At 61.4% G+C, this 41,394-nt stretch carries 32 protein-coding genes (1 of these 32 cut by a window edge); 17 read left to right on the forward strand and 15 right to left on the reverse strand.

The window, feature by feature from the left end:
- From QM647_RS16370 to QM647_RS16380, 3 genes are all read right to left on the reverse strand, one after another.
- On the reverse strand, window positions 1–36 hold the beginning of the coding sequence (locus QM647_RS16370; RefSeq protein ID WP_414996622.1) for a MarR family winged helix-turn-helix transcriptional regulator. The gene continues 426 nt to the left of window position 1, outside the view; the window shows 36 of its 462 coding nt (coding positions 1–36); its start codon is at window positions 34–36; the stop codon falls past the left edge of the window.
- A 99-nt stretch (window positions 37–135) separates the two neighbouring features.
- Entirely contained in the window at window positions 136–1,317 is a 1,182-nt protein-coding gene (locus QM647_RS16375) for a M24 family metallopeptidase (protein WP_414996623.1), read from the reverse strand.
- A gap of 10 nt (window positions 1,318–1,327) precedes the next feature.
- Window positions 1,328–2,563 carry an NAD(P)/FAD-dependent oxidoreductase gene (locus tag QM647_RS16380; RefSeq protein WP_414996624.1) on the reverse strand — a complete coding sequence of 412 codons (1,236 nt, stop codon included), beginning with the start codon at window positions 2,561–2,563 and terminating at the stop codon, window positions 1,328–1,330.
- 86 nt (window positions 2,564–2,649) lie between these two features.
- Between QM647_RS16380 and QM647_RS16385 the strand changes: the two genes are divergently transcribed.
- Both QM647_RS16385 and QM647_RS16390 read left to right on the forward strand, forming a co-directional pair.
- Window positions 2,650–3,564, forward strand: a complete 915-nt coding sequence (locus tag QM647_RS16385; protein WP_414996625.1) for a dihydrodipicolinate synthase family protein — start codon at window positions 2,650–2,652, stop codon at window positions 3,562–3,564.
- Window positions 3,565–3,787: 223 nt separating this feature from the next.
- On the forward strand, window positions 3,788–4,441 hold the full coding sequence (locus QM647_RS16390) for a GntR family transcriptional regulator (RefSeq protein WP_414996626.1): 654 nt from the start codon (window positions 3,788–3,790) through the stop codon (window positions 4,439–4,441).
- A 56-nt stretch (window positions 4,442–4,497) separates the two neighbouring features.
- Here QM647_RS16390 and QM647_RS16395 read toward each other — a convergent pair whose 3' ends face one another.
- From QM647_RS16395 to QM647_RS16410, 4 genes are all read right to left on the reverse strand, one after another.
- Entirely contained in the window at window positions 4,498–5,922 is a 1,425-nt protein-coding gene (locus tag QM647_RS16395) for an APC family permease (protein WP_414996627.1), read from the reverse strand.
- A 67-nt stretch (window positions 5,923–5,989) separates the two neighbouring features.
- Entirely contained in the window at window positions 5,990–8,791 is a 2,802-nt protein-coding gene (locus QM647_RS16400; RefSeq protein ID WP_414996628.1) for a DUF5695 domain-containing protein, read from the reverse strand.
- A 378-nt stretch (window positions 8,792–9,169) separates the two neighbouring features.
- Window positions 9,170–11,170 carry a glycoside hydrolase family 97 protein gene (locus tag QM647_RS16405; RefSeq protein WP_414996629.1) on the reverse strand — a complete coding sequence of 667 codons (2,001 nt, stop codon included), beginning with the start codon at window positions 11,168–11,170 and terminating at the stop codon, window positions 9,170–9,172.
- Between the two features lie 14 nt (window positions 11,171–11,184).
- A complete protein-coding gene (locus QM647_RS16410; RefSeq protein ID WP_414996630.1) occupies window positions 11,185–13,491 on the reverse strand; it encodes a DPP IV N-terminal domain-containing protein in 2,307 nt (768 codons plus the stop codon).
- A gap of 126 nt (window positions 13,492–13,617) precedes the next feature.
- Here QM647_RS16410 and QM647_RS16415 point away from each other — a divergent pair, with 126 nt between their 5' ends.
- From QM647_RS16415 to QM647_RS16425, 3 genes are all read left to right on the forward strand, one after another.
- Window positions 13,618–15,129, forward strand: coding sequence for a glycoside hydrolase family 27 protein (locus tag QM647_RS16415; protein ID WP_414996631.1), 1,512 nt, complete (start codon window positions 13,618–13,620; stop codon window positions 15,127–15,129).
- Window positions 15,130–15,152: 23 nt separating this feature from the next.
- The gene (locus tag QM647_RS16420) at window positions 15,153–15,923 is read left to right on the forward strand and encodes a S10 family serine carboxypeptidase-like protein (protein ID WP_414996632.1); all 771 of its coding nucleotides are present in this window, start codon (window positions 15,153–15,155) and stop codon (window positions 15,921–15,923) included.
- A gap of 96 nt (window positions 15,924–16,019) precedes the next feature.
- Window positions 16,020–16,655 carry a hypothetical protein gene (locus tag QM647_RS16425; protein ID WP_414996633.1) on the forward strand — a complete coding sequence of 212 codons (636 nt, stop codon included), beginning with the start codon at window positions 16,020–16,022 and terminating at the stop codon, window positions 16,653–16,655.
- Window positions 16,656–16,658: 3 nt separating this feature from the next.
- Here the strand turns inward: QM647_RS16425 and QM647_RS16430 are convergent, their stop codons facing one another.
- Window positions 16,659–17,564 carry an alpha/beta hydrolase family esterase gene (locus QM647_RS16430; RefSeq protein WP_414996634.1) on the reverse strand — a complete coding sequence of 302 codons (906 nt, stop codon included), beginning with the start codon at window positions 17,562–17,564 and terminating at the stop codon, window positions 16,659–16,661.
- Window positions 17,565–17,589: 25 nt separating this feature from the next.
- Window positions 17,590–18,501 (reverse strand): LysR family transcriptional regulator, encoded by a 912-nt coding sequence (locus tag QM647_RS16435; RefSeq protein WP_414996635.1) that lies wholly within the window; start codon window positions 18,499–18,501, stop codon window positions 17,590–17,592.
- Between the two features lie 85 nt (window positions 18,502–18,586).
- On the opposite strand from QM647_RS16435, the gene QM647_RS16440 reads away from it, so the two are divergent.
- From QM647_RS16440 to QM647_RS16450, 3 genes are read left to right on the forward strand one after another with little or no spacing between them, the layout of a single operon-like run.
- Window positions 18,587–19,582, forward strand: a complete 996-nt coding sequence (locus QM647_RS16440) for an aldo/keto reductase (RefSeq protein ID WP_414996636.1) — start codon at window positions 18,587–18,589, stop codon at window positions 19,580–19,582.
- A 2-nt stretch (window positions 19,583–19,584) separates the two neighbouring features.
- Window positions 19,585–19,896, forward strand: a complete 312-nt coding sequence (locus tag QM647_RS16445) for a carboxymuconolactone decarboxylase family protein (protein WP_414996637.1) — start codon at window positions 19,585–19,587, stop codon at window positions 19,894–19,896.
- Entirely contained in the window at window positions 19,893–20,633 is a 741-nt protein-coding gene (locus tag QM647_RS16450; protein ID WP_414996638.1) for an SDR family oxidoreductase, read from the forward strand. Before QM647_RS16445 ends, QM647_RS16450 begins: the two co-directional genes overlap by 4 nt.
- A gap of 55 nt (window positions 20,634–20,688) precedes the next feature.
- Here the strand turns inward: QM647_RS16450 and QM647_RS16455 are convergent, their stop codons facing one another.
- Window positions 20,689–21,459 (reverse strand): AraC family transcriptional regulator, encoded by a 771-nt coding sequence (locus QM647_RS16455; RefSeq protein ID WP_414996639.1) that lies wholly within the window; start codon window positions 21,457–21,459, stop codon window positions 20,689–20,691.
- Between the two features lie 96 nt (window positions 21,460–21,555).
- Between QM647_RS16455 and QM647_RS16460 the strand changes: the two genes are divergently transcribed.
- Window positions 21,556–22,773 (forward strand): MFS transporter, encoded by a 1,218-nt coding sequence (locus tag QM647_RS16460; RefSeq protein ID WP_414996640.1) that lies wholly within the window; start codon window positions 21,556–21,558, stop codon window positions 22,771–22,773.
- A gap of 69 nt (window positions 22,774–22,842) precedes the next feature.
- Entirely contained in the window at window positions 22,843–23,652 is an 810-nt protein-coding gene (locus tag QM647_RS16465) for a class I SAM-dependent methyltransferase (RefSeq protein ID WP_414996641.1), read from the forward strand.
- Window positions 23,653–23,654: 2 nt separating this feature from the next.
- Here QM647_RS16465 and QM647_RS16470 read toward each other — a convergent pair whose 3' ends face one another.
- Window positions 23,655–25,934, reverse strand: coding sequence for a prolyl oligopeptidase family serine peptidase (locus tag QM647_RS16470; protein ID WP_414996642.1), 2,280 nt, complete (start codon window positions 25,932–25,934; stop codon window positions 23,655–23,657).
- Between the two features lie 27 nt (window positions 25,935–25,961).
- A complete protein-coding gene (locus tag QM647_RS16475; protein ID WP_414996643.1) occupies window positions 25,962–26,513 on the reverse strand; it encodes a hypothetical protein in 552 nt (183 codons plus the stop codon).
- 142 nt (window positions 26,514–26,655) lie between these two features.
- Between QM647_RS16475 and QM647_RS16480 the strand changes: the two genes are divergently transcribed.
- Both QM647_RS16480 and QM647_RS16485 read left to right on the forward strand, forming a co-directional pair.
- Window positions 26,656–28,167, forward strand: coding sequence for a tryptophan halogenase family protein (locus tag QM647_RS16480; protein ID WP_414996644.1), 1,512 nt, complete (start codon window positions 26,656–26,658; stop codon window positions 28,165–28,167).
- A complete protein-coding gene (locus QM647_RS16485) occupies window positions 28,164–29,168 on the forward strand; it encodes a cupin-like domain-containing protein (protein WP_414996645.1) in 1,005 nt (334 codons plus the stop codon). The genes QM647_RS16480 and QM647_RS16485 overlap by 4 nt, the downstream gene beginning before the upstream one ends.
- A 70-nt stretch (window positions 29,169–29,238) precedes the next feature.
- Here the strand turns inward: QM647_RS16485 and QM647_RS16490 are convergent, their stop codons facing one another.
- Window positions 29,239–32,055 carry a TonB-dependent receptor gene (locus tag QM647_RS16490; protein ID WP_414996646.1) on the reverse strand — a complete coding sequence of 939 codons (2,817 nt, stop codon included), beginning with the start codon at window positions 32,053–32,055 and terminating at the stop codon, window positions 29,239–29,241.
- Between the two features lie 406 nt (window positions 32,056–32,461).
- On the opposite strand from QM647_RS16490, the gene QM647_RS16495 reads away from it, so the two are divergent.
- From QM647_RS16495 to QM647_RS16515, 5 genes are all read left to right on the forward strand, one after another.
- Window positions 32,462–34,831, forward strand: a complete 2,370-nt coding sequence (locus tag QM647_RS16495) for a beta-L-arabinofuranosidase domain-containing protein (protein WP_414996647.1) — start codon at window positions 32,462–32,464, stop codon at window positions 34,829–34,831.
- 12 nt (window positions 34,832–34,843) lie between these two features.
- Window positions 34,844–36,694, forward strand: a complete 1,851-nt coding sequence (locus tag QM647_RS16500; protein WP_414996648.1) for an Svx/AvrXca family virulence/avirulence protein — start codon at window positions 34,844–34,846, stop codon at window positions 36,692–36,694.
- Window positions 36,695–36,810: 116 nt separating this feature from the next.
- Window positions 36,811–37,575: a FadR/GntR family transcriptional regulator gene (locus tag QM647_RS16505; protein ID WP_414996649.1), complete on the forward strand. Its 765-nt coding sequence runs from the start codon at window positions 36,811–36,813 to the stop codon at window positions 37,573–37,575.
- 28 nt (window positions 37,576–37,603) lie between these two features.
- Complete coding sequence (locus QM647_RS16510; RefSeq protein ID WP_414996650.1) at window positions 37,604–38,617, forward strand: Ldh family oxidoreductase; 1,014 nt, start codon at window positions 37,604–37,606, stop codon at window positions 38,615–38,617.
- Window positions 38,618–38,628: 11 nt separating this feature from the next.
- Entirely contained in the window at window positions 38,629–39,096 is a 468-nt protein-coding gene (locus tag QM647_RS16515) for a YybH family protein (RefSeq protein ID WP_414996651.1), read from the forward strand.
- Here the strand turns inward: QM647_RS16515 and QM647_RS16520 are convergent.
- Both QM647_RS16520 and QM647_RS16525 read right to left on the reverse strand, forming a co-directional pair.
- Window positions 39,093–40,163 carry an alpha/beta fold hydrolase gene (locus QM647_RS16520; protein WP_414996652.1) on the reverse strand — a complete coding sequence of 357 codons (1,071 nt, stop codon included), beginning with the start codon at window positions 40,161–40,163 and terminating at the stop codon, window positions 39,093–39,095. The two genes, QM647_RS16515 and QM647_RS16520, sit on opposite strands and share 4 nt — an antisense overlap.
- 34 nt (window positions 40,164–40,197) lie before the next feature.
- Entirely contained in the window at window positions 40,198–41,202 is a 1,005-nt protein-coding gene (locus tag QM647_RS16525) for a 4-hydroxyproline epimerase (RefSeq protein ID WP_414996653.1), read from the reverse strand.
- Between the last annotated feature and the right edge of the window lie 192 nt (window positions 41,203–41,394).

The following is a 41,394-nucleotide window of genomic DNA, read 5'->3' on the forward strand; positions in this document are numbered from 1 at the left end:
AGACGTCAGGTGGGCGGGCTCGACAGGATCAGTCATGGCGACCTCATTTGTTGACTAGGAAATTACATTAGATAATTTCCTAGTCAACAAAATAATCGAAAAAGAACCGGCAGAGTGATCTGCCGGTTCCCGTAACTATACGCGGTCGATGGCTTCCTGCGGCTCGGTGAACCATTTCGCACCGTTTTCGGTGACATACATATGGTCTTCGAGGCGAACACCGAAGGTATCGGGCACCACGATCATCGGCTCATTGGAGAAACACATGCCCGGCGCCAGCGGCGTGGTGTCGCCGCGCACCAGGAAGGCCGGCTCGTGAATGCTGAGACCGATGCCGTGACCCGTGCGGTGCGGCGTGCCCGGCAGGTTGTAGTCCGGACCCAGGCCATGCTTTTCCAGCACGACGCGGGCGGCGTAATCGACTGCCTCGCATGGCAGGCCGACCTCGACACGGGCAAAGGCAGCGGCCTGCGCCTCCTTCTCTATATCCCAGATGCGCTGATATTCCGGCTTGGGCTGGCCGAAGATATAGGTGCGGGTGATATCCGAGGTGTAGCCCTGGACGTAACAGCCGGTATCGACCAGTATCAGATCGCCTTCCTTCAGACGCTGTTCGCCGGGCAGGCCGTGCGGAAAGGCCGTGCCACGTCCGAACTGGGTGATGACGAAGGAATTGCCCGAAGCGCCCAGCTTGCGGTGCGCCGCCTCGATGAAGGTGTTCACCTCCTTGGTGGTGATGCCTTCATAGACCATCCGCGCCACAGCCTTATGGACCAGAATGGTCATGTCCTTGGCCTGCTGCATCAGGGCCAGTTCGGCCGCCGACTTGTACATGCGGCAGCCATTGATGACCGACGAGGCTTCCTTGATGTCCAGCCCGGTTTCACGACCGAGGCGGCTGACCATCTCGAACGACATGGCCGGATCGACCGCGATCACCTTGCCGCCCCAGTCAGCCATGGCCTGGCCGATCAGGGCATGCGGGCTTTCGTGTTCCTGCCACAGGCGGAACTCGGCCGTGATCTTCATGTCGGCTTCCAGCGAACCCAGCTCGAAGAACGGGCAGATCATCAGAGGCTCACCCGTCACAGGAATCAGCAGGCCGACCAGGCGCTCCGAAGCGCCCCAGGGTACGCCGGCGAAATAGTTGAGGCTGGCCCCGGCCCCGACCAGAAGCGCATCGGCGCCCATGTCGCGGGTCAGCTTACGTGCTTTTTCGATACGCGCCAGACGCTCGGCGACGGTGATGGCCGGCGCCTGATGAGCATAGACCGACAGCTTGGCCAGTTCGGCCTCGGGGGTGGATGAACCGATCATGGGGTATTCCTTAGTTAAAACGCGACAGATCGAAGGCCGCGGGGGCACGGCCACTGCGGATCATGTCGGCGACAATTTCGCCGGTCACCGCCCCCAGCGTCAAGCCGAGATGCTGGTGCCCGAAGGCGTAAAAAAGATTATCCGCCCGCCCGGAGCGACCGATAGCCGGCAGGTAGTCCGGCAAGGTCGGCCGCACGCCGATCCATTCTTTGCCGGCGCCTTCGAACGGCAAGCCCAGATCGGCGACATGGCGGCGCAGGCGCGCCCATTTGCGCGGGTCAGGCGTGGCATCGACCCGATTGAACTCGACGAAGCTCGCTGCGCGCAGGCCATGCTCGAAACCGGTGACGATCATCGAGCGGTCTTCGAAAACCACCGGCGGGAAGCCTTTCGGCCAGCCGTGATCCGGCGTCTGGATATGGTAACCGCGCTCGGCGATCATCGGCACGGTTTCGCCCAGACCTTCAAGGAGGGATTTAGAGGCAATGCCGGCAGCGACGACCAAGGTATCGGCGGTCAGTTGCTCCCCGCCCGACAGCACCACCCAGGCATTCCCTTTGCGGACGATCAGCTTTTCGACACGGTCGCGCAGATAGCGTCCACCACGTTCGATGAAGCGCTCCTTAAGAGTTTCCAGCATCCGGCGGGTATCGGCGATCTGCGCCGTGCCGCTGAAACGAATCGCCCCGTGGATCGGCGTCCGGGCCAGGGCCTTCAGCTGCGCCATTTCCTCATCGGTGACCGGGCGCAGGCTGGCCGTGCCGGTGTCGGAAGACGACCAGGACTTCAGCCCCTTGGCGGCGCTTTCCGGCGTTTCCCAGGCGACAAAGTGCCCGTCCTCGCACAGCAGGTCCGGTGTCCCGATGTCGGCCACCCGTCGTTTCCAGGCCGGCATGGCCGAGGTCAGCAGGTCGCGCATCACCGCCGTGCCATGGGCGAAACGCTTCGGTTGCGCCGCCGCCAGAAGACGCAGCGAAAACGGCAACCAGGCGAAAAACCCTTGCGGCGGCAGGGACAGGGCCCCTCCGCGCATGAACCAGCGCCGCCAGGCCGATTTCATCGTAGCCATGGAGGCCAGAGGCTCGACCTGTTCGGTCGCGATATGTCCCGCATTGCCGTAAGACGCCGAAGTCTCGCTGCCGATATCGCACAGCGTCACCTGCCCCCCCTCCGCCTGGAGCTGGAGCGCGATATTCAGGCCGATCACACCGCCACCGATAATTAAACTACTTTTGGAGGCCGTCATTCGTCCTTGTCATCCTTGTTGCAACACAGCATGGTACATAGTATACAGTATAAACTCATACGCAAGCAATTGGGGGAGTCTCTATCATGACAATCGACTGGCGGGGTGTATTTCCGGCCGTAACGACGCAATTCAACGAAGACCTTTCGATCAACTACGCCGAGACCCAGCGGGTCGTCGACGACCTGATCAAGGACGGCGTCACCGGGATCATCGCCATGGGCACCTGCGGCGAGAACAACTCGCTGCTGGCCGAAGAAAAGCGCACCCTGCTGAAGGCGATCGTCGAGGTCGTCGCCGGCCGCGTTCCGGTTGTCACCGGTGTCTCCGAACTGACCACGCCCCTGGCCATCGCCTGGGCCAAGGATGCCGAAGCCCTCGGCGCCACCGGCCTGATGCTGCTGCCGGCCATGGTCTATGTCCCCAAGACCGCCGAACTGGTCGAGCACTTTACGCAAGTGGCCAATGCCACCACCCTGCCGATCATGCTCTATAACAACCCGACGGCCTACCGCGTCGCCATCACCAACGAAGCGCTGGAAGCCCTGCGTCCGGTGAAGAACATCGTTGCCGTCAAGGAATCGACCGCCGACACCCGCCGCTTCACCGACATGGTCAATGCCTTCGGCGACCGTTACGTGCTGTTCGCCGGTCTCGACGACGTGGCCTTCGAAGGCCTGCTGTTGGGCGCGCAGGGCTGGGTCTCCGGCCTGACCTCGGCCTTCCCGCACGAATCCGTCATGCTGGTCAAGGCGCTGGAAGCCGGTGACATCGCCACCGCCCGCGAGATCTACCGCTGGTTCCTGCCGCTGCTGCACCTCGATGCCGAGCACGATCTCGTCCAGTCGATCAAGCTGGCCGAGCAGATCATGGGCCGCGGTTCGGAACGCGTGCGTATGCCGCGCATGCCGCTGACCGGCGCCCGTCGCGCCGAAGTCACCGCCATGGTCGAAAAGGCTGCCGCTACAAGGCCAAGCCTGAAGATCACAAAAGCCGCCTAAGTCATCATATGACGCCATACAGGCGGTCATAACCATCCCGGGCCCAATTCAGAGCCCAAAACAGCACATTAAAGTAACGAAATTGTCAGATTTTGTCATTCTATCCTGTGTTGATCTCTTGTCACCATGCGAAATGGGTGCCTAGATGTTGTATATATTATAAATACAGAGTCGGGGATTCGCCGGACTTCCGGTGAGTCTCCGCTCCAGTCGGACGCTGTACATGAGCATTGTGGTTCAAACCCTTTCCGAACAGATTTTCTCCCTGGTGCGTGACCGCATCATTTCCGGCAAGATACCTACGGACGTCGCCATCCGCCAGGACGCTCTGGCCGCCGAACTCGGCGTCAGCAAGATTCCCCTGCGCGAAGCCCTCGCCCGCCTGGAACAGGATGGCCTGCTTCTGTCGCAGGCCAATCGCGGCTTCTTCGTTCGTCCGCTGAACGCCGATGAGGTCGAGGAAGTCTACGCCCTGCGTCTGAAACTCGAACCGGAAGCCGTGGGCGAAGCCGCCAAGGTGGCAACTGCAGCCGACAAGGCCGCCGCCCGTGAAGCGCTGGAAGCGCTGGATGCTGCCGCCGCCAACGACAAGACGCAGGTCGGTCGCCTCAACCGCGCCTTCCACATGTCGCTGGTTCGGCCGCTGCACCGTCAGGTCACCATCCAGATCATCGAGCGTCTGAACATCATTTCCGAACGCTATGTCGGCAAGCACCTGGAGCCGGCCGGCCGCGACGACCGCGCCCATAACGAACACCTGGCCATGCTCGACCTGTGGTCCTCCGGCAAGTCCGAAGAGGTCGCCGCCCTGATGCGCCAGCATATCGGCATGACCCTCGCCGACCTGCGCAAGCAGTTCGAGACCGAGAAAGCCTGAAGCGTTTCTCAATATCACATAGAAAAAGGCCCCGGAGTGATCCGGGGCCTTTTGTTTTACTCAGCTGCCTGGCTCTTGGCTTCCTTGCGAACCCGGCTGTTCCAGCGGCCGTAGGAGAAATAGAACACCAGGCCGATCGCCATCCAGATCAGGGTGAAGACCTGGGCTTTGACCTGCAGGCTGGAGAAGATGAAGATACAGCCCCCAATGGTGATCAGGCCGACCACCCAATGGGCGGGCGTCTTGAAGGTGCGCACCACGTCGGGCAGTTTCTTGCGCAGCACCAGCATGGACAGGGCCACGGCCACGAAGGCGATCAGGGTGCCGGCGTTGGAAAGCGCCGCGATCTCATCCAGCGGGAAGAAGCCGGCGAAGGCGGCGACAAACAGGCCGGTCAGGGTCGTGATCAGGGCGGGCGAGCCCTTGGCATTCACCTTGGCCACTACCTGCGGCAACAGGCCATCACGCGCCATGACGAAGAAGATACGGCTCTGGCCGTACATCATGACCAGAATAACCGATGGCAGGGCCACAAGTGCCGCGCCGCCAACCAGTGACGCGAACAAGGGCTGCCCCAGGGTGCGCAGCACATGCGGCAGGGCTTCACCGGAGAAGGCGAACTGGTGGAAGTCCACGGCACCGATGGCTGCGCCGGCGACCAGCATATAGATGATGGTGGAAACACCCATCGAGCCCAGGATGCCGATGGTCAGGTCACGGCCGGGATTCTTGGCTTCCTCGGCCGAGGTCGATACGGCGTCGAAGCCGAAGAAGGCGAAAAAGACGATGGCGGCGGCGGCCATGATGCCGTATTTCTTGCCTTCCATCTCGTGCGCCAGGAAACCATAGGGCGCGAACGGATCGTAATTACCGGCCTTGACAGCCGGCAGGGCGAAGAAAATAAAGGCGCCCAGGGCCACGATCTTGATGATGACCAAGAGAATGTTGAGCGTGGCGCTTTCGCGCGCGCCGATCAGCAGCAGGCCCATAACGGCGAGCGACACCAGAACGGCCGGCAGATTGATCAGGCCGCCGGCATGGGGGGCGTTCATCAGCATGGCCGGCAATTGCAATCCGACGCCATCATGCAACCAGCCAAACAGGTGCGCCGACCAACTGACGGCAACCGTGGAACAGGCCAGGGAATATTCCAGAATCAGCGCCCAGCCGACGATCCAGGCAACGACCTCGCCCAGTGCCGAATAGGTATAGGTATAGGCCGAACCCGCCGTGGGGATCAGGGTCGACATTTCCGTGTAGCACAAAGCCGCACAGGCGCAGACAAGGCCGCACAGGGCGAAGGAGATAAGCACGCCCGGCCCCGCCAGGCCCGCGCCGGTGCCGGTCAGCGAATAGATGCCGGTGCCGATGATGCCGCCGATGCCCAGCGCCATCAGGTGCGGCCAGCTCAGTGTCTTGGCCAGCGCCTTGCCGTCTTCTTCCGCCCGGTAGAGCGGCTTCAGCGGTCCGAAAAGTCCCATGTTCAAGGTCCCCATTACAGAAAAAGTAAAGGCCATCATCCGGGAACGGACGATGGCCTGACAAGTGTTAATTGGCTTTTGGCGTCAACTCAAGGGTCGTTTCAGCTGCACCCAGTTTGACGATATAGGCGCCGCGCTGCATTTCTGCGTTGGCGGTGTAGGGTTTGCCGTCCTTCGTGGTGGTCGCCACGTTCAGGACCGCTTGTGGGGTATAGGCATCGGCGGCCGCCAGTGTCGCCGTGACCTTGCCCGTCGCCGGATCATAGCTCACCGCGGTAAACTTGCCGGCATCGAGGGTGAGCCACAGGCCCGCCGGCGCGATGAAGAGGCGGGCGCGGGCGCTGTCGGTCGGCTTGAGCGTCACCACGCTTCCCGCCTGCCCGTCTGCCTGACTGACATTGCCGCCGAAGCCGGCCCAGCCGAAGGTCGGGTGATCGACCAGATAGGCGGCGGCGCTGACAGCATGACCATAGAAGCTCATCCCATAGTCGCCGCTCATATCATCCCAGTGCATCGCGTCGGGGAAGGAGTGGAAGGCCGAACCGGCAAAGCCCTCGCTGTCGATATTGGTCAGCGACCCCATCAGACCGCCGTAAGCGACACGCAGGAGCTGGAAGTCGGACGGATTGGCGCGATAGGCGTCAAACAGGGGCACGGCGTTGAGCGACGAGCCATAGTGATGCAGCTGGCGCTCGATGCGCGACTGCTTGCCGGCATAGAGGAAGTCCCAGAAGCGGCGCGCCGAGCCGTTATAACCCCAGTGCGGGATGGTCGGATCATAGGCCAGGATGACCTCGCGGGTCACATCGGCGGCCTTTTCGTCCCCGAAATAGCGCGACCACATATAGACCTCGGCCTGACCGGTCGAATCCCACGGCATTTCCGAGCCGAACGGATATTTCAGTGTCTTCCAGATGTCGGCGCGGCCCTTCATCATCGTCTCGATCTCGGCCGCTTCGTCTGTATAGCCTTCGCGCTTGAGGTCCTGCAGGATGTAGACGAATACATCGCCTTCCATCTGGCCGAACTGGGTATAGTAAGGCGCCTTGGTCATCATCGCCTTGGTGGTCTCGGCGGCGCGCGTCAGATAGGTCTGCCAGGTTTCCTTGGTCGTCAGGCCGTCGTGATAGCGGCCGAGGCGGTACAGCGTCCACCAGGCGGCGGCGACGTGCGGATAGTTGTAGGAGCGGCCAAGATCGGCGGCGCCCTCGCGGTCCCAGGCCGACCAGGTGTTCCAGTTCAGCTTGGGATCATAGGTGCCTTCCGGCATGGTCTTCGGATCGTAGAACATCACCGACTTGCGCACGCCATACTTATCCGAGCCATCCGGCGTCTGGATCTGCCCCCACAGGGTGGTGTCGGCGAACTGCTCGAACTTGGCCACCTCTTCCGGCACCGGATTATCGAGCTGCTTCATGATGGTGGCCAGCCACGAACCGGCCCCGCCCTCATCGCTCAGGCCGGAGATCCAGACGCGGTTGTCCTGGGTGATGATCTCGTTCTTGTCACGGTCATAGCCCATGATCGACGGGCTGCGCTTGAAGGGATCGGACGGATTTTCGTACCACTGCTTCGTCGTCAGGAAATGGCCCATATCGGCCACCACCTGCTGCTCCGGCTTGGTGACGAGATACTGCACGGTCTGAACCGAGCCATCCGCATAGGTGATAGTCATACGCGCACGGCCGTCAATCTTGCCGGTGACGGCGTATTTTACCCAGCCGTCCTTTGCCTTCTGCGCCGTACCAACCTCAAGCGCGCCTTCCGGGAAGATGCTGACAGATTTCACCGTCTGCGCCGAATGGACGAACAGTTCGGCATCGGTATCGGTCGGCACCACATAGCCCGGCAAACCGACGACGACCGGACGGCCATTCTGCATCAGGGTGGTCTCGATTTCGCGGACGCCCGGCGACAGCACAAAGCGCACGCCGATGGTCCGGCTCTCGCCCGCCTTCAGGACCAGAGAGGTCGTTTCGTTCCACTGCTGGATGCCCTTCCACTCGGTATCGGCGAAGCCCTTCGAGGCGACCATCCAGTCGTAGAAACCCTCGAAGGTCATGTTGCGCTGTTCAGGGTCGTTATAGATCTTCAACGACTTGTCCGGATTGCGTTCGTTCAGGATCGGCTTGTACAGCTCGAACGGCGTGTTCTTTTCCGGCAGGACCAGCAGCGAAGGCCCCGCGCCATTCAGGCGGTTGACCTGGAGATAGCCGGCATCACGGCCGACATAGGGGTCATAGAAGGAAGCGGTTTCGTGGGCATCGTCGAGATGACGGCCGGTGATAATGTTGTCGAACACCATCGGCAGACCTAAGCCACCGATCTCGATGGCGGTCTTGCCCGGATTGGTCAGGGTATAGCGCAGAACCAGCTTGCCGGCGACGACCGACCAGGTGCGCGTCACCTTCAGCGGGAAACCGGCCCCAAGCGAAGGCGTGATATCAGCGGCGGCCAAAGCGCCCTTCACCTTCAGCGGCTTGACCCTGGTGCGCTTGTAGGCGGTGGAATAGTCACTCCAGGCCTCACTGCCCACGGTCCGCAGACGCAGGTCGAGATCGCCGATACGATAGGCCCCATCACCTAGGCGCTGGGTAAAGCGGTTGGCCGGGGCGAAGTCGAACCCATCCTTCGCCGCCTTGGGCGCCAGCGACACCAGGGTCTGCGAGGTCTCCTGCAGCGACAGCATGAAGTCCGGCGTCTCGAAGACTGAAACCTGCGCGTCCGGGCTGTTCCATGGATGCGACGCGGCCGCCACCGGTTCCGCCGCGACGGCCGGCACGCTTGCAGCGCCCAGGACCAGCACCGTCGTCAGGACCATCAGGCTGGAACAGGTGCGTAAAATGTGGGCGGGCGGGCGAAGGGTCATAGCAGGCGCTTTCGTCAGCGAGTATTGAAACAAAGAAGGCGCCTGCCGCGCCGGAGTGACGAGCGCGACAGACGCATAAAGTTTGTCCCGACGGGCGCGGCCTGATCACGGGAGTGAGATCGGCGCGGCCGGCGGAAAGGGTGATCCGGAACCAGATCAGGAAGCACAATGAACTGCCGCCGCCACATAACGGCCGGAGAACCTTCGACGGACATCAGACCGGATAGAAACGCTACACGCCGGACTGAACAGCAGGACATTGGTCAAGGGGCGCGCCGTTCCAGGGAGGAAGTGGTGGAGGCCAATTGACTGAGTAAACTAAAACACCGATCCGGCCATCCGTCAAATATAAATTATACGATTTTATGACGGCCTGATTTATTTCCGCTTTTTCAGATTCTTAGCCGGACGGATGATAGCGGTCCCACCGCCGGACCCCGCCAGTTTCAGGGTCAGGCTATCTGCGGCCGCCACTTTTTGTACGACACGATCAAGCGCGGTCGGCGCCTTGCCATCCTGCCAGACGGTCGCCTCGTAGCTGCCACCGCCCAGGAAGTTCAGCGGAATCGTCACGTCCCTGCCCTGCTCGTTGGTCATGGCGCCGATATACCAGACATCTCCCTTACGTCGGGCCGTGACGATATATTGACCGATATCACCTTGCAGCACGCGGGTCTCGTCCCAGGTCGTCGGCACGGCCTGAATGAAATCGACGCCATCTTCCCAGCTGCCATCTGCCTTCTTGTAGGCCTGCGGCGCATCAGCCACCATGACCAGGGGACTGTCATAGACGACATACATGGCGATGGCCTGACCGCGCGTGGTCTGGGTCAGCGGGTGGTCTTCGTGGATTTCGAAGGTCTGCGGCGTCCGGTTGCCGAAGCCGCCGGGCGTATAGTCGATCGGCCCCAGAATCATCCGCGTGAACGGCAGGGTGACGTTATGCGTGGCGGTGATGCGTGTCGTCCACTTGTTGTATTCCGCCCCCAGCACGCCTTCCTGGGTGATGTAGTTCGGATAGGTCCGCAGCAGGCCCGACGGGGCATAGGCGCCGTGCAGGTCAACCAGCAGATGATGATCGGCCGCCTTTGGCAAAACGCGGCGATAATAGTCGGTGATATCCTGATCGGAGCGGTCCATGAAATCGACCTTGATCCCCGCCAGGCCCCACTTTTCGTAGGCTGCCAATGCCTCATCCAGCTGCCAGTCGAGCTGTTGCCATTGCAGCCACACCATGACGCGGACATTGCGCTCTTTGGCATATTTGATGATCGCCGGCATATCGACGGCGGCAATCGGTTTGGTCACATCGGCGCCGGGCTTCGGCCGCGTCGAGGAACCGGTGTACCAGCCTTCGTCGATGAGGATGTAATCGAGCCCCATCTCGTGGGCGAAATCGACATAGGCCTTGTAGGTCTCGGTATTGATACCCGGATTGGCCACCGGCGCGCGGAAACCGTTCCACCAGTCCCAGGCGCTTTTGCCCGGCTTGATCCAGGATGTGTCCTTGATCTGCGAGGGGCTGCCGAGCGTCGCAATCAATGTTGATTCGACCAGCGCGCGCGGGCTGTCACCCACCATGATGACGCGCCACGGCGTCTTCACTTCGGCATCGCCGGCGAACTTCGCCACATAGGGCTTGATGTCGTCCGCATCGGTGCGCGGCGGCAGGTGGATGGCGACACCCAGCTTGTTGTCGCCGGTGCGCGAATAATAGGTGGCCGGATAGTGGTCGATATCGGATTCGGCCAGGGCGAACGCGCTCTCCCCTTGCCCGGTCTTACAGACCAGGGGCGAATCGAACAGGCTGTGGTCGCGGATCAGCGAGGCCTTGACCGGATCGAACTCGCCTTCATGAGCATTGTGGAACTTGCCGAGATTGAGCCCCCAGCAGTCATAATCTCCTGAAAAAGCGAACTCGGTCTTCTCGCCGTAGAGGCCATAGGCCGCCCCCTGCGCCGGCAGGACATAGCGGAAGGCGACGCCCGTATCATAGACGCGGAAAATCAGGGTCAGCTCACGGCTGCCACCGGTCTCATGGAAGGTCAGGGTCGTTTCGTTGTAATGGTCCGGTGCGGTCGCCGCCTTGCCGGCCACGATGGCATAGGTGTCATTCACCGAACGCGTGGTCACCGCCGGGGCATCAAACCCCTTGGCGCCGAAACCTGTGAGATCGGTGCGCAGGCCCAGTTCCGATGGCGCGATAAAGGTCTGGCCGTGGGAACTGACACTGTATTTCGGCAGGGCGCCATCGGCCTTGTCGATCGTCACAGCGATCTGACCATCCGGAGAGGCGACATTCCACGTCTCCGCATGGACGGCACCGGCGGCCAGCAGGGCAAAAACAGAAGCACTGAAAAGGGTTTTGAAATGGGTCATAAAAATAGTCTCGCTTAATTTGTTTTCAGGGCCGTTGCTGTCGGATTGGTTTCCGGCAGCGCGTTCCAGTCGGGCGTCGGTTCGTTCCGCAGATAGCGCACGAAGTAATCATACTGGCGGCGCAGGCCATAGCTGAAATCGCCGACATTGCGCAGGGCGCCGTGACCCTGGTTGGGCGCCACGATCAGATCGAAATCCTTGCGCGCCTTGATCAGATTATTGACCACCTGCATCGTCGAGGACGGATCGACATTCGAATCCTGCTCGCCGACGATCATCAGGATATGGCCCTGCAGCCGCCAGGCATTCTCGACGCCGGACGACTTCGCATAGGACTCATCGACCGGCCAGCCCATCCATTCCTCGTTCCAGCTGATCTTGTCCATGCGGTTGTCATAGCAGCCGGCATAGGCGACGGCGGCCTTGTAGAAGTCCGGATGAAATTCCAGTGCGCCCAGCGAGCTTTGTCCGCCGGCCGAGCCGCCATAGATGCCGACGCGGCTGATGTCGTACCACGGATATTTCGCCGCCACCGCCTTGTGCCACAGGATGCGGTCTGGGAAGCCGGAATCGCCGACATTCTTCCACGCCACATCATGAAAGGCCTTTGAGCGGTTCATCGTGCCCATGCCGTCGATCTGCACGACGATGAAACCGAGATCGGCCTGGGCCTGCATGCCGATCACCTTGTCGCCGCCCGAATGCAGGCCGAACGGCCAGAAGGTCTTGGGCACGAAATTGTCATGCGGCCCGGCATAGATGTTCTCGATCACCGGATATTTTTTGTTCGGATCGAAATCGCGCGGCCGCACGATGATGCCCCAGATATCGCTCTTGCCGTCGCGGCCCTTGGCGGTGAAGACCTCCGGCGCCTTGAAGCCGGCGGCCACCAGTTTCGAGATATCGCCGTGTTCGACCTCGGTGACCAGCGCGCCATCGGCGGTGTGCAGTTCGGCGATATTGGGCAGGTCGATACGGGAGTATGTATCGACATAGTAGGTCATATCGCTGGAGAAGCTGACATCGTGCCAGGCGTCGGTCGTGGTGATCGGCGTCAGGTGTTTGCCGTCGAAATCGACGCGGAAGACGTGCTGGAAGTACGGGTCCTTGCCGGGATACATGCCGCTGGCGGCAAACCAGATCTGGCGCTTCTGGTCATCGACCTTCAGCACCTTGCGCACGATCCAGTCGCCCCTGGTGATCTGGGTCTTCACCTTTCCGGTGGTCTGGTCGTAGAGATAGAGATGGTTCCAGCCATCGCGCTCCGACATCCAGATCAGTTCATTGCCCAGACCGCCGACATCATGGCTATAGCGCCGCTCGATATTGACGAAGGTATCGGCGTGATCCTCGGCGACGATGCGCGCCGCACCCGTTTTGGCGCTGGCTTCGATCAGGCGGTAGGCCTGATGGCCCCGCTGATCATATTCAAAGGTGATGGCCGAGGAATCCGCCCGCCAGCTGATATCCGACATAGTGTAGGGATTGGGGAACAGGTCGAACGACACATTGACCTGCTTTTTCGCCGCCACATCGAACAGCACCGGCCGGTCGATATCCACCGCATCGCCCGGCTTCGGATAAAGCTGGGTGGCCAGTTTCGGTTCCAGCTCGCCTTCCGGCGACGACACCACGCGTGTGACATGGCGCGCAAAACCGGGGCGCACCCGATAGGCGGCCAGCTTTTGCGAATCCGGCGACCAGACAATCGACTGCGGATCGTAGAATTCGCCCTCTGAGCCATCGGTGCTCAACACGGTCACCGCACCGCCGGCTGCTGGTTTGACCACCACATTGAAGCCCTGCACGAAGGCCACCCACTTGCCATCCGGCGAAGGCTTCGGGCTGTTTTCGGCTGGAATGGTCAGGTCGCGCACCACACCGAATCCGCGCGGCTGACCCGCGCCTTCCGGCACGCGGGCGCAGACATAGTCGGTCAGGGTACAGGACCAGGCATTGTCCTCATCGAGATAAGCCACAAGCCCCTTGCCGCCCTCGGTAAAAGTGACGGAGGTCATCGGCTCGGTAAAGGGCAGGTGCAGGCCTGTGTAGGTGCCGCCCAATGCCTTACCCAAGGATGCCGCCAGCCGGTCCTGATCGAAGGCCGGAGACTTCTGCTTCGTATCGGCATCCATCATCACGAACTCGAAACCGCCCGGCACGGTCTTGCGGTAGATGAAGCGGTGCGTGCCCTCGATCCATTGCGCCGGCTCGGCGATATTCTCGGTCAGGCCGGACCAGTCATTGCGCAGGTTGAGCGAACGCTCATAATCGGCCACAGTGGGCGCGGCTGAAGCGGAAACGGCCGTGAGAAGCGCCATAGCCAGTGTCAAAAGTCCTGTTTGCGTCCGCATTTTCATCCTGCCCTCTTGCCAATCCTGAGATACCGGGCATGATGTATACTATATACCGAACACCGAACAAGCCGTTATTCAGGGAGTCCCGTTATGCGCCACCTTCTGACCACCACAATCCTGACCGGCCTGTTGATGGCGACCACAGGCATTATTGAAGCTGGGGCCGAAATTCCCAAAGGCGGCTGGGTGTTCGATTCCTCGCCGGATTATCCCGGCTTCACCCGTCTGGTGATCGAGGAAAAGAAGGGGCAGTTGTCGGGCAAGGTGACATCGAAATGGTATGGCGACCTGCCGCTGACCGACCTCCATGCCGATGGCGATAATCTCGTCTTCAAGCTCTATAACGGCAATCCGCGCGTCACCATGACTGATATCGTGGTCAAGCCGGAGGGCAAATCGGTGCGGATGACCGGCAAGGTCTGGTATCAGGATTTCGACCTGACCGCCCACAAGGGCAAGCGTTCGGAACTGAAGGCGCTCGATTTCCCGACCTTTGCCCTGCCCACCAAACGCGTGGTGACGCAAAAGCCGCTGGCCGCCACCCCGCCGATGGGCTGGAGTTCGTGGAACAAGTTCGCCACCGATATCAATGACCAGACGATCCGCGAGATCGCTGACGCCCTGGTATCGAGCGGCCTGCGCGACGCCGGCTATGTGTATGTCAATATCGATGACGGCTGGCAGGGCGAACGCGATGCTCAAGGCGCGCTGCACCCCAACAAGAACTTCCCGGATATGAAGGCTCTGGCCGATTACGTTCATGCCCGTGGCCTGAAACTCGGCATCTATTCCTCGCCGGGACCGAAGACCTGCGCCGGCTATAGTGGCTCCTACGGCCATATCAAGCAGGACGCCGACACCTTCGCCGCCTGGGGCATCGACTACCTGAAATACGACCTGTGCTCAGGCGAAGCCTTCTACAATACCGCCGAAACCGTCTACGCCGTCTATCAGGAGATGGGCGAGGCACTGAACGCCACCCCGCGCGACATCACCTACTCCCTGTGCGAATATGGCCGCTTTGATGTCGGTTCCTGGGGTCGCGAGGTCGGTGGGCACCTGTGGCGCACCACTGGCGATATCGAGGACAAGTACGACGTCATGGCCAAGCTCGGCTTCGACAAGAACGGCGTCGCTCACCACACCGGCCCCAATGGCTGGAACGATCCCGACATGCTGGAAATCGGCAATGGCGGCATGACCCAGGACGAATACAAGACACACATGTCGCTGTGGGCCATGATCTCGGCGCCGCTGGTGCTGGGCAATGATGTCCGCCACATGAGCCCGGAAACCCTGTCGCTGCTGACCAATAAAGAAGTCATCGCCATCGACCAGGACAAGCTGGGCGCGCAAGGCCTGCCGGCGAAAAAGGACGGCACGACCGAGGTGTGGACGAAAAAGCTGGCCGATGGCTCCACCGCCGTGGGCCTGTTCAACCGCGGCGAGGAAACCACCCTGATCAGCGGCAGCTGGGCCGATATCAATGTGACGGGAAGCACCGTCCGCGACCTGTGGGCGCACAGCGACCACCGCGCCGACGAGGGCTATGCCTACGCCGTGCCGAAACATGGCGCCGTCCTGCTGCGTGTGATGCCGTAAGCTTTGATTCCGGGGGATTTGATATGCGTGTTTTCCTGATCGCCACCTTTGCACTTGTCTTCGCAGGCCAGGCCCTCGCCGATACGCCGCCACCGGCCGAGAACGCCGTCACCACCACGCACAGCGTGACGGTCAATGGCCGCGCCCTGCCCTACAAGGCGGCGGCGGGCAATCTGATCCTGCGTGACGCCGATGGTGCGCCCACGGCCAGCGTCTTCTATGTCGCCTATACGGTCGATCAGCCGAAAGGCGCCGCGCCGCGTCCGGTCACCTTCCTGTTCAATGGCGGTCCCGGCTCGGCCAGCCTGTGGCTTCACATGAGCGGGCTCGGGCCCGTGACGGTCCATACCAATACGCCGAACCCGACCGGCCCGGCGCCCTATGATGTCGCCCCCTCCGGCCAGACCCTGCTCGACAAGACCGATCTTGTCTTCATCGATGCCATCGGCACCGGCTTTTCACATGCGTTGGGCGAGACCAGGCCCGGCAGCTTTTGGGGCGTCGACCAGGATGCAGCGGCTTTTACCCAGACCATCACCCGCTACCTGACCGTCAACAAACGCTGGGGTTCACCCAAGTTCCTGTTCGGTGAATCCTACGGCACCACCCGCGCCGCCGCTCTGGCCTACCAACTGCAGAACAAGGGCGTTCAGATCAATGGCGTGGTGCTGCTGTCTTCCATTCTCGACTTCTCGCCCCTGCTCGCCGGTCAGGATCAGGCCAGCATCAATGCCCTGCCGACCTATGCCATGGTGGCCGCCTATCACGGCCGCTCAACCTATACGGGTGACTAGACCGGCCTGCTGCGCGAGGTCCGCACATTCGCACGCGGCCCTTACGCCGCGGCTCTGGCCAAGGGCGATGACCTGACACCGGAGGAACTGGACAGCGTGGCCCGTACGCTTTCAGGCTACACAGGTCTGTCGGTCGATTACCTGAAGCGCGTCGCCCTGCGCATTGACATGGAGACCTTCCGCCGCGAACTGCTGAAGGACCAGACCCTGATCACCGGCCGCTTCGACGCCCGCTTCAAGGCGCAGGATTCGGTGCGCGCCGCCGGTGGGTCCTTCGATCCGGCCACCGACGATCCGGCGACGCAAGGGGTTTCCAGCGCCTATCTCTCGGCCTTTCAGGACTATCTGGCCAACGATCTGGGCTATATTTCCGATACACCCTATCTGGCACTCAACAACATGACGGTGGAACCCGCCTGGGACTGGCACCACAAGGCGCCAGGCTATGACGAGGTGATGACCACGCCCAATACAGCGCTCGATCTCGCTGCCGCCATGCGCTTCAATCCGCAGATGAAGGTGCTATCGATGAACGGCCTCTACGATATGGCCACCCCGTTCTTCGCGACCGAAAACGACCTGTCGCACATGCTGCTGACCCCGGCGCTGAAGGCCAATATCACCATCGGCTACTATGCCTCAGGCCATATGACCTATGCCGATCCGGACGCATTGAAGCAGATGAAGATCGATCTGGCGAAGTTCTACGATACGGCAGGGGCGCACCCGTAAGTTTCAGTTCCGCCGGTGCTGCGACAGGAAGGCCCACATGGCCTCGTTATCAGCCAGCCAGGTGTGCGTGCCGCCGACCGTGATCCGGCCCGCGACATCGGCGCCCTCCCGGCAGCCGCTATAGCGTTCTTCGTAGACACCGGCAGCCACCCATTGCGAGGTCGGCGCACCGGTGCAGCCATTGAGCTGCGCCCATCTCTGCTCGGCGGCGTGCATGGTGTATTGCCAGTAGCCCGCACCACCGCCCTCAATCGGATTGGTGGTGTCCTTGTCGCCGGCAAAGGCGATGACCGGCACCGGCCGCGACGGTTGGCAGGTGGCCGGATCGGGCGTTTGCGGATCGGCCTTCGACGGATTACCGGCGCGCAGGCCCACCACCGGCGCGATGGCAGCGAAACGGTCGGCATCGACGCAAGCCAGCCAGGAGGTCATGCGCCCGCCGCCGGAAAGACCCGTGGCATAGACGCGGGTAACGTCCACACAACCCTGCCCCACCAGCCAGTCGATGGCCTGGCCGACAAAGGCGACATCATCGGCATCGTCCTGCGTCGGAATCTTGCCCGTCACCGTCGGCACGCCGGGGATATTCCATACAAAGCCGCCGCCATCGACCGGAATCCCGCCATCGGGCGCTACGAGAATAAAGCCATGACGATCGGAGGTTGCCTCCAGATGCGAGTTATGCAGCATCCCCGCGCCCGTTCCGGTGCTGCCATGAAACAGGAACAACAGCGGCAGCGGCCCACCGTTCGCATCCGCGGGTATATGGACCAGAACAGACCGCCCCGTATGACTGATGGCCACGCCTTGCGTCACCCCCACAGTACCAATCCCGCATCCGGCGGCGTGAGCGATACCGCCCCAGCCCATGAGCATAGCGGCCATAAGGCCATAGAACCATTTCGCCATTCGGGCCTCCCTGTTGGCGGCTACCCTATGGCCGGTATCTCAGGGCGTCAACCAGCAGGGCGAAGGCGGGCGACTGCTGGCGGCGGCTGGGATAATAGAGGTGATAGCCCGGAAACGGCGGGCACCAGTCGGCCAGCACCCGCACCAACCGGCCATCGTCCATTGCCGCTCGCACCACGTCCATCGGCAGGCAACCGAGTCCCAGCCCCCGCACGGCCCCGCTGACCACCTGGCTGCCGGTATTGAAGATCAGTTGGCCATCGACCCGTACATTCAGCTCACGCCCGCCCTTTTCCAGCTCCCAGGCATAGAGCCCGCCACGCGTCGGCAAGCGCAGATTGATGCAGTTGTGCGCAATCAGATCCTGCGGCGTCTTCGGTTTCGGGTGGGTCGCGAAATAGGCCGGCGATCCAACCACAGCCATCTCGACATCGGGACTGATGCGCACGGCGATCATATCCTTCGCCACCTGTTCGCCCAGCCGGATGCCGGCGTCGTAGCGTTCGGTGACGATATCGGTCAGGCTGAGGTCGACCGTCACCTCGACCCTGATGTCCGGATATTGCGGCAGCAGCCGTTCCAGCACCGGCATCAGCAGGCTTTCCGCCGCATGTTCGCCGCTGGTGATGCGGATGGTGCCCGCCGGCTTGTCACGCAGGGCGGTCAGGGCCGTCAGCTCGGCGTCAATCTCGTCGAACTTGGGACCGATCGTCTGCAACAGGCGCTCACCGGCTTCGGTGGGCGCCACACTGCGCGTGGTGCGGGTCAGCAGGCGCACGCCCAGCCGGGTTTCCAGCGCCCGCAGGGTATGGCTGAGCGCCGACTGCGAGACACCCAGCTTGGCCGCCGCACGGGTAAAACTGCCTTCGCGCGCCACGGCGATAAAGGCCATCAGGTCATTGAGGTTGTCGCGCGCCAATTCATGATCCTTGCTCATAAGTCCATGCCGATATTGCCATCTAATCCAAACAATGGCCATGCCCTATATTGCACCGCATATTGGTTCCATCGGAGATTTACAGATGCAAACACGCAAACTCGGTACACAGGGCCTTGAGGTCTCGGCGCTCGGCTTCGGCTGCATGGGGCTCGACTTTTCCTACGGCCACAAGGGCGAGCACTCGGAAAATATCAGACTGCTGCGCGCCGCCGCCGATCTCGGCGTCACCTTCTTCGATACCGCCGAAGTCTACGGCCCCTTCACCAACGAGGCCCTGGTCGGCGAAGCGCTCGCCCCCGTGCGCGACCGCGTGGTCATCGCCACCAAGTTCGGCTTCAATCTCAGCGATGACGGCGCCGTCAATCTTCAGGGCCTGAACAGCCGGCCGGAACGCATCCGCGCCGTCGCCGAGGCCTCGCTGAAACGCCTGAAGACCGACGTCATCGACCTCTTCTACCAGCACCGTGTCGACCCCAACGTACCGATCGAGGATGTGGCCGGGACGGTCAGGGACCTGATTACCGAAGGCAAGGTGAAATATTTCGGCCTGTCCGAAGCCGGCGCCCAGACCATCCGCCGTGCCCACGCCGTTCAGCCGGTCAGCGTCCTGCAAAGCGAATATTCGATCTGGTTCCGCAAGCCGGAAGCCGAGATCATCCCGACACTCGAAGCGCTGGGTATCGGTTTCGTGCCCTATTCGCCGCTCGGCAAGGGCTTCCTGACCGGCGCCATGACGGCCGCGACCACCTTTGCCGACAACGATTTTCGCAAGAACCTGCCGCGCTTCGCCCCCGAGGCCATGCAGGCCAACCAGGCGATGATCGACCTGTTGAAGACCATCGGGACACAAAAGGACGCCACCCCGGCCCAGATTGCACTGGCCTGGCTGCTGGCGCAGAAGCCGTGGATTTCACCCATTCCCGGCACGACCAAGCAGCACCGACTGGAAGAAAACCTTGGCGCAGCCAATATCGAGCTGACTACCGCCGATCTTCAGCAGATCGAAACCGCCGCCGCGCGGATCGAGGTCCACGGCAATCGCTATACCGAGGCGCTTGAGGCGCTGACCGGACGCTGATCATGGCTAATCCCTTTGCCGATATTGCGCCCGCACTGGCCGATTACACCGATAATGTCCTGTTCGGCGATGTTTGGGAACGGCCCGGCCTGAGTTCGCGCGACCGCAGCCTCATTACGGTGTCGTGTCTTGTGTCCGGCTACCGGATCAACGAACTACCCTTTCATCTCAAACGGGCGCTGGAAAACGGTGTCACGCGCGACGAGCTGATAGAAACCATTACACACCTGGCCTTCTATGCCGGCTGGCCCTCCGCCAGTTCAGCCCTAGCCATCGCCCGGCGGGTGTTTGAAGAGACAGGAGACAAGACATGACACAGAATATTGAAAACAAGGTCGTCGTCATTACCGGCGCCTCAAGTGGTTTAGGTGAGGCCGCCGCCCGCCTGCTGAGCGCGCAGGGCGCGAAAGTGGTTCTGGGCGCGCGCCGTCTGGACCGCCTGCAGGCCCTGGCCACGGACCTGAACCTGCCCGAAGACGCCATTGTCCAGACCGATGTGACGCAGGCCGATCAGGTCAAGGCCCTGGTCGATCGGGCGATCCAATTGCATGGCCGCATCGATGTCATCATCAACAATGCCGGCATCATGCCGCAATCCCTGCTCGAACGCCTGAAAATTGACGAATGGGACCAGATGATCGACGTCAATATCAAGGGCGTGCTCTACGGCATCGCCGCCGCCCTGCCCCATATGCAGGCGCAGAAGAGCGGCCAGATCATCAATGTCTCGTCGGTCGCCGGTCATAAGGTCGGTCCCGGTGGTGTGGTCTATGCCGCCACCAAGCACGCCGTCCGCGCCCTCTCGGAAGGTCTGCGCCAGGAGGTAAAGCCGTACAACATCCGCTCGACCGTCATTTCACCGGGGGCCGTCGATACCGAACTGCCGGCCAGCGTCACCGAACCCGAAATGGCCGCCGCGGTCCGCAGCCGCTACGAAAAATGGGCCATTCCGGCCGATTCCTTTGCCCGCTGCGTGGCCTTCGCCATCAGCCAGCCGGAAGACGTCGATATCAACGAAATCCTGTTCCGCCCCACCGTTCAGGATTACTAGTTTCGTCAGACGCACTTTTTAACCGAAAAGTGCGTCACACTTTTCGTAAAGTGCTTTAGCCGGCATAGCGGCTCGGCGGCACACCCAGTAACCGCCGGAACATGGTCGAAAAGGCGGCGGGGCTGTCATAACCGAGATCGAGCGCTATGGCCGTCACGCTTTCGCCGTCGGCCAGGCGCGGCAGAGCTTCCAGCAGGCACGCCTGCTGCCGCCATTCGCCGAAACTCATGCCGGTTTCCCGCCGGAAGGCCCGCGTAAAGGCGCGACGATCCATACCCAGATCCACGCACCAGCGATCGATGGTGGCGTGGATATCCGGGGCCTCCAGAAAGGCATGGCAGCGCGCCGCCAGCTTTGGCGAGGTCGGAAACGGTACCGACAGGGCCACGCGCGGCGCGTTACCCAGTTCGGCCGCCAGCAGCGACATAACCAGTCCGTCCCGGCCATCGACCTCGTATTCCGCCGGGATGGACGAGGCCGCAATCAGCAGATGACGCACAAGCGGCGACACGGAAATCACCACCGTGGCATCGCCCAGCGCCACCGCCGTCGCTTCATCGAGCAGCAGGCTGCGCGTACTGACCGCGCCCACCATGCGCACCGAATGCGGCATCCCCGCCGGCGTCCAAATGGCGCGTTCCGGTGGGGCGATCCAGGCGCCATGCGGTGTGCTGAGGACGATCACGCCGGTCGCTGCATAGATCAGTTGCCCCCGCCCATGGCTGTGCCAGTCCAGTTCGAACGACGGCGGATACTCATTGCTGATCCCCACCACCGGCCGCGGTACATGGTCGTAATCATCCGGATTGGTCCAGGCTCCGGCCACGTTTAGTGTCCCACTCTCGAAATAGATAATCCCACTACGGAATGCGGGACAGACACCTTTCCTCTATCACGGCCCCATCTACAGAGGAAGTCTATCGTGGAAACATCGCAAGCCGCCCCGCCCAATACCGCCGTTCAGGTCAGCACCACGGCCTTTTCGGTTATCCTGTCCGTCGCTTTCTGCCATATGCTGAACGATATGATGCAGGCCCTGCTGCCCGCCATCTACCCGAACCTGAAAAGCGGACTGGGCCTCAGCTTCACCCAGATCGGCGTCATTACCCTGGCCTACCAGATCACCGCCTCGATCCTGCAACCGCTCGTCGGCCTCTATGCCGACCGCCGGCCGACGCCCCTGGCCCTGCCCGGCGGCACCCTGTTCACCCTGAGCGGCCTGGTCACCCTGTCGATGGCGCACAGCTACCCGATCCTCCTGATCGGCGCCTGCCTGCTCGGCATGGGGTCTTCGGTCTTCCACCCGGAATCGTCGCGCGTGGTCCGGGCCGCCGCCGGCGGGCGCAACGGCATGGCGCAGGCCCTGTTTCAGGTCGGTGGTAATACAGGCTCGGCGCTCGGCCCTCTGGCCGCCGCCATTGTTGTGGCGCGCTACGGCCAGAGCAGCCTGGCTACCTTCGCCCTGCTGGCCCTGCTCTCCTGTGCCGTGCTGTGGAATGTCAGCCAGTGGTATCGCCACCACGGCCTGACGCGCCTGAACCAGAACCGCAAGGCCATGGAAGCCGTCACCCTGCCCAAAGGCACCGCCCGTCGCGGTATCTTCATCCTGCTGGCCATGATCTTCTCGAAATATGTCTATCTCGCCAGCCTGACCAGCTACTTCACCTTCTACCTGATCCATCGTTTCCATGTGTCAGTTGGCAATGCACAGATGCACCTGTTCATCTTTCTGGCGGCGGTGGCGGCCGGCACCTTCATCGGCGGCCCCATCGGCGACCGTTTCGGCCGCAAATACGTCATCTGGGCCTCGATCCTGGGCGTGCTTCCCTTCAGCCTGCTGCTGCCGCATGTGCCCCTCGCCTGGATCGGCGCGCTCAGTGTGATCATCGGCCTGATGCTGGCCTCGGCCTTCCCGGCCATCGTCGTCTTCGCGCAGGAGCTGGTGCCGGGCAAGGTCGGCATGATCTCCGGCCTGTTCTTCGGCTTCTCGTTCGGCATGGGCGGCATCGGCGCCGCCGTGCTGGGCAAGGTGGCCGATGTCTGGGGCATAGACACAGTGTTCCAGGTCTGCGCCTTCCTGCCGGCTATCGGCCTGCTGGCCGCCTGGCTGCCCGATCTGAAAGCCCGCCAGAAGGTGTAGATCCGCCCGATTTGCGCGCCTCGCAAATACTGGATAAGCTCGCCAACAGCCCTTTTCGCAGGAGTGATCATGTCCGAAACCGAAAAGCTGTTTGGCGGGTCTATCCCGGAAAACTACGACCGCCATATGGTGCCGCTGATTTTCGCCCCCTATGCCGCCGACCTGGCCCGCCGGGTCACGGCCCTGTCACCACGGGCGGTGCTGGAAACCGCCGCCGGCAGCGGCGCCGTTACCCGCGCCCTGGCGCCGGAACTGCCGGGCGTTCGCTATGTCGCCACTGACCTGAACCAGGGAATGGTCGACTATGCCGCCACCCACCAGCCGTCTGACGCCCCCGTCGAATGGCGGCAGGCCGACGCCCTGGCCCTGCCCTTCGCCGATGCCAGCTTTGATGTGGTCTGCTGCCAGTTCGGCGCCATGTTCTTCCCCGACCGCATCGCCGGTTATCGAGAAGCCCGGCGTGTCCTTAAGCCCGGCGGAACGTTCCTGTTCAGCGTCTGGGACCGTATCGAGGAGAATGTCTTCGCCAATGAGGTGATCCTGGCACTGGCGGAACGCTTTCCGGAAAATCCGCCGCGCTTTCTCGTTCGCGGGCCGCACAGCTATTTCGATACGGCGGCGATCCGCAGCGATCTGGCTACCGCCGGCTTTTCCGATATCGCGATCGATACCCACTCCGAACAGAGCCGCGCCGCCTCGGCGCGGATCGTCGCCACCGCCTTTTGTCAGGGCTCGCCCCTGCGCACCGAGATCGAGGCCAATGACCCGTCCGGACTTGAAGCGGCAACCCGTCATGTTACGGACTATCTGGTTGCCCGGCACGGACATGGGCCTGTGACCGCGAAGATCCAGGCCCACATCATCTCGGCAAAGGCTTAACCTCAGAACGCCGGCGGGGTCTCGTTCAGCAGATACTGCGTGAAGAAGTCCATGTGCTTGCGCCAGTAGTAGGGCCCGATGGAGTTGTGCGTGCGGTTGGCGAAGATAACCAGTTCGTGCGGCTTGTTGGCCGCCACCAGGGCCGCATCGAGCCGCAGGGTCGCCGCCACCGGCACGTTGTCATCGATATCGCCGTGAGTCAGCATCAGGTGACCTTTGAGGTTACCCGCCACGGAGATGTTCGAGTTCTTCTCCCAGGTCGCGTCGTCCGCGATGCCCATGGAGACTTCCGGCCACCACGCCTTGTCCAGCCGCTCATCCTGATTGCCTGAGTTTGCCACAGCCACCTTGTAGAAATCCGGGCGGCGCAGGATGAAGCGCGCCGCGTCATAACCGCCGGCCGAATGGCCGAACACGCCGACGCGGTCGAGGTCGAAATAGCTGTATTTCGCCTTCATCGCCTTCAGCACCCAGATATGGTCGTCGAGCCCGACCTCACCCAGGTTCTGATAGGCCGGCAGGCGGAAGGCCTGGCCGCGCTGCGAGGTGCCGCGCGCATCGACCTCAACGACGATGGCGCCGATCTGCGCCATGCCCTCGGCTGGATTGCGGAGATTGCGGCCATAGCCTTCGGCGATCACATGGGTCGTCGGGCCGGTATAGACATATTCGATCACCGGATAGGACTTCGACGGATCGAAGTTCTTGGGCCGGAAGATCATGCCATAAAGCATGGTCTTGCCGTCATCGGCCAGGGTGCTGAAAGGCTCCGGCGGCGTGAAACCGCTGGCCAGCAGGGCGGACGGATCGGCCTTGCCCAGTTCGGCGATGATATGACCATCGGTGGCGCTGCGCAGCAAGGTGCGGGTCGGTACGGTCGGGCTCGACATGCGGTCGATGAAGGTCTTGCCGTCTTCCGACACGCTGACATCGTGATCCAGCGGTTCCGGCGTCAGGTTGCGGATGGCGCCGTCCCAGCTCACATTATAAAGGCTGGAGAAATAAGGATTGACGCCCGCCTCACGGCCGATGCCGGTGATCAGCAGCGACTTCGCCTTGTCATCGACGCGCACGACATCGGTCACTTCCCAGCTCCCCTTGGTCAGCGCCTTGCCGCCTTCCGGCTTGTCGCCGGCGCCGACGAAATAGAGCTGCGCCCAGCCGGTGCGCTCGGAAATGACCAGGCTGCCGCCCAGTTCCGGTGTCGGGCGGATCGAGGACGAGGTGACGGTGACCAGCGGCTTGATCGCCTCGCGCACCTTGATCGTCGCCACATTGCTGGCCGGATCGATCTCGTATTGCACCAGTTCGCCATAGCCGCGCTTGGTCCACTGATAGACGATCTTGTCCTTGTTCCAGCCGAAATTGGGATCGCCCGGCCACAGCATGGAATCCGACGGCACGTTCAACACCTTGGGCGCTACGGTACCTTTCAGCGAGGCCGCCACATCGATCACCACCGGTACGAACTGCGGCACCTTTTCAGCGCCGGCGGTCGGGTAAACATAGTCGAAATGGCGCGGCAGTTGGCTGCCCGGCGGATTGGGCTGGACGCCGTGCCAGATATAGCTGCCGTTGCGATCCAGACGATAGGTCAGGATCTGCTTCGAATCCGGCGACCACTGCACGCTGACCGGCATGGGCGGAGTCTCGGTATTGGCTTCCACCATATCGGCGAACATCGGGTAGTTCATGCCGTAGCGTTGATCATAGCTGCCATTGGCGGTCAGCGCCGTTTCCTTGCCCGTAGCGATCTCAACCAGGGCCAGATCATAGCCTTTGTGGATCACCTTATAGAGACCATCCGGCGAGACCACGCCTTCATCGGCAGCCTTCGTCTCGATCGGCGCCTTGGTGACGGTATTGGCCGCCATATCAAGGATCAGTTTCTTGCCGCCGGAATTGAGCGTCAGGAGGCGCTTGTCGGCGTCGTAGTCTTCCGGAGACACATCGAACGGGCCTTTCGCATCCGCGCCCATGACCGGCGCCAGCAGAGGCTGGAGCGCGGCTTCCGTCGTCAGCTCGGTCACCTGCCCCGTGGCGGTATCGGCCAGGGTGATGATCCCCTGCCCTTTCGCCCCATGGCGATAAAGCACCTTGGCGCCGCCGGCCACGAACCGGGCGCGCAGGTCCAGATCGGTGACCAGTTCACCGGTCTTGCCGGCCAGATAGGATTGCGCCGTGGCGTAGCGATCGGCGATCGACGCCGTTTCGGCGTGAGCCATGGATGACAGAGCCAGCAGCGAAATGCCGCCGGCAAGAGCAAAGGATAAAGGACGCATGGATAGGTCTCGCCGTTTCTGAAATTATTATTGGGCCGCCGCCGTGAGTGTGATTTCGATTTCGCCGCTGTTATCAGCATAGATATCGTCATTGAGGCCGAACTGGATAGCCTCGGCGCCTTCGGGCACAGTGATGTTCATACCCGTGCCGATGGGAAAGGGCGACTTGACGATCTTGCCCTTGCTATCGGTAAACACGGCCACCAGTTCGTTCAGGTGCACGGGGTAAAAACCGTGCGCCATATACATGCTGGGAAACGGCATCCCCGAACCGCCCAGATGATCGTCACAGATAAATTCCTGCTGCCCGCCCGGATCGAAGCCGCCGCCGCCGGCCACCGTGGTGGTCGAGCCGGTGGCCGTCATCTGCAATGACATGCCCGCCGTTAGTTTCAGCGGCGCCACCGCCGGCGCCGTGCCGTCGTTCTTGCCGTAAGGCAGGTCGGGGTTTTTCTTCTTGATGACCCACGGCATGGCTGTGCCCGACACCTTGACCGTCACCGTTTCGGCCATCGCCGCCGGACTTAAACCGGCCAGAACCAATCCACCCGCCAACGCCAAAAAGCCCGCGATACGCATGTCAAAACCCCCAGCTGTTATTGTCAGACTTTATTCCGCACGGTTTCTCAAATGTGTCAAATATTTTATACGATATACCGCCGAATTGACATCATCGCCTGGCTGGTCATAATCAAAAAAGACACAGTAATGAGACGGGCAAATGGCGGACTCTCTTCGTAAAATCGTGGTCGTAGGCGGTGGCACAGCCGGATGGATGGCGGCCTCGGCGCTATCGAAAGTCTTTGGCACGCAAAAATACAGCTTCACCCTGATCGAGTCGGACGAAATCGGCACGGTCGGCGTTGGCGAAGCCACCATCCCGACCATCCAGGAGTTCAACCAGCTCCTTGAAATTGACGAGAACCAGTTCATGAAGGAGACCAATGCCTCCTTCAAGCTGGGCATCCGCTTCATCAACTGGAAGCGCGAGGGCAGCGAATATTTCCACCCGTTCGGCGTCTACGGCGTCGATATGAATGTCAACTTCACCCATTACTGGATGCGCTATCATCTGGCGGGCGGTAATGGCGATTTCGGCCTGTTCAACCCGCAGACCATCGCCGCGCGCATGAGCCGCTTCGGCCGCATGAGCGAGATCAATCCAAAGGCGCCCAACGTCAACTACGCCTTCCATTTCGATGCCTCGCTTTATGCCAAGTTCCTGCGCCGTTACAGCGAGGCGCGCGGCGTGGTGCGTCAGGAAGGCAAGATCACCAGCGTCAGCCAGCATCCCGAAACCGGCGATATCGCCTCGGTCACCCTCGAAAACGGCCAGACCATAGCGGGCGATCTGTTCATCGACTGCTCCGGCTTCCGCGGTCTGCTGATCGAGCAAACCCTGAAAACGGGCTACGAAGACTGGTCGCAATGGCTGCCGTGTAACCGCGCCGTCGCCGTACCCTGCGACAAGGTCAGCGGCATCACGCCCTACACCACCTCCACCGCCCGCGAAGCCGGCTGGCAATGGCGCATCCCGCTCCAGCACCGCACCGGCAACGGCTATGTCTTCTGCGAGTCCTACCTTCCGGAAGACAAGGCCATGGAGCTGATCCTGCAACGCCTCGATGGCAAGCCGCAGGCCGATCCGCGCGTCATACGCTTCACCACCGGTCATCGCAAGAAGCAATGGAACCGCAACGTCATCGCCATGGGCCTGGCCAGCGGCTTCCTCGAACCCCTGGAATCGACCTCGATCTATCTGGTGCAGGAAGCGATCATGAAGCTGATCCGCCACTTCCCGCGCGAACGCATCACTGACAGCTTACGCGACAGCTTCAATGCCGAGATGCTGTTCGCCTATAACGATGTGAAGGACTTCCTGATCGCCCACTACAAGGTGACCGAGCGCGAGGACACGCCCTTCTGGGCCTACTGCAAGCATATGGATATTCCCGACAGCCTGAAGGCGCGGCTGGAAAGCTTCGAACAAGGCAATCGTTCGCTGGTCCAGCCCAACGAACTGTTCAAGGAAGCCAGCTGGTTCGCCGTCCTGGCCGGGCAGGGCCTGATGCCCAAATCTTATCATCCGATTGCCGACCTGATGCCGGAAGACGAGTTCCGCTGGCGTATGGACCGGGTGAAAGAAGGCAGCGCCGGCCTGGCCAATGCCATGCCTGGCCACGAGGTCTATATCGCCCGGGCCTGCCCCTCGCCGGCGCTCGTCAGAGCATGAACCGGCCCGTCCGCGTCATCGAAAACATCGATCGCGCCACCTTCGACACCGAAATCCGCTATGCCGGGCAGCCTGTCATTCTCAAAGGCATTGTCACGCAATGGCCGGCGGTACGGGCGGCGCACGACTCGTCAAAAGCCCTGGGTGACTATCTGCGCCAGTTCGACAGCGGCAAGGAGGCCAATGTCTCGGTGGCGCGCAAGGAACTGAAGGGCCAGTTCTTCTATAATGAAGACCTGACCGGTCTGAACTACCAGACCCATCGCGGCACACTGAGCTTCATTGTCGGCTGGTGCCTGTCCCACATGGGTCAGACGGAAAGCGAGTCGGTCTATCTCCAGGCGCAGCCAGTGGACCAGTTCGCACCGGGCCTGGCCGCCGAACTGGCCATGCCGTTGCTGGATGCAGCGGTCCGTCCGCGCCTGTGGATCGGCAATACCCTGCGCACCCAGACCCACTTCGACTATACCAGCAATATTGCCGTCCATGTGGCAGGCGAAAAGGTCTTCACCCTCTTCCCGCCCGACCAGACCGCAAACCTCTATCCCGGTCCGCTCGATCGCTCACCGGCGGGCGTGCCGATCAGCATGGCCTCGCTGGAAGCGCCTGATGCGCAGCGCTACCCGCATCTGGACGAAGCACAGGCTCACGCCCTGACCGCCCGGCTTTCGCCCGGCGACGGATTGTTCATTCCGCCCCTGTGGTGGCACCATGTCCAGACCACCGGCCCGCTCAACATGCTGGTCAATTACTGGTGGAACGACGCCCGCCCGGATCTGGTCGATCCGATCGCCGCTCTGCATATCGCGGGTTTGGCCTTCCGCTCCATGCCAGAGGGACAGCGCAAGGCCTGGCGCGAAATGATGGATTATTTTGTCTTCGACGGCGATCCGACCGGCCACCTGCCCAAACATGTCAGGGGCGCTTTCAATTCCGACCTGACTCCACAGGAAATGGCTCAGCTCAAGTCATTCTTTCTCGGCGGCCCTAAGCGCTTCTAAAGTTCACAACATAAAAAATCCCCCGCCGGCAGACCGGCGGGGGATTTCTTTTTAAGCCATCGGTTTCCGTTTAATAGCGGAAGCGTGCACTGAGCTGGACCGTTTTCGCACCGACGCGCGTGCCTGCATTCAGAATTGAATTGGCCCCATAGGTCGCTGCATCGCTGTCCCCCAGCAGATTGGTACCTTCGAGAGATACGGTCATCCACTTGACAGGCGTATAGTTCACAGCAAAATCCAGACGTTCAGTAGCCTCAAAATAGGTACTGTACCCCTTGGCCGAATAGCCATCCAGCGCGCTACGGTAACGGTCACGATGGTTGAAAGCCACGCGTGCGCTCCACTTGTCATGTTCGTAATAAACTGACAGGTTATAAGTATATTTCGAATTGTAAGGCGCGTCATAGATACCGGGGATGGTCGCCGCTTCCTCTGCCGAGATCGGCTCGCCGTTGTAGAAGGCGTATTCGATCTTACCATAGTAGTTATAGGTCAGGTTGGCAGAGGCACCAAAGTTGTTCCAGGGCGAAGGCAGGAAGTCGAAGAAGCCTTGGGCATTCAGCTCAATACCCTTGTACTCGCCCGGACCGCCATTCATGGCGCGATAGATGGTGTAGCTCACATCGGGTGTCGACGGATCGTTGTCATCATCCGTGGGTACGTTCTGCTGCTTGCCCCAAACGAAGAAGTTGCTGGGCTTCTTATCGTATACCGCCGCCGAGAGGATACCACCGCGGCCGAAATAGTATTCCAGCGAGGCGTCGTAGTTCTTTTCCTCGTTCGGCTTCAGGTCCGGGTTGCCACCCCAGCCGTAGTGGTTGGTGGTATCGTACAGGTAAACGAACGAGTTCATGTCATTGAAGCTTGGGCGCTGAATATTGACCGTATAGGCCAGACGCAGCTGCAGCTTCGGCGAGAAGTGAATGATCGCATTGACATTCGGCATGAAATCTGTGCCCTCACCGGCGCGCACAGAATCCACGATTTCACCAGACTTCATGTATTGCGAAGCCAAGCTTTGGCCCCAGGTATGAACAGAACGGCCGCCGATGGAACCATCGACCGGGAAATCCCAGGCTTTGAAACCATAGTTCAGTTGAGCGTAGATCGCCGCCGTCTTTTCGCTCGATGTGTAGCTGCTCATCAAGCGCTCGGTGGAAACTGTCGCATCGGCCCAACCACCCGACCCACCGGTTTCCCAAGTATTGCCTGGCGTATTGGCGTAGGCACGGATGGCATCCCAGTTATTCAGAACGGATTGACGCGAGATACGGTACCAGCTCGGCGCGTTCGTACCGCCGACACCAACACTCACGAGGTCCAGATCAGACCCACCAGGGAAGTCCGTCACGGCCACATCGTTGAAATAGGCGTAACGATAGCCGTAAGCCGTGGTCAGTTCGCGATCCGACTTGCGCACCCCGAACTGCACGCTGCGAACAAATTTGTCGTCGCTGAACCGATGCGTGACATCGATGTTCCAGGCCGTCTCCGAACTGTCGGTGAAGGATTTGCCGTTTTCGACGAAGTAGGCGTTGTAGTTGCTGGCATCACTCAGATCGAGCGCATTGCCGCTGGCGTCGTAATAGGCAACATAAGGACCGCCGCCTTCGACATTCGACGAATTTGTGTCGACCTTCATAGAAGCGAGGCCATCCAGGGTCAGCCACGTCGTGTACCATTGGTTGTCGAAGCTGCTCGTATCCTTGTAAACACCTAAATTGACCGTGGTGTTGTCGTTATGCCAGTGCGCTTCGAAATTGATGCGGTTGTTTTCGGTCTTGTTATAGTCATCGCGAGAAACAGAACCAACAGGCATTACGGAGGTGTCCGTGAGGTTCGGGTCCGTTTCGGTCATGGAGAGGATGGTCTTGCCATCCGCTGCATAAACAACATCGGACAGGACTGCCGGGCTGTCCTTCAGGCGCGTATTCATGGCGCTGTAAGAGCGATTTTCCGTCGCATTGAACATCGAGCCTTCGAGCACGAAATCCAGATTATCATTAACGCGCCACTGATAGGAAGCGTTCAGAGACGGACGGCGAATCTTGCCACTGTCCACGCCATATTGGATGCGATAGAGGCCAATAGCGTCCTGATGGTCGGCCGGCAGGCTGGTCAATTGAGCGCCCCAGAAGGTCTGCGGCGTCTCGCTCTGGACGTACTGTTCGTTGTAGTTGTTTTCCTGATAGGACAAGTTGACCAGGAAGCCCATTTCACCGATGCTGGTGTCAAAACGCTTGGCGATCAGAGCCGAAGTATAGGGGCTCTTAGTATCCCCGATATCACCGTAGACTTCACGGAAGCTGCCCGCCAAAGTCCAGCCCTTCTTCAGGTCGAGCGGGCGGCGCAGATCGACATTGACCGTGCCGGCAAAGCCGCCTTCAACCTGATCGGCCGTGCGTGTCTTGTAAACTGTGACCGATTTGATCAATTCGGCGGGCACATCGTTCAGCGAAATGCTGCGGCCAGTGCCGTTTGAAGCAGGGGAGCCATTGACCGTGGTCTGAACGTCGTCCATGCCCCGGATTGAAATGCTGTCACCTTCGCCATGTGAACGCGTAATTTGCACGCCGGTGACGTGGGCCAAGGCCTCGATCACATTGTTGTCTGGCAGCTTGCCAGCGTCTTCAGCGGTAATGGTTTCCGAAATCTGGCCAGCCTTCCGCTTTTTGTCCGTCGAGGACTGAAGGCTCTTGCGGAGCCCTTTGACGATGATGACTTCATCGCTTCCGGCCTCGGCCTTGGCCGTGGCGGCCTTTTCGGCGGCGGTGGGTTCCGTCGTGGTTGTGGTCGTTTCCTGGGCCAGGGCTGGCGCGCACATCATAGCGGCGGCCAGGCCGGTCGCGGCCAACAGGATCGTCTTACTCTTAGGTGTCGTAAACATACAATAGTCCCCGTTTTCAAAAACCTGATGTGACACACAGGACATGAAATTGCGGGGCCGTCAAAATATTTTATACGATATACGTCAATTTCAAGGCATTTTTAATAACATGACAAATGTACGTTGCGGATATGCAACAGCGATTTCGCACAAGAAATGCCAATTTGTCCGACGATGTCATTCCGGCCTCCAAAATATAATCATTTTGTTTCAATGTGTTATAAAATTCATAATTTGCCTTTTTCTCCCCCGCCTCCAAAGCCGGTTCTTTTTGTCATAGCAACTGCTGAAAATCGCCCCAACCCGCCTTCAGCGACTCAACCGGCCTTAGCCTCAAAAAGCCACTTTTGACTTGCCTCCCGACGTATATCGTATACAAATTGTCAGACAACATAAGGTGGATTTCATGACTTTTTCTGGCACGCGCAGGCACTTCCTGACCTCAACGGCCGCGCTTACGGCGCTGACCCTCTCGCCCTTCGCGGCCGCACAAGGTGTCAAACAAGGCGAGATCGCGTCCCTGCCGCTGTCGGATGTCCGCCTCCTGCCCTCTCCCTATAAAACCGCACTTGATGTCAACCACACCTATCTGGTGACGCTGGAGCCCGACCGGTTTCTGCATAATTTCCGCAAGGGCGCAGGCCTGAAACCCAAGGCCGAAGCCTATGGCGGCTGGGAGCAGGACACCATCGCCGGCCACAGCCTGGGCCACTATCTCTCGGCCATATCTCTTATGTACGCCCAGACCGGCGATCCGGTGCTGAAACAACGCGCCGCCTACGTCATCGATGAGCTGGCCCTGGTCCAGGGTATGCAGGGCGATGGCTATGTCGCCGGCTTCCTGCGCAAGCGCAAGGACGGCACGGTCGTCGATGGCAAGGAGATCTTCCCGGAAATCATGGCCGGCGACATCCGCTCCGCCGGTTTCGATCTCAATGGCTGCTGGGTGCCCTTCTATAACTGGCACAAGCTCTATGGCGGCCTCTATGACGCCCAGACCTTCTGCGGTCTCGACAAGGCCATCCCCGTCGCCGTCAATCTCGGCGGCTATATCGACAAGGTGTTCGCCGCCCTCACCGACGCCCAGGTGCAGGAAGTGCTGAATTGCGAGCACGGCGGCATCAATGACAGCTTCGCCGAACTTTATCAGCGCACCAATGATCCGCGCTGGCTGAAACTGTCGGAGCGCCTCTACCATCACAAGGTCTTGGATTCGCTGGTGGCCCAGCAGGACAAGCTGGCCAATATCCACTCCAACACCAATATCCCGAAGGTACTGGGCCTGGCGCGTCTGTACGATGTCACCGGCAAGGCCGATTACCACACCGCCTCCGCCTTCTTCTGGGAGCGCGTGACGAAACACCATTCATTCGTCATCGGTGGCAATGGCGATCGCGAATACTTCTTCGAGCCGGATACCATCTCGAAGCATATCACCGAGGCGACCTGCGAGCATTGCGCCACCTACAATATGATGAAGCTGACCCGCGACCTGTATCGCTGGTCGCCGGATGCCGCCTATTTCGACTATTTCGAGCGCGCGCACCTCAATCACGTCATGGCGCAGCAGAACCCGAAGACCGGCATGTTCTCCTATATGACGCCGTTGTTCACCGGCGCCGCCCGCGGCTTCTCCGATCCGGTCGATAACTGGACCTGCTGCCACGGCACCGGCATGGAAAGCCACGCCAAGCATGCGGAGTCCATCTACTGGCAGACGGCCGATACCCTGTTCGTCAATCTCTATATCCCCTCCACCGCCAAGTGGGCGGCCAAGGGCGCGTCCTTACGCCTCGATACCGGCTATCCCTATGAGGGTGCGGTCAAGCTGAACCTGACCAGCCTGCGCCGTCCGGCGCGTTTCAAGCTGGCCCTGCGCGTGCCTGGCTGGGCGCGCACCGCCGCGCTCAAGCTCAATGGCAAGCCGGTCGAGGCGGCACGCGACAATGGCTATCTGATCGTCGACCGCGTCTGGCAAGCGGGCGACAGCCTGGCGCTCGACCTGCCGATGGATCTGCATATCGAACCGACCTCGGATAATCCGGGCGTGGTGGCGATCCTGCGCGGCCCGATGGTCATGGCCGCCGATCTCGCCTCGGTCGATGAGGATTACAAGGCCACCGATCCGGCCTTGGTGGGCAATGACCTGCTGGCCGGCTTCGCGCCGGTGGCGATCGAGAAGGCCGAGTTCAAAACCGTCGGCATCGGCCGGCCGGGCGAACTGAAGATCGTGCCCTTCTATAGCCAGTGGGAACGCCGCAGCGCCGTCTATTTCAAGGCCTTCAACGAGGCCGACTGGAAGGTCGAGGAAGCCGCCTTCCTGGCCGAACAGGCCCGCCAGCGCGACCTCGCCGCCCGCTCCGTCGACGTCATGCACCTCGGCGAGATGCAGGCCGAACGCGACCACAATCTCGAATCGGACGTCTCGTGGCCCGGCACCTATCGCGGCCGCAACGGTCGTGACGCCCGCTCCGGCGGCTTCATGTCCTTCACCATGGCCGTCAAGCCCGGCCCGCTGGTGATGCAGGCGACCTATTGGGGCGACGATCGCTGCGATTTCGACATCCTGATCGACGGCCAGCTGCTGACCAATGTCTCGCACAAGACGCCGATCAAGCCGGGCGAGTTCTTCGATGAGCAGTATCCGGTGCCGGAAGCCCTGACCCAGGGCAAGACCTCGGTCACGATCAAGCTGGTGCCTAAGGAAGGTCGCTCCACCGCCATGGTGTTCGACATCCTGCTGTTCACCGCCGCGCCTGCCGGCACCGCCGCCTAAGAAAGCCCATCCATGTCCCGTCGCTTCATAAGTGCCCGCGTATCCCTCCTCGCCGTATTGCCGGCCTGCGCGGTCCTGACCGGACACGGCGGGACGGCCCAGGCACAAACCCCGCCTGCTGCCTGCGTCGCCGGTAACTGGACAGTGGTCTCCGGCACGCCTGAAGAACAAAAGGTCCAGTACGAGACCGCGCACTTCGCCTTCCGCTGGAAGGACGGCGACGTACAGATGGCTGACGCCGTCTCGGCCGGGCAATATCTGGAGACCGTCTGGACCACCTTCATCGGCCAGATCAAGTTCCCTGAGCCCTATTGCGACACGGCCACAAAGCACAAGGCCAATATCAATCTCGACCCGACCTTTGGCCTGACCGGCGGCCCGACCGGCGAGCGCGACATGGGCATGTGGATCGGGCCGCTGGCGCTGAAGGACCACTGGGGTCTGGCGCACGAATTCACCCATGCCCTGCAAGGCTCCACGCGCAGCTTCCGTGATGGCAAATATGTCGGCTGGCTATGGGAAAGCCACGCCAACTGGATGGCCCACCAGATGCCGGAATACCGCAATGAGGTGCACTGCTCCGAACTGCTGGTCAATTTCCCGCACCTCTATTACGGCTCGACGCGTGACCGCTACTGCAACTGGCAGTTCCTCGAATACCTGAAAGACAAGTACGGCTATGCGGCAGTCAACGACATCTGGGCCAATGGCCTGAAGCCCGACCAGGCCGACTATCTGGAGGAAGACCCGTTCAGCACCCTGATGCGCAATCAGAAATGGTCGATCGCCGATCTCAATGACGAGTTCGGCGAATGGGCGCTGCGCAGCATCACCTGGGATTATGTCGACGACGACGGCAATGACCAGAGCCCGACCTATCGCGCCAAATATGGCTCTTATGATCAGCGCGAAGGCCAGCGCGCGCTGCGCGTCACGTCGCTTGATCCGATGGACCTTGGCCAGCGCCGTTTTGCCGTGCCCAATGCGTGGGCGCCGCAGCGCTGGGGGTATAATGTTGTGCGCCTGATGCCCGATGCCGGCGCCACAAAGATCACCGTCCGGTTCCGCGGCGTGGTCCAGGCGGCGCCCGCCACCACCACCCTGCCCGGCTTCACCAATGATCCGGCCGCGATCCCGCAGCCGTCATCCGACTGGCGCTGGGGCATGGTCGCCATCCAGGCCGACGGCACGCCGCGCTATGGCCCGCTGATGGGCGGCGCCGATGGCGACCTGGCCTTCGATCTCAAGCCCGGCGACCAAGCGGTCTATATGGTCGTGGTCGGCACGCCCGCCAGCCAGCAGAAGATACAGTGGGATCAGGCCTATTATTCGATCTACCGCTATCCGTGGATGGTGCAGCTAACGGGTGCCATGCCCCAAGGTTTTGAACCGGGCTACACGCCCGGTGCAAATGGCCATATCCAGGTCAATGGCGGCGGCTGGGTCAGCAATGCCGCCCATGTCGATGCGTCGGTCTATGTCGGCCCCTATGCCCGTGTCACCGGCGGCACGGTCAAGGGCAATGCCCGCATCGAAGACCATGCCCTGGTGCGCGGCGGCACGGTCTCCGGCAATGCGGTCATCGGCGCCATGAGTGTCATCGATAACGGCGTGACCGTAAAGGACAATGCCAGGGTCGAGACCACCTTCCTCGGCATCGGCGGCTTCGAACCCGGCACCGAACTGTCCGGCACGGCGGAGATCCTGGGCGATGCCGAGGTGCGCGGCGGGCCCAAACTCAGCAAGGGCGTCTACAGCGGCTTTGTCGACCAGTCATCGCAAACCGACCCGAAACAGGGCGGCGACCTGACCGCCCCGGTGCCGGAAGTGACCGCCACCGCCCCCTATGCCTGGCGTCCCTGAGACGGGCTCCTGAACAGGAAAGCCCCGGCCGTAACCGGGCTGTTTCTTTTTCGCGACAAGACCAAAAAAAACTTGTATATGGTATACCGACAGGCTCGAAATCGGAATCATACCGTATGAACAAGGCGCACCGCCCGCAGATCGGCACAGAGATCCCCCCTGATCTGGCTGAAGAATACGGCCATCCCGACCTGAACAATATTCATAACAAGGCGGCCAGCGATCTCGGCCGCGCCATCGTTTCTGGCCGCTATGCCCCGGGCAAGAAACTGCCGACCGAGTTCGAATCCGCCGAACGCCTCGGCATCTCCCGCTCTTCCTATCGCGAAGCCACGCGCATCCTGGCCGCCAAGGGCATGCTGGTCAGCCGCACCAAGGCCGGCACCGTGGTCAGCGCCCGTTCCTCCTGGAATCTGCTCGATCCCGACGTCCTGGCCTGGTTCTTCCAGAGCGAACCCAGTCCCTCCTTCATCCATGACCTGTTCGAGCTGCGCATGGTGGTCGAACCCGCCGCTGCCGCCATGGCCGCGGTTCGCCGCACCGAGGCCCAGGTCAGCGAAATGGAAAAGGCCCTGGAGATCATGAGTGAAAAGACCCTGGCTTCCGAAGCCGGCCTGGCCGCTGACAAGCACTTCCACACCGTCATCCTCGAAGCGACGCGCAACGAGACCTTTATTTCGCTGGCCAGCGGCATCGGCGCCGCCGCCCGCTGGGCCAGCATCTTCAAGCAGCGCCACCGCGAACTGCCGCGCGATCCCGTGCCCGATCATATGCGCCTGCTGCAGGCGATCAAGGCAAAGGACCCTGAAGCCGCACGCCATGCCGCCGTCACCCTGCTGCTTCTGGCACAGGAAGACACGGCGCTTTCCATGCAATCCTGACCCTATCCAACAAGACCGGAGTACCCAAGTGAGCCACCAGACCCTGACGCTGGACGAGGCCCTGAGCCTGAGCATCAATATCCTGGAAAAGAACGGCTTCTCGCCCGAACATGCCGGCGCTATCGCGCGCAATATCAATGCCGGCCAGCGCGACGAATGCCATTCGCACGGCCTCTACCGCCTGCTGGTCTGCACCCACACCCTGAAAAGCGGCAAGGTCTCGGCCGATGCCCTGCCCGAGTTGCATGACGTCGCCCCTGGTCTGGTGCGTGTCGATGCGAAGGGCGCCTATTCCCTGCTGGCCTTCGAAACCGGCCTGCCCGTCCTGGCGGAAAAAGCCCGCAAACAAGGCATAGCGGCGCTGGCCATCAATCACTGCTACCACTTCTCGGCCTTGTGGCCGGAGGTCGAGGCCATCGCGGCGCAAGGCCTGGTTGGGCTGGCCCTGACGCCGAGCCATAGCTGGGTGGCCCCCTTCGGCGGCACCAAGGGCGTCTTTGGCACCAATCCGCTGGCCTTCGCCTGGCCGCGCCCCGGCCAAAATCCCTTCGTCTTCGATTTCGCTACCAGCGCCGCGGCGCGCGGCGAGATCGAACTGCACCGCCGCGCCGGCAAGCCGATCCCCGAAGGCTGGGCGGTCGATACGGAAGGCCACCCCACCACCGACCCGACCGAAGCCATGGCTGGGGCCATGCTGACCTTCGGCGGCCACAAGGGCTCAGCGCTTTCCGCCATGATCGAGCTGATGGCCGGCCCGCTGATCGGCGACCTGCTGAGCCTCGAATCCCAGGCCTATGACAAGGGCGCCGGCGCCACCCCCTATCACGGCGAACTGGTCATCGCCATCGATCCGCAAGTCTTCATGGGCCCCTCGGCGGACCTGCACAGCGCTCGCGCCGAAAAGCTGTTCGAAGCCATTGTCGATCAGGGCGCCCGCCTGCCCTCTCAGCGCCGCTACGAGGCCCGCGCCCGCAGCCTCGCTTCCGGCACGATCACCATCCCCGAACAGCTCTACAAGGATATCCTCGCCCTGCTCCACTAAAGGAAACTGCCATGAAAGCCCTGCTTCTGACCCTCGGCCTGCTGAGCTTGGCCCTGACCCTGCCCGCAAAAGCGCAGACCGCCTCGGCGGAGGCCGACAAACAGGCCATCCTCACCGTGATCGCCAATATGGAAACAGCGTGGAACCAGGGTGATTTCAAGGGCTACATGGCCGGTTTCAAAAACCCGGACGTCGTTTTCGTGTCCGGCGGGCGGTTCCAGGCAGATTGGCAGGGCACGCTCGATCACTATGTCCGCGATTACGGCGCCTCACCTGAAACGCGCGGCACCCTGCATTTCTATGACATGAAAATCGAAATCCTGGCGCCTGACGCGGCACAGCTGATCGGCCGTTTCCATCTCGAACGGCCGCAGCACGCCATGGAAGGCGTCAATACGCGCCTGTTCCGCAAGGTTGACGGCCATTGGGTGATCGCCCTCAACCATGTCTCCGCCTACGAAGTGCCGGCAGCGAATTAAGGCTCCGTCCGCTTCAGAAGGTCGATCAGATCGTCCTTCCAGAAGACGGCGCGCGTATGGGTGCCATGGCCGGTGGTCTCGGCGCTTTCCGGGATCAACCGGAAGCGGACATTGGGATTGCGCTTCACCACCTGCGCCGGGAAGTCGAAATTGCGCGGATTGATGAAGTCGTCGGCCGAGTTGATCCACATCGTCGGCACGGCGATCTTTTCGATATCGGCCCACGGATTGTAGTTCCGCGACGAATCGAACTGATAGATCATGTCATTGGCGTCCCGGCCGGCCATGTCGCGTGATACGCGCTCGCGCTCCATCGCGATGGACTGGTCACGCGTCGGGGCCTTGGCCTGCAGGTTCAGCGGCGCCGCCCCGGCAATGACCGAAACCGATGACGCCGTGCGCAGGCCCAACTGCGGCTGAGTCTTGTATTCGCCGCCCATCCACGCCGGATCGGCCTCGATGCCGTCGATGATCATCTGCCGCCACATGCGGTTCAGCCCGGCGATCTCCACCGGCTCGCAGGCCAGCGGCATCAGGGCCGAAGCGAAATCCGGATGCGCCTCGCCCCAGACGAAGATGTGCATGCAACCCATCGAGGTGCCGATGATCAGGCGCAGGTGCTTGACCCCCAGCCCCTCGGTCAAAAGGCGGCGCTGCGCCTCCACCATGTCGTCATAGTCGTATTTCGGGAAGGCCATATGCAGGCCATCCGACGGTTTGGACGAGCCGCCATGGCCGATATTATCCGGCAGGATGACATAGTATTTGCGGATATCGAGCGGCTGGCCGGGGCCATAAAGCTCATCGGCGAAATAGGAGGCCAGGAACTGCTTGCCGGTGCCGCCGGTGCCGTGCAGCACCATGACGGCATTATCGATCTCGCCTTGCGCATTGCGGTGCGGCTGACCGAGCGTCGTATAGTGCAGCTTCAGATCCGCGAGCGTTTCGCCGGCGCCAAAGTGAAAACCATGGGCGATGTAATCGCCTTCCTGCGTCGGCCACGGCGTGGCCGCATGGACCGCTATCGGCGCGGTCATCAGGGCCAGCGCAAGCATAAAAGACTTCATTTCCAACTCCTCAATACTTGCGCTGGTTTTAGGCTCAGGTGACCTGGAAGCCCGCCCAGAACTTGTCTTCGCGGTCGATCCAGATATTGTTGAAGCCGGTCGAGATGGCCGAACCCTCGATAGAGGGGATGATCGCCTTCTGGTCGCCCAGCATGACCTCGTCTTCGACGCGGCCGATGAACTGGCTGCAGATATAGCTTTCGTGGACGAAACGGTCGCCCTTTTTCAGCTTGCCCTTGGCGTGCAGGTGCGCCAGACGCGCTGAAGTGCCGGTGCCGCAGGGCGAGCGGTCGATGGCGCGCTCACCGTAGAAAACAGCGTTGCGGCCGTCGGCGTCGGCGCTCTTTGGCTTGTCGGCCCACAGGACGTGGCTGACGCCGCGAATGGTCGGATCAACCGGGTGGACCGGCTCGTACTTTTCGCGCACGAGCTGGCGGATCACACGACTCAGTTCGATGATGCGGGCCGCGCCCAGATCGTCCAGCCCGGTATAGGGGCCATCGGCGGTCGGTTCGATAATGGCGTAATAGTTGCCACCGTAGGAGACATCGAGCGTCAGCTTGCCGAAGTCCGGCACATCGATCTCGATACCAGTCTGGGCCAGATAGGCCGGCACATTGGTGATCTTCACCGAGGTCACCTTGCTGCCGCTCACCGTATAATCGATATTGATCACACCGGCGGGCACTTCCAGCTTCAGCTTGCCCGGCGTGCGCGGGGTGACGAGACCGTTTTCGAGCGCGAAGGTCACCATGCCGATGGTGCCGTGGCCGCACATCGGCAGGCAGCCGGAGGTCTCGATAAACAGGATGCCGGCGTCGGTATCGGCTTGGGTCGGCGGATAGAGGAAACCGCCCGACATCATGTCGTGACCGCGCGGCTCGAAGCACAGGCCCGTGCGGATCCAGTCGAACCGCTCCAGGAAATCCTGGCGGCGCTCGGACATGTTCGAGCCCTTCAGCAGGGGCGCACCACCGGCGACGAGGCGGACAGGGTTGCCGGCCGTGTGGCCGTCGATGCAGAAAAAGGTGTGGCGCATGAAAACTCCGGACGAAAAAAGGCGGCCCGCAAAAAAGCGAACCGCCTCTATCAGATATTACAGCCTGTCGGACAAGCGAGCCGGCAGGATTAAAGACTGCTTAGGCGGCCTTGGTAATTTTGAGCGACGGGCGCGTTGCGGCAGCCTTTTCGACCATGGCGGTGACTTCGGCGCGACGGGCGCCGGTCAGCG

It is taken from the genome of Asticcacaulis sp. (genome assembly GCF_047605585.1).
In the GTDB taxonomy this organism is placed as follows: Bacteria; Pseudomonadota; Alphaproteobacteria; order Caulobacterales; family Caulobacteraceae; genus Asticcacaulis.

Bases quoted from the DNA above. Each gene is read 5' to 3' on its own strand.
- QM647_RS16485 (WP_414996645.1), top strand. From the start codon at position 28,164: ATGAACCGGCCCGTCCGCGTCATCGAAAACATCGATCGCGCCACCTTC.
- QM647_RS16470 (WP_414996642.1), bottom strand. From the start codon at position 25,934: ATGCGTCCTTTATCCTTTGCTCTTGCCGGCGGCATTTCGCTGCTGGCT.
- QM647_RS16430 (WP_414996634.1), bottom strand. From the start codon at position 17,564: ATGGCGAAATGGTTCTATGGCCTTATGGCCGCTATGCTCATGGGCTGG.
- QM647_RS16505 (WP_414996649.1), top strand. From the start codon at position 36,811: ATGAACAAGGCGCACCGCCCGCAGATCGGCACAGAGATCCCCCCTGAT.
- QM647_RS16475 (WP_414996643.1), bottom strand. From the start codon at position 26,513: ATGCGTATCGCGGGCTTTTTGGCGTTGGCGGGTGGATTGGTTCTGGCC.
- QM647_RS16520 (WP_414996652.1), bottom strand. From the start codon at position 40,163: ATGAAGTCTTTTATGCTTGCGCTGGCCCTGATGACCGCGCCGATAGCG.
- QM647_RS16405 (WP_414996629.1), bottom strand. From the start codon at position 11,170: ATGACCCATTTCAAAACCCTTTTCAGTGCTTCTGTTTTTGCCCTGCTG.
- QM647_RS16500 (WP_414996648.1), top strand. From the start codon at position 34,844: ATGTCCCGTCGCTTCATAAGTGCCCGCGTATCCCTCCTCGCCGTATTG.
- QM647_RS16385 (WP_414996625.1), top strand. From the start codon at position 2,650: ATGACAATCGACTGGCGGGGTGTATTTCCGGCCGTAACGACGCAATTC.
- QM647_RS16415 (WP_414996631.1), top strand. From the start codon at position 13,618: ATGCGCCACCTTCTGACCACCACAATCCTGACCGGCCTGTTGATGGCG.
- QM647_RS16480 (WP_414996644.1), top strand. From the start codon at position 26,656: ATGGCGGACTCTCTTCGTAAAATCGTGGTCGTAGGCGGTGGCACAGCC.
- QM647_RS16525 (WP_414996653.1), bottom strand. From the start codon at position 41,202: ATGCGCCACACCTTTTTCTGCATCGACGGCCACACGGCCGGCAACCCT.
- QM647_RS16495 (WP_414996647.1), top strand. From the start codon at position 32,462: ATGACTTTTTCTGGCACGCGCAGGCACTTCCTGACCTCAACGGCCGCG.
- QM647_RS16400 (WP_414996628.1), bottom strand. From the start codon at position 8,791: ATGACCCTTCGCCCGCCCGCCCACATTTTACGCACCTGTTCCAGCCTG.
- QM647_RS16390 (WP_414996626.1), top strand. From the start codon at position 3,788: ATGAGCATTGTGGTTCAAACCCTTTCCGAACAGATTTTCTCCCTGGTG.
- QM647_RS16435 (WP_414996635.1), bottom strand. From the start codon at position 18,501: ATGAGCAAGGATCATGAATTGGCGCGCGACAACCTCAATGACCTGATG.
- QM647_RS16450 (WP_414996638.1), top strand. From the start codon at position 19,893: ATGACACAGAATATTGAAAACAAGGTCGTCGTCATTACCGGCGCCTCA.
- QM647_RS16410 (WP_414996630.1), bottom strand. From the start codon at position 13,491: ATGGCGCTTCTCACGGCCGTTTCCGCTTCAGCCGCGCCCACTGTGGCC.
- QM647_RS16420 (WP_414996632.1), top strand. From the start codon at position 15,153: ATGCGTGTTTTCCTGATCGCCACCTTTGCACTTGTCTTCGCAGGCCAG.
- QM647_RS16375 (WP_414996623.1), bottom strand. From the start codon at position 1,317: ATGATCGGTTCATCCACCCCCGAGGCCGAACTGGCCAAGCTGTCGGTC.
- QM647_RS16395 (WP_414996627.1), bottom strand. From the start codon at position 5,922: ATGGGACTTTTCGGACCGCTGAAGCCGCTCTACCGGGCGGAAGAAGAC.
- QM647_RS16445 (WP_414996637.1), top strand. From the start codon at position 19,585: ATGGCTAATCCCTTTGCCGATATTGCGCCCGCACTGGCCGATTACACC.
- QM647_RS16515 (WP_414996651.1), top strand. From the start codon at position 38,629: ATGAAAGCCCTGCTTCTGACCCTCGGCCTGCTGAGCTTGGCCCTGACC.
- QM647_RS16490 (WP_414996646.1), bottom strand. From the start codon at position 32,055: ATGTTTACGACACCTAAGAGTAAGACGATCCTGTTGGCCGCGACCGGC.
- QM647_RS16465 (WP_414996641.1), top strand. From the start codon at position 22,843: ATGTCCGAAACCGAAAAGCTGTTTGGCGGGTCTATCCCGGAAAACTAC.
- QM647_RS16380 (WP_414996624.1), bottom strand. From the start codon at position 2,563: ATGACGGCCTCCAAAAGTAGTTTAATTATCGGTGGCGGTGTGATCGGC.
- QM647_RS16440 (WP_414996636.1), top strand. From the start codon at position 18,587: ATGCAAACACGCAAACTCGGTACACAGGGCCTTGAGGTCTCGGCGCTC.